The sequence below is a fragment of the Paracoccus sp. SSK6 genome (assembly GCF_039770665.1).
Taxonomy (GTDB): Bacteria; Pseudomonadota; Alphaproteobacteria; order Rhodobacterales; family Rhodobacteraceae; genus Paracoccus.
The window spans coordinates 1-54568 of record NZ_JBDPNJ010000012.1 but is presented as its reverse complement, the minus strand read 5'-3'; the positions used below and the strand labels follow the sequence as shown (position 1 = coordinate 54568).

56 protein-coding genes, 1 tRNA gene and 1 pseudogene (1 of these 58 cut by a window edge) are annotated in these 54568 nt (G+C 66.3%); 17 read left to right on the top strand and 41 right to left on the bottom strand.

Going from position 1 to position 54568, the window contains the following annotated elements:
* Positions 1 to 240 carry the 3' portion of an FGGY-family carbohydrate kinase gene (locus tag AAIL68_RS10225; protein ID WP_347139675.1) on the top strand. Its footprint begins 1119 nt before the window's first position, so 240 of the gene's 1359 nt are visible here — the last part of the coding sequence; the start codon falls outside the window, past its left edge; its stop codon occupies positions 238 to 240.
* Between the two features lie 43 nt (positions 241 to 283).
* Here AAIL68_RS10225 and AAIL68_RS10220 read toward each other — a convergent pair.
* The 8 genes from AAIL68_RS10220 to AAIL68_RS10185 all read right to left on the bottom strand — a co-directional run bounded on the left by AAIL68_RS10220 (position 284) and on the right by AAIL68_RS10185 (position 6323).
* Positions 284 to 360: transfer RNA gene (locus AAIL68_RS10220), tRNA-Arg, on the bottom strand.
* A 39-nt stretch (positions 361 to 399) separates the two neighbouring features.
* Positions 400 to 693: an MliC family protein gene (locus tag AAIL68_RS10215; protein WP_347139674.1), complete on the bottom strand. Its 294-nt coding sequence runs from the start codon at positions 691 to 693 to the stop codon at positions 400 to 402.
* Positions 694 to 741: 48 nt separating this feature from the next.
* Complete coding sequence (locus tag AAIL68_RS10210) at positions 742 to 1224, bottom strand: GNAT family N-acetyltransferase (RefSeq protein ID WP_347139714.1); 483 nt, start codon at positions 1222 to 1224, stop codon at positions 742 to 744.
* Positions 1225 to 1311: 87 nt separating this feature from the next.
* Entirely contained in the window at positions 1312 to 1821 is a 510-nt protein-coding gene (locus tag AAIL68_RS10205; protein ID WP_268942286.1) for a CarD family transcriptional regulator, read from the bottom strand.
* A gap of 355 nt (positions 1822 to 2176) precedes the next feature.
* On the bottom strand, positions 2177 to 2515 hold the full coding sequence (fdxA, locus tag AAIL68_RS10200) for a ferredoxin FdxA (RefSeq protein ID WP_347139673.1): 339 nt from the start codon (positions 2513 to 2515) through the stop codon (positions 2177 to 2179).
* Positions 2516 to 2669: 154 nt separating this feature from the next.
* The gene (locus AAIL68_RS10195; protein WP_347139672.1) at positions 2670 to 2948 is read right to left on the bottom strand and encodes an RNA-binding S4 domain-containing protein; all 279 of its coding nucleotides are present in this window, start codon (positions 2946 to 2948) and stop codon (positions 2670 to 2672) included.
* A complete protein-coding gene (locus AAIL68_RS10190) occupies positions 2945 to 5851 on the bottom strand; it encodes a helicase-related protein (RefSeq protein ID WP_347139671.1) in 2907 nt (968 codons plus the stop codon). Before AAIL68_RS10190 ends, AAIL68_RS10195 begins: the two co-directional genes overlap by 4 nt.
* Positions 5852 to 5855: 4 nt before the next feature.
* Complete coding sequence (locus tag AAIL68_RS10185; protein ID WP_347139670.1) at positions 5856 to 6323, bottom strand: tetratricopeptide repeat protein; 468 nt, start codon at positions 6321 to 6323, stop codon at positions 5856 to 5858.
* Between the two features lie 188 nt (positions 6324 to 6511).
* On the opposite strand from AAIL68_RS10185, the gene AAIL68_RS10180 reads away from it, so the two are divergent.
* Both AAIL68_RS10180 and AAIL68_RS10175 read left to right on the top strand, forming a co-directional pair.
* Positions 6512 to 6796 (top strand): SCP2 sterol-binding domain-containing protein, encoded by a 285-nt coding sequence (locus AAIL68_RS10180; RefSeq protein WP_347139669.1) that lies wholly within the window; start codon positions 6512 to 6514, stop codon positions 6794 to 6796.
* A gap of 75 nt (positions 6797 to 6871) precedes the next feature.
* The gene (locus AAIL68_RS10175; RefSeq protein ID WP_347139668.1) at positions 6872 to 7756 is read left to right on the top strand and encodes an alpha/beta hydrolase; all 885 of its coding nucleotides are present in this window, start codon (positions 6872 to 6874) and stop codon (positions 7754 to 7756) included.
* Here the strand turns inward: AAIL68_RS10175 and AAIL68_RS10170 are convergent.
* The 7 genes from AAIL68_RS10170 to AAIL68_RS10140 form a co-directional block, all read right to left on the bottom strand.
* Positions 7753 to 8691, bottom strand: coding sequence for a hemolysin family protein (locus AAIL68_RS10170; protein ID WP_347139667.1), 939 nt, complete (start codon positions 8689 to 8691; stop codon positions 7753 to 7755). The genes AAIL68_RS10175 and AAIL68_RS10170 overlap by 4 nt on opposite strands.
* Entirely contained in the window at positions 8691 to 9185 is a 495-nt protein-coding gene (gene ybeY, locus AAIL68_RS10165; RefSeq protein ID WP_347139666.1) for an rRNA maturation RNase YbeY, read from the bottom strand. The genes AAIL68_RS10170 and ybeY overlap by 1 nt, the downstream gene beginning before the upstream one ends.
* The gene (locus AAIL68_RS10160) at positions 9178 to 10254 is read right to left on the bottom strand and encodes a PhoH family protein (RefSeq protein WP_347139665.1); all 1077 of its coding nucleotides are present in this window, start codon (positions 10252 to 10254) and stop codon (positions 9178 to 9180) included. Before AAIL68_RS10160 ends, ybeY begins: the two co-directional genes overlap by 8 nt.
* Before the next feature lie 61 nt (positions 10255 to 10315).
* Positions 10316 to 11029: an ATP-binding cassette domain-containing protein gene (locus tag AAIL68_RS10155; protein WP_347139664.1), complete on the bottom strand. Its 714-nt coding sequence runs from the start codon at positions 11027 to 11029 to the stop codon at positions 10316 to 10318.
* The gene (locus AAIL68_RS10150; protein ID WP_347139663.1) at positions 11026 to 11790 is read right to left on the bottom strand and encodes an ABC transporter permease; all 765 of its coding nucleotides are present in this window, start codon (positions 11788 to 11790) and stop codon (positions 11026 to 11028) included. Before AAIL68_RS10150 ends, AAIL68_RS10155 begins: the two co-directional genes overlap by 4 nt.
* Entirely contained in the window at positions 11787 to 12803 is a 1017-nt protein-coding gene (gene alr, locus AAIL68_RS10145) for an alanine racemase (protein ID WP_347139662.1), read from the bottom strand. Before alr ends, AAIL68_RS10150 begins: the two co-directional genes overlap by 4 nt.
* 63 nt (positions 12804 to 12866) lie before the next feature.
* Entirely contained in the window at positions 12867 to 13628 is a 762-nt protein-coding gene (locus AAIL68_RS10140) for an NAD kinase (protein WP_347139713.1), read from the bottom strand.
* A 166-nt stretch (positions 13629 to 13794) separates the two neighbouring features.
* Here AAIL68_RS10140 and glyA point away from each other — a divergent pair, with 166 nt between their 5' ends.
* A complete protein-coding gene (gene glyA, locus AAIL68_RS10135; protein ID WP_347139661.1) occupies positions 13795 to 15090 on the top strand; it encodes a serine hydroxymethyltransferase in 1296 nt (431 codons plus the stop codon).
* A gap of 47 nt (positions 15091 to 15137) precedes the next feature.
* On the opposite strand, the gene AAIL68_RS10130 is transcribed toward glyA, so the two are convergent.
* Both AAIL68_RS10130 and AAIL68_RS10125 read right to left on the bottom strand, forming a co-directional pair.
* Positions 15138 to 16034, bottom strand: a complete 897-nt coding sequence (locus tag AAIL68_RS10130; protein ID WP_347139660.1) for a DMT family transporter — start codon at positions 16032 to 16034, stop codon at positions 15138 to 15140.
* Between the two features lie 39 nt (positions 16035 to 16073).
* Positions 16074 to 16667 carry a LysE/ArgO family amino acid transporter gene (locus AAIL68_RS10125; protein WP_347139659.1) on the bottom strand — a complete coding sequence of 198 codons (594 nt, stop codon included), beginning with the start codon at positions 16665 to 16667 and terminating at the stop codon, positions 16074 to 16076.
* Between the two features lie 83 nt (positions 16668 to 16750).
* Here AAIL68_RS10125 and AAIL68_RS10120 point away from each other — a divergent pair, with 83 nt between their 5' ends.
* Positions 16751 to 17611 carry a LysR family transcriptional regulator ArgP gene (locus tag AAIL68_RS10120; RefSeq protein WP_347139658.1) on the top strand — a complete coding sequence of 287 codons (861 nt, stop codon included), beginning with the start codon at positions 16751 to 16753 and terminating at the stop codon, positions 17609 to 17611.
* Between the two features lie 40 nt (positions 17612 to 17651).
* Here the strand turns inward: AAIL68_RS10120 and AAIL68_RS10115 are convergent, their stop codons facing one another.
* The 3 genes from AAIL68_RS10115 to AAIL68_RS10105 all read right to left on the bottom strand — a co-directional run bounded on the left by AAIL68_RS10115 (position 17652) and on the right by AAIL68_RS10105 (position 21163).
* Positions 17652 to 18395, bottom strand: a complete 744-nt coding sequence (locus AAIL68_RS10115; RefSeq protein ID WP_347139657.1) for a YebC/PmpR family DNA-binding transcriptional regulator — start codon at positions 18393 to 18395, stop codon at positions 17652 to 17654.
* A gap of 84 nt (positions 18396 to 18479) precedes the next feature.
* Positions 18480 to 20258 (bottom strand): SLC13 family permease, encoded by a 1779-nt coding sequence (locus tag AAIL68_RS10110; RefSeq protein WP_347139656.1) that lies wholly within the window; start codon positions 20256 to 20258, stop codon positions 18480 to 18482.
* An 89-nt stretch (positions 20259 to 20347) separates the two neighbouring features.
* Complete coding sequence (locus AAIL68_RS10105) at positions 20348 to 21163, bottom strand: TIGR00282 family metallophosphoesterase (RefSeq protein WP_347139655.1); 816 nt, start codon at positions 21161 to 21163, stop codon at positions 20348 to 20350.
* Between the two features lie 97 nt (positions 21164 to 21260).
* Between AAIL68_RS10105 and AAIL68_RS10100 the strand changes: the two genes are divergently transcribed.
* Genes AAIL68_RS10100 through AAIL68_RS10090 form a run of 3 tightly spaced genes read left to right on the top strand, consistent with a single transcriptional unit; the run spans position 21261 to position 24308 of the window.
* Entirely contained in the window at positions 21261 to 22079 is an 819-nt protein-coding gene (locus AAIL68_RS10100; protein WP_347139654.1) for a 2-dehydro-3-deoxygalactonokinase, read from the top strand.
* Between the two features lie 58 nt (positions 22080 to 22137).
* Complete coding sequence (locus tag AAIL68_RS10095; protein WP_347139653.1) at positions 22138 to 23538, top strand: dihydrolipoyl dehydrogenase; 1401 nt, start codon at positions 22138 to 22140, stop codon at positions 23536 to 23538.
* Positions 23535 to 24308 carry a hypothetical protein gene (locus tag AAIL68_RS10090; RefSeq protein WP_347139652.1) on the top strand — a complete coding sequence of 258 codons (774 nt, stop codon included), beginning with the start codon at positions 23535 to 23537 and terminating at the stop codon, positions 24306 to 24308. The genes AAIL68_RS10095 and AAIL68_RS10090 overlap by 4 nt, the downstream gene beginning before the upstream one ends.
* On the opposite strand, the pseudogene AAIL68_RS10085 reads toward AAIL68_RS10090, so the two are convergent.
* Positions 24305 to 25186, bottom strand: a pseudogene (locus AAIL68_RS10085) (NAD(P)-dependent oxidoreductase); the annotation flags it as partial. The gene AAIL68_RS10090 and the pseudogene AAIL68_RS10085 sit on opposite strands and share 4 nt — an antisense overlap.
* A gap of 137 nt (positions 25187 to 25323) precedes the next feature.
* On the opposite strand from AAIL68_RS10085, the gene AAIL68_RS10080 reads away from it, so the two are divergent.
* A complete protein-coding gene (locus tag AAIL68_RS10080; RefSeq protein ID WP_347139651.1) occupies positions 25324 to 27741 on the top strand; it encodes a penicillin acylase family protein in 2418 nt (805 codons plus the stop codon).
* 3 nt (positions 27742 to 27744) lie between these two features.
* On the opposite strand, the gene AAIL68_RS10075 is transcribed toward AAIL68_RS10080, so the two are convergent.
* The 8 genes from AAIL68_RS10075 to AAIL68_RS10040 all read right to left on the bottom strand — a co-directional run bounded on the left by AAIL68_RS10075 (position 27745) and on the right by AAIL68_RS10040 (position 37297).
* Positions 27745 to 28875 carry a zinc-dependent alcohol dehydrogenase family protein gene (locus AAIL68_RS10075; protein ID WP_347139650.1) on the bottom strand — a complete coding sequence of 377 codons (1131 nt, stop codon included), beginning with the start codon at positions 28873 to 28875 and terminating at the stop codon, positions 27745 to 27747.
* A gap of 25 nt (positions 28876 to 28900) precedes the next feature.
* Positions 28901 to 29908 (bottom strand): bifunctional diaminohydroxyphosphoribosylaminopyrimidine deaminase/5-amino-6-(5-phosphoribosylamino)uracil reductase RibD, encoded by a 1008-nt coding sequence (ribD, locus tag AAIL68_RS10070; RefSeq protein ID WP_347139649.1) that lies wholly within the window; start codon positions 29906 to 29908, stop codon positions 28901 to 28903.
* A gap of 3 nt (positions 29909 to 29911) precedes the next feature.
* Entirely contained in the window at positions 29912 to 30376 is a 465-nt protein-coding gene (gene nrdR / locus AAIL68_RS10065; RefSeq protein ID WP_347139648.1) for a transcriptional regulator NrdR, read from the bottom strand.
* 117 nt (positions 30377 to 30493) lie between these two features.
* Positions 30494 to 30916 (bottom strand): secondary thiamine-phosphate synthase enzyme YjbQ, encoded by a 423-nt coding sequence (locus AAIL68_RS10060; RefSeq protein ID WP_347139647.1) that lies wholly within the window; start codon positions 30914 to 30916, stop codon positions 30494 to 30496.
* Complete coding sequence (rmuC, locus tag AAIL68_RS10055; RefSeq protein ID WP_347139646.1) at positions 30913 to 32490, bottom strand: DNA recombination protein RmuC; 1578 nt, start codon at positions 32488 to 32490, stop codon at positions 30913 to 30915. The genes AAIL68_RS10060 and rmuC overlap by 4 nt, the downstream gene beginning before the upstream one ends.
* A gap of 137 nt (positions 32491 to 32627) precedes the next feature.
* Positions 32628 to 34601 carry an RNA polymerase sigma factor RpoD gene (rpoD, locus tag AAIL68_RS10050; protein WP_347139645.1) on the bottom strand — a complete coding sequence of 658 codons (1974 nt, stop codon included), beginning with the start codon at positions 34599 to 34601 and terminating at the stop codon, positions 32628 to 32630.
* A 140-nt stretch (positions 34602 to 34741) separates the two neighbouring features.
* On the bottom strand, positions 34742 to 36637 hold the full coding sequence (gene dnaG, locus AAIL68_RS10045; protein WP_347139644.1) for a DNA primase: 1896 nt from the start codon (positions 36635 to 36637) through the stop codon (positions 34742 to 34744).
* A 75-nt stretch (positions 36638 to 36712) separates the two neighbouring features.
* Entirely contained in the window at positions 36713 to 37297 is a 585-nt protein-coding gene (locus tag AAIL68_RS10040; protein ID WP_347139643.1) for a TetR/AcrR family transcriptional regulator, read from the bottom strand.
* A gap of 76 nt (positions 37298 to 37373) precedes the next feature.
* On the opposite strand from AAIL68_RS10040, the gene AAIL68_RS10035 reads away from it, so the two are divergent.
* The 5 genes from AAIL68_RS10035 to gluQRS all read left to right on the top strand — a co-directional run bounded on the left by AAIL68_RS10035 (position 37374) and on the right by gluQRS (position 41838).
* Entirely contained in the window at positions 37374 to 37640 is a 267-nt protein-coding gene (locus AAIL68_RS10035) for a hypothetical protein (RefSeq protein ID WP_347139642.1), read from the top strand.
* Between the two features lie 55 nt (positions 37641 to 37695).
* Positions 37696 to 38904, top strand: a complete 1209-nt coding sequence (locus AAIL68_RS10030; RefSeq protein WP_347139641.1) for an alpha-hydroxy acid oxidase — start codon at positions 37696 to 37698, stop codon at positions 38902 to 38904.
* A gap of 65 nt (positions 38905 to 38969) precedes the next feature.
* Positions 38970 to 39587, top strand: a complete 618-nt coding sequence (locus AAIL68_RS10025) for a 50S ribosomal protein L25/general stress protein Ctc (RefSeq protein ID WP_347139640.1) — start codon at positions 38970 to 38972, stop codon at positions 39585 to 39587.
* 80 nt (positions 39588 to 39667) lie between these two features.
* A complete protein-coding gene (trmFO, locus tag AAIL68_RS10020) occupies positions 39668 to 41005 on the top strand; it encodes a methylenetetrahydrofolate--tRNA-(uracil(54)-C(5))-methyltransferase (FADH(2)-oxidizing) TrmFO (RefSeq protein ID WP_347139639.1) in 1338 nt (445 codons plus the stop codon).
* Positions 40987 to 41838, top strand: a complete 852-nt coding sequence (gene gluQRS, locus AAIL68_RS10015) for a tRNA glutamyl-Q(34) synthetase GluQRS (protein ID WP_347139638.1) — start codon at positions 40987 to 40989, stop codon at positions 41836 to 41838. The genes trmFO and gluQRS overlap by 19 nt, the downstream gene beginning before the upstream one ends.
* Here gluQRS and hisI read toward each other — a convergent pair.
* Positions 41835 to 42191, bottom strand: a complete 357-nt coding sequence (gene hisI / locus AAIL68_RS10010) for a phosphoribosyl-AMP cyclohydrolase (protein ID WP_347139637.1) — start codon at positions 42189 to 42191, stop codon at positions 41835 to 41837. The two genes, gluQRS and hisI, sit on opposite strands and share 4 nt — an antisense overlap.
* Positions 42192 to 42252: 61 nt before the next feature.
* On the opposite strand from hisI, the gene AAIL68_RS10005 reads away from it, so the two are divergent.
* Positions 42253 to 42690, top strand: a complete 438-nt coding sequence (locus AAIL68_RS10005) for an iron-sulfur cluster assembly scaffold protein (RefSeq protein WP_347139636.1) — start codon at positions 42253 to 42255, stop codon at positions 42688 to 42690.
* Between the two features lie 258 nt (positions 42691 to 42948).
* Here the strand turns inward: AAIL68_RS10005 and recG are convergent, their stop codons facing one another.
* From recG to AAIL68_RS09985, 4 genes are all read right to left on the bottom strand, one after another.
* Positions 42949 to 45069 (bottom strand): ATP-dependent DNA helicase RecG, encoded by a 2121-nt coding sequence (gene recG, locus AAIL68_RS10000; RefSeq protein ID WP_347139635.1) that lies wholly within the window; start codon positions 45067 to 45069, stop codon positions 42949 to 42951.
* Positions 45042 to 47201 (bottom strand): NAD-dependent DNA ligase LigA, encoded by a 2160-nt coding sequence (gene ligA, locus AAIL68_RS09995; RefSeq protein WP_347139712.1) that lies wholly within the window; start codon positions 47199 to 47201, stop codon positions 45042 to 45044. The genes recG and ligA overlap by 28 nt, the downstream gene beginning before the upstream one ends.
* Before the next feature lie 119 nt (positions 47202 to 47320).
* Complete coding sequence (locus AAIL68_RS09990; protein ID WP_347139634.1) at positions 47321 to 48028, bottom strand: response regulator transcription factor; 708 nt, start codon at positions 48026 to 48028, stop codon at positions 47321 to 47323.
* A gap of 92 nt (positions 48029 to 48120) precedes the next feature.
* On the bottom strand, positions 48121 to 48396 hold the full coding sequence (locus tag AAIL68_RS09985) for a DUF1153 domain-containing protein (RefSeq protein WP_347139633.1): 276 nt from the start codon (positions 48394 to 48396) through the stop codon (positions 48121 to 48123).
* Positions 48397 to 48540: 144 nt separating this feature from the next.
* On the opposite strand from AAIL68_RS09985, the gene mnmA reads away from it, so the two are divergent.
* Positions 48541 to 49707, top strand: coding sequence for a tRNA 2-thiouridine(34) synthase MnmA (gene mnmA, locus AAIL68_RS09980; protein ID WP_347139632.1), 1167 nt, complete (start codon positions 48541 to 48543; stop codon positions 49705 to 49707).
* On the opposite strand, the gene AAIL68_RS09975 is transcribed toward mnmA, so the two are convergent.
* A complete protein-coding gene (locus tag AAIL68_RS09975) occupies positions 49679 to 50089 on the bottom strand; it encodes a SufE family protein (RefSeq protein ID WP_347139631.1) in 411 nt (136 codons plus the stop codon). The two genes, mnmA and AAIL68_RS09975, sit on opposite strands and share 29 nt — an antisense overlap.
* A 111-nt stretch (positions 50090 to 50200) precedes the next feature.
* Between AAIL68_RS09975 and AAIL68_RS09970 the strand changes: the two genes are divergently transcribed.
* Positions 50201 to 50692: a hypothetical protein gene (locus AAIL68_RS09970; protein WP_347139630.1), complete on the top strand. Its 492-nt coding sequence runs from the start codon at positions 50201 to 50203 to the stop codon at positions 50690 to 50692.
* Positions 50693 to 50806: 114 nt separating this feature from the next.
* On the opposite strand, the gene pheS is transcribed toward AAIL68_RS09970, so the two are convergent.
* The 6 genes from pheS to AAIL68_RS09940 all read right to left on the bottom strand — a co-directional run.
* Positions 50807 to 51889 (bottom strand): phenylalanine--tRNA ligase subunit alpha, encoded by a 1083-nt coding sequence (pheS, locus tag AAIL68_RS09965; protein ID WP_347139629.1) that lies wholly within the window; start codon positions 51887 to 51889, stop codon positions 50807 to 50809.
* 19 nt (positions 51890 to 51908) lie between these two features.
* Positions 51909 to 53315, bottom strand: a complete 1407-nt coding sequence (locus AAIL68_RS09960; RefSeq protein WP_347139628.1) for a cytochrome P450 — start codon at positions 53313 to 53315, stop codon at positions 51909 to 51911.
* A 101-nt stretch (positions 53316 to 53416) separates the two neighbouring features.
* On the bottom strand, positions 53417 to 53776 hold the full coding sequence (rplT, locus tag AAIL68_RS09955) for a 50S ribosomal protein L20 (protein WP_103171045.1): 360 nt from the start codon (positions 53774 to 53776) through the stop codon (positions 53417 to 53419).
* Between the two features lie 16 nt (positions 53777 to 53792).
* Complete coding sequence (gene rpmI, locus AAIL68_RS09950; protein WP_347139627.1) at positions 53793 to 53993, bottom strand: 50S ribosomal protein L35; 201 nt, start codon at positions 53991 to 53993, stop codon at positions 53793 to 53795.
* Between the two features lie 107 nt (positions 53994 to 54100).
* A complete protein-coding gene (locus AAIL68_RS09945; protein ID WP_347139626.1) occupies positions 54101 to 54325 on the bottom strand; it encodes a hypothetical protein in 225 nt (74 codons plus the stop codon).
* Between the two features lie 34 nt (positions 54326 to 54359).
* On the bottom strand, positions 54360 to 54568 hold a 209-nt coding region (locus AAIL68_RS09940; protein ID WP_347139625.1), incomplete at its 5' end, for a pyruvate kinase alpha/beta domain-containing protein.

Here is a 54568-nt window from a genome sequence, read left to right as displayed (position 1 = left end):
CGCGGCCCCGTCATTGTCGAGGGCCCCTTTGCCCGCAACCGCGATTACTGCGCCATGCTCGCCACCCTGCATCCGGACGGAGTCGAGGTCGCGACCTCGGCCACCGGCACATCGCTGGGCGCGGCGATGCTTTGCAGGGGCGCCGCTGCCGTAGCACCGCAAACCTGCCGCGTCGCATCCGATCCGATGCTTGCGGGCTACGCTGCGGATTGGATGGCCGCAGTCAACGCCTGGATGTGATGCAGGCGCAGCCTTTGAACCTGTCCGGGCAGCCTTGGCAGGCTGGCGATCCCGGAAGGGCTCGAACCCTCAACCTGCCGATTAGAAGTCGGCTGCTCTATCCAGTTGAGCTACGGGACCGCTGGCGATCTTTTGCGGGATCGCAGGCCAATGCGCAAGTCACTGCCGCGCCTTGCAGTCCTGAAAAAGCGTCACATCCTGTCCATCCGGCCCGATCGAAATCAAGGCCGTATCGCCCTTTGTCCACAGCTGATAAGCGTCGGCACCGTCTCCGCTGCGATAGCGCGCCCCGGAAGCCGAGATGACTTGCCGCATTCCCAGCAGCTTGTCGTCGATCCGGGAAACGGCATAGGACTCTCCGCCCTCGGGATTGACGAACACGACCGGCACCTCGACCCCGCGCTCACAGACAAAGGTGATGGTGATCAGGTCATCGGGCTCTGCGGCGGCCATCGTGGCGGCGCAGGCGGCAATCAGTGTCAAGATGCGGATCATCGTTCCTCACAGGGCCAGAGTCATGAAAACGCTGTTCGGATCGGGGCGATAGCTGCCAAAGGGCGGGCATTCGGCAAAGCCCGCACGCGCATAAAGACCGCGAGCCGCGACAAAGCTGGGCTGCACGCCGGTTTCCAGCGATAGGTGGGTCAAGCCCGACCGGCGCGCCTGGTCGATCAGGCGGTCCAGCATCAGCCGCGAAAGACCCGCGCCGCGCGCCTCGGCCAGGACATGCATGGACTTCACCTCGGCCCCGCCCTCTCCAAGGCGCTTCAGGGCCGCCATGCCGACCGGCCTGCCCGATCGGCGCAGCACGAAGAAGTCGATGTCGGGCGATACCAGTGCTTCGCGCGGCAGCATGTGGATCGATTCGGGCGGAGTATCGGCGTGCATATCCGCGCTGTGGCGCTGGAACAGCAGGTCCAGGTCTTCGGCCAGCGGCGATTCAACGGCAAAGGAAAGGGGTTCTGTCACGGCAGCCTCGCGAATGCTGCGACGTCGCTAGCAAGGATCGCGCGGCGGGGCAACCGGCGCAAAAAGGGCGGCCACCAGGGCCGCCCCGCAAAGGTCAGGCAATCAGGCTGCGCGTGACAGCAGCACTTCCTCGACGCGCTTCTGGGCCGCGCCTTCGTCCACCCCGCTGACGGCCGCAACCTCGCGGGTCAGGCGGTCCAAGGCGGCTTCGTAAAGCTGACGTTCGGAATAGGACTGCTCGCGCTGATCGTCGTTGCGGTGCAGGTCGCGCACCACCTCGGCAATCGACATCAGGTCGCCCGAATTGATCTTCTGGTCGTATTCCTGCGCGCGGCGCGACCACATGGCGCGCTTGACGCGGGCCTTGCCCTTCAGCGTTTCCAGCGCGCGGTCGATCAGGTCGGGGCTCGACAGGCTGCGCATTCCGATTTCCGTTGCGCGAGAGGTCGGGACGCGCAGGGTCATCTTGTCCTTCTCGAACGAGATGACGAACATTTCCAGTCGCAGCCCCGCGACTTCCTGCTCTTCGATCGACACGATCCGGCCGACACCGTGGGCCGGATAGACGACGAAGTCATCGGGGCGGAATTCGTTTTTCTTGGTCTTGGACATCTGGCTTCCTCTAGGTGGTGCCTTCGGGGGGGGAAGGACACAAAAGAACCGCAAGCAGCGCGAACTGCTTTCGGCTTGTTTCTTGTCATCGAGTTGTCCCTGCCCGGCAGATGGGTAGGGATCGGCAGCAAGGGCGCACATCTTCTGGGCCTCTGACTCCCATCAGATGCGAATGTGGACGCACCATAACACAAAAACGGCAAAAATAAAGCCGCATAAAAAGCTGCCGGAAGGATGCCTGCCGAAGAAGAATTACATTGATGACAAACAGTTGCAGGAAAGACGCAGATCATTCACCTTGGCGCGTCAAGCGAATCGCGCCAATCTTACGCAGCGTCGCAAGCCCTTTTTAATGTCAATCCCCCTCGCCCGGCGCTTCCGAAAAATACTTCTCCAGCTTGCCGGTCACGCCGTCCATTTCGGCGGCAGTGGGCAAGGGATCTTTCTTCTGGGTGATGACCGGCCAGATTTCCGAATACTTGCGGTTGAACTCGACCCATTCCTCCATGGCCGGTTCCGTATCGGGGCGGATCGCATCGGCCGGGCATTCCGGTTCGCAAACCCCGCAATCGATGCATTCGTCGGGATGGATGACCAGCGTGTTCTCGCCCTCGTAGAAGCAGTCCACGGGGCAAACCTCGACACAGTCGGTATATTTGCACATGATGCAATTATCGGTCACGACATAGGTCATCGCAGGCTCCATTCCTTCTGCCGGCTAGTTACGCCCCGCAACCCGATCATTCAAGGCTGCGCCGGCGGAAAAGACCGTTGTTCCAGCTGATCACGGGGAAGGGAAACAGCCGTTCGGGGCAGATACCGGCGGGCTGAACGGCAATCCGGCGGGCTCAGCCTTCGGACCCAAGTTCGTGATACAGGCCCTGCGCCTCCGTGGCCGGACCACGGCGCTGACCAAGCGCGGCGACCTCCAGGGCACGGACCTGACCATAGGCCGACACCACGATGCGATCGCCGGGCCGGACCAGCTTGCCCGGCTTGTTGCACGGGTGGTCGTTCACCCGGATGCCCCCGGCCTCGATCCGTTCAACGGCAATCGCTCGGGACTTGAAGAGCCGCGCGAAGAAAAGCCATTTGTCCAGACGAAGACCCTCCGGTCCGTCGGTCACTTCTTGTCCTTCAACGCCGCAAGGATCGCGAATGGGCTGTCGGGGTCGGCCTTCTTCTCGGGGCGCGAGGAGAAGGTCGCAGGCTTGTTGTGCTGCGGCTTGCCGCCCTTCTTGAAGTTGTCCTTGCCGCGCGGCTTGCCGCCGCCCTCGCCCTGTTCGCGCTTGTCACGACGCTCGCGGTTCGGACGGCCCCCTTCGGGGCGGTCCTGCCGCTCACGCGCTTCGCGGGGGCCATCTTGGGCGGCATCACGGCGCGGGCCACCGCGGCGGTTCTGCCCTTCGCCTTGCGGGCGGCGGTTGGGACGGGGCTTCGGTGCCCAGCGGAAGGTATAGAAGACCTCCGTCTCGGGCGCGGCTTCCTCGACCGGCTCGCCAGCGGCTTCGGCCTCGGCACGGCGCTTCTCGGCCTGCTCGGCTTCCCAGCGGGCGCGGGTTTCGGCGGCCAGGACGCTTTCTTCCTCGGTCATCGGGGCGTCCGACGCCTCGCCTTCAGGCGCGGGCGCCGCTACCGGAACCTCGGCGGCCTTGACCTTGGCCCGCTCGCCCTTCTCGGCGGCATAGCCCAGGCCTTCCATCAGGCGCGAGAACTGCTCCAGCGTCATGCCGGTGATCGACAGCATGTCGGGATTGGCCTCGAAGCCGCCGCGCGTGTCCTGGGTGCGCAGCAGGTCGGCCAGCCGTTCCAGCATGTCGATGCGGATCGCCCGTTCGCCCGCCGGTCGATAGCCCGACAGGGTGTAATGCTGTTCCGGCACATCGGCGATATGCGGGATCGTGACCAGGCCGGGGGGCGGGCTTTCGGGGAAGGTATCCAGCCCTTCGGCCAGCGACCACAGCACCAGCCGCAGCCGGGTCGGCGCGGGCTTCAGCAGCGCGGGCATGAAGATCGTGAACTGGCCGAAGCGGACCCCGTGCTTGCGCAGCGCGCCGCGCGCCTCTTGGTCCAGTTCCTTCACCTCGTTCGCAATGCCTTCGCGCGGCAGCACGCCAAGCGCCTCGACCAGGCGGAAGGCGAAGCCGCGGGCAAGGCCCGTCAGCGCCTCGTCCTTTTGCAGGGCCAGCAGGGGCTCGAACAGGGCAGCGATCTTGCGGTCGATGAAGTGCTGCAGGCGGCGCTTGACCTTCTCGGCGATCTCGGGGCCTGCTTCCTCGTCCACGAAGACCTCGACGCCGGGATGCAGGGCATCCGATCCGCGCACCAGCTTGCCCACGGCGGATCCGCCCCACATCAGCCCGCCCTGCTCGGTATAGTCCAGCTCGGTATCGGGCGCGTTGTAGAAGCGGTCGGCGCGCAGGTGGAACTCGGGGCGCAGCGCCTCGTAGCTCGCGCGGTTCAGCATCCGTGCCTCGTCCGCCGTCGCGGTCTGGTCGGGGCGGAAGCGGAAACCCTCCAGACGGCCGGCGAATTCGCCCTCGACCGTCACTTCGCCCTTGTCGTTCACTTCGGCCACAAGGCTCTCCTTCTGCTTGAGCCGGCGCAGCAGCACCGAGGTGCGCCGGTCCACAAATCGTTGGGTCAGCGCCGCGTGCAACGCGTCTGACAAGCGGTCTTCTACCGCGCGCGTCTCGCCGCGCCAATGGCTTTCGTCCTGAACCCAGCCAGATCTCTGCGCCACATAGGTCCAGGTGCGGATATAGGCCAGCCGCTTGGACAGCGCGTCGATGTCGCCATGCGTCCGGTCGATCCGCTTGATGGCATTGCCCAGCCAGTCGGACGGGATCATCCCATCCTGCAGGAAGCCGAAGATTCGCGCCAGAAGGCTGGTATGTTCGGCGGGCGAGATGCCCCGGAAATCCGGCACCCGGCACACGTCCCACAGCAGCCGCACATCCTGCCCGCCGCGCACCCGGTCGCGGATTTCGGGAATGTCGCGCAGCGTCTTCAGCGCCTGGATGTCATCGGCATCCCTGCCCCGGCCCAGAAGCGCATGGCCGGACGGGGCCTCAAGGCTCTCGATCAGCCGGTCCATCGTGCCGAATTGCAGATCCGAGTTGCGCCAGATCAGCCGCTGGATCGGGGCGAAGCGGTGATTCTCGATGGCGTCGATCAGGCCTTCGTCCAGGATCTCGGCCTCGCCCGTCACGCCGAAAGTGCCGGATTCGGTGTGCCGCCCGGCGCGGCCCGCGATCTGGCCCATCTCGTGCGGGAACAGCGGGCGGACGCGGCGGCCGTCGAACTTGTGGGTCGCCGAAAAGGCCACATGCCGGATGTCGAGGTTCAGGCCCATGCCGATGGCGTCGGTGGCGACCAGGTAATCGACCTCTCCGGCCTGATACATGGCGACCTGCGCGTTCCGCGTGCGGGGCGACAGCGCGCCCATGACGACGGCGCAACCGCCCTTCTGGCGGCGGATAAGCTCGGCCATGGCGTAAACGTCATCGACGCTGAAGCCGACGATGGCGGACCGGGCGGGCATCCGGGACAGCTTCTTCGACCCCGACCAGGACAGCGTGGACAGCCGATCGCGCCGCTGGAACTGGACGCCTGGGATCAGGGACGCGATGGCCGGGCGCATCGTGTCGCTGCCCAGGAACAGCGTTTCCTGCAACCCCCGCATCTTCAGCAGGCGGTCGGTGAAGACATGACCGCGTTCCGGGTCGGCGCACAGCTGGATTTCGTCGATAGCGACGAAATCGGCGGCGATGTCGGGCACGGCCTCGGTCGTGGCGACCCAGTATTGCACGCGGTCGGGAACGATCCGCTCCTCTCCGGTGACCAGGGCCACGACGGATGGGCCGCGCGCCTTGACGATGCGGTCATAGACTTCGCGCGCCAGCAGGCGCAGCGGCAGGCCGATGACGCCGGTGCGATGCGCCAGCATCCGCTCGATCGCGTAATGTGTTTTCCCGGTATTGGTCGGGCCGAGGATGGCCGTCACCCGGCCGCGTTCATAAACTGTCATGGGCCTAGATATCGGTGCCGCCTTGCTGCCGTTCCAGACGGGCGACACCATCAATCGCTTCCTGCTGGTGGGGATGGATGGTCAGGCTTTGTCGATAGGCCTGAAGGGCGCGTTCGGTATCGCCGGTTTCTTCCAGCATGGCGCCCAATTGGGTCAGGGCCGGAAAATAGCGGGGCTCCAGTTGCAAGGTGCGCGCCAGATCCTGGAAGGCGGGGCCGAAATGACCGGCGGCGGCATAGGCGGCGGCGCGGGCATAGAAGCCCGCAGGAAAATCCGGCGCATGATCGGTCAGCGCGGTCAGGTGGCCGACGGCGGCCTCGGTATCGCCCTGGTCCAGGGCTTCCTCGCCCCGTTGCAGCAGCAGGTCCATGGCCGCCGATCCCGATTTCGACCATTCGCGCAGGATGTCCGATTCGGCGATCCGCCAGGCTTCGCCCTCTGGGTTCGCAAGGCGGCCGAACAGGGCGTCCATGTCGGGGCTGCCTTGCGCGCCTGCGGTGGCAGCCGAAAAAAGCGCCGCAAGAATTAAGAAAAACGTAGCTATTCGATGGCAGATTGCCGCGACGACATTATGGATAATGTGGCGGTGCTGGCCCATATCACGAATCTTAGCCAGCCCGTTTGCCGGGCGCCAGTCCCATCGGAAAGGGAAGAACTGAAATGAGCAATGTTGTGAACGCCGCTGTCGAGAAACTGAACGAAAAGATCGGCAGCTTCGGATCGACCGCCAAGTTCGTGATCGAGGATGAAGGCGCGATCATGATCGACGAAAACGGCGTTCGCGCGGGCGATGAAGAGGCCGAGGTGACCCTGTTCGCCAGCCGCGACACCTTCGAGGGCATCCTGAACGGCACCGTCAACCCGGCCACCGCCTTCATGATGGGCAAGCTGAAGATCGACGGATCGATGGGCGTCGCCATGCAACTGGGCCAGGCGCTGTCCTGATCGCCCATGCAGGCGCAACCGGCCCCTTTCAGGCAGTTGCCGGGCGATGTTTCACGCCCGGCGCAGGCCTTCTGGATGCGGGCCGATGATGGCGTGGCGCTGCGGCTGGCCCACTGGGCCGTTGCCGCCGACAGCCGGGGTACCGTTCTGCTGTTCCCCGGCCGCACCGAATATATCGAGAAATATGCAGGCATCGCCCAGGCGCTGAACGCGTCGGGCCATGACGTCCTTGCCGTCGATTGGCGCGGCCAAGGCCTCTCGGAACGCCTGCTGCCCGACGCGCGGCTTGGTCATGTCGGGCAATTCGCGGATTATCAGCGCGACGTGGTCGAGGTCGTGGTGGCCGCGACCGACATGGGCCTGCCGCGGCCATGGCATCTGCTGGCCCATTCCATGGGCGGTTGCATCGGGCTTGCGGCGCTGCACCAGGGGCTGCCGGTCGCGTCCGCCGCGTTCTCGGCACCGATGTGGGGGATCAATCTGCGCCAGATGCCGCATGGCGTGGCAATCGGCATGGCCTATCTGGCGGGCCGCCTGGGCCGGGGCGCGCGGCCCGCGCCGGGCAGCGGCGCGGTCGGCACCTATGTGCTGGATGAAAGTTTCAGCGCCAACCTGCTGACGGATGATCCCGACGAATGGTGCCGCATGCTGCGCGAGGCTGCGGCCTGGCCCGACCTGACCTTGGGCGGGGCCAGTTTCGACTGGGTGGGCAAGGCGCTGAACGAATGCCTGCGCCTGTCGCGGCTTGAATCGCCGGATCTTCCCTCGCTTGTCAGCCTGGGCGGTCAGGAAAAGATCGTCTCGCCCGCCGCGATCCGCGACCGGGTGGCCCGCTGGCAGGGCGCCCGGCTGCTGGAAATCCCCGAGGTGCGGCACGAAATCATGATGTGCAGGCCGGACCACCGCGCCGCCTTCCTGTCGGCGGCACTGTCCCTGTTCGAAGGCGCCCCTGCCGGCTAGTGACGGTCCGAGGCCGGGGGGATATGCACGGACTCGATCTTCTCGGCCATTGCTGCGGCAGGCAGGCGCAGGCGCACGCGCTTGATGCGGCGCGGGTCGGAATCGACCACCTCGAACTCGGCGCCCGAGGCATGGGGGATCACCTCTCCCTGCGAAGGCAGGTGGCCCGCCAGCACGAAGATCAGCCCGCCTAGCGTATCGATATCCTCGTCCTGTTCGGGATCCGCCAGGGCCAGTCCTGTCTCGGCCTCGACATCGGCAAGCGGCGCGCGGGCCTGGATCAGCCATTGGCCAGGCTTTTCCAGCAGCCACAGGCTGCCCTCGGCCTCGTCATGCTCGTCCTCGATCTCGCCGATGACCTGCTCGATCAGATCCTCGATGGTGACAAGGCCGTCCACGCCGCCGTATTCGTCGATCACCAAGGCCATGTGGATGCGTTTCTGCTGCATCTGCTGCAGCAGCACGCCGATGGGCATCGACGGCGGCACATAAAGCAGCGGGCGCAGCATGGGCCGCAGGTGGAAGTCGCCGCCATGGCCGAAGCCATGCTTCAGCGCCAGATCCTTGAGGTGGATCATCCCCAGCGGGCTGTCCAGCGTCTCGTCATAAACCGGCAGGCGGGAAAAGCCGTGTTCGCGGAACAGCGCGACCAGGTCGTCAAGGCTGCTGGTCTCGGGCGCGGCGATCACCTCGGCCTTGGGGACGGCCACGTCGTCCACGCGCATCCGCCGCAGGTTGACCATGCCGGGCACCACGGGGGCAGGTTTGTCGTCGGCCTCGTCCGCGTCATCGTCCGCGCCGGTCAGGGCATCGAAGAAACGCCCAAGGAAACCGCGCGAACTGGGAAGATCCCGTCCCTCCCCTCCGACGCCGTCCGCCTCGGAGGCGGCATCGGCACCCAGGGGGTGGGCGGGTAATCGAGACTCGGAGTTCATCAGACCTTCTCTTGATAAGGATCGGGGATATTCAGCCGGGCCAGGATCGAACGCTCGGCGGCTTCCATTGTTTCCGCGTCGGCGTCGTTCATGTGGTCGTAGCCCAGCAGATGCAGGGTCGCGTGGACCAGCAGATGGGTGACGTGATCGGCCACCGGCTTGCCCTGCGCCTGCGCCTCGGCCAAGCAGGTGTCATAGGCGATGGCGATGTCGCCCAGTTCGTCCTCGTCCGGCAATTCGGGCGGGACGCCGGGTTCATGCGGCACATGCTCGACCGAGGGCCAGGACAGCACGTTGGTCGCGCGGGGCTTGCCCCGGAAATCGGCGTTCAGCGCGGCGATGCGGGCGTCGTCGCAGCCCATCACCACGACCTCACCGCCGATGCCATGCCAGGTCAGCGCGACCTCGACCGCGCGTTCGGCAAGGGCCTCAAGCCCCAGCCTCTCCCATCGGTCATCCTCGATGACGCAATCGGTGGATATGTCGTCAGGCATCGCCTCGCATTGCCCGGCGGGGTGCGTATTGTCCGCGCGGTCCCTCTGATTCGCCACGCGCCAGGGCGGCGGCATCCTCGGCGTCATAAGCCTGAATGATGCGCGCGACAAGCGGGTGGCGCACGACATCCTTGGCGGTGAAATAGCTGAAGCTGATCCCCTTGACCCCGTCCAGGATGCGTTCGGCATCGACAAGGCCCGACTGCATCCCGCGCGGCAGGTCGATCTGGGTGCGGTCGCCGGTGACGACCATGCGCGATCCTTCGCCCAAGCGGGTCAGGAACATCTTCATCTGCATGGTGGTGGCGTTCTGCGCCTCGTCCAGAACGACAAAGGCGTTCGACAGCGTGCGTCCGCGCATGAAGGCCAGGGGCGCGATCTCGATCCGCTTTTCCTCCATCAGCTTCTGCATCTGCTTGGCGGGCAGGAAATCGTTCAACGCGTCGTAAAGCGGCTGCATGTAGGGATCGACCTTTTCCTTCATGTCGCCGGGAAGGAAGCCCAACCGCTCACCCGCCTCGACCGCTGGCCGGGACAGGATGATCTTGTCCACATGCCCACCGATCAGCATGGTCACGCCGACCGCGACGGCGAGATAGGTCTTGCCGGTCCCTGCCGGGCCGATGCCGAAGGCCAGTTCGTTCTGGAACAGCGACCGGACATAGGCCTTCTGCGCGTCCGTGCGCGGCTCGACCGATTTCTTGCGGGTGCGCAGCTCGTAATCGCCCGCCGCGAACATCTCCATCTGTTCGGCTGGCGTCGTGGGCGCGGCATCGTCCACGCCCATGCGCAATGCCGCCTCGACCTCGGCCAGGGAAACCGTGCGGCCCTGTTCCAGGCGCGCGTAAAGGCTGCGCAGCAGCAAGGCCGCCTCGGCCTGCGCCTCGGCGCCGCCGACCACGGCCAACTGGTTGCCGCGTCGCAGGATATGGACGCCCAAAGCTTCCTCGATCCGGGCAAGGTGGCGGTCATTGGCGCCGCACAGGTCGATTAGCAGCCGGTTATCGGGAAATTCCAGCAGGGTTTCGGTCGAAGGGGTCGCGACGGGGGGCGTAGGCGTGAGGCCCAAATCTTTCTCCTGCACAGGCGTCTTGTTTCAAAGGTGGCGTCCCAAGGGGATTCGCACAAGGTCATAGTGGCAAGGTGTTGCCAAGAAACCCCGCCAAAGGCGCGGCGTGATCCATCCCGGAAACCGGCCCGTCCCAAGCGATGCGCCCGTCCTGCAGCAGCGCAACCCGGTCGCCGATGGCGCGGACCGACTCCATGTCATGCGTGATGGTGATGGCAGTCGCCCCTGTTTCCGTCACGATCCCCCGGATCAGGTCATTGATCCGCCGCGCCCGGATCGGGTCGAGGCCGGTGGTCGGTTCGTCGAAAAAGATCACGGCCGGGTCGTCGGCAATGGCGCGGGCCAGGCCTGCGCGCTTGGCCATGCCGCCCGACAGTTCGGCGGGCATCAGGTCGGCGGTCTCGAACCCCAGGCCGACACGGGCCAGTTTTTCCACGGCGATGGCGCGGGCTTCGCGGTCGGGCATCCGCTGGCGCAGGCGGAAGGCCACGTTCTGCCAGACGGTCAGGCTGTCGAACAGCGCCGCGCCCTGGAACAGCATCCCGAAGCGCGCCAGGAAAGCGGGGCGCGTGGTGCGGTCCAGCGGGCGGCCTTGCCACAGGATCTGCCCGGCATCCGGCGCGGTCAGGCCCAGGATGCATTTCAGCAGCACCGACTTGCCTGTGCCCGACTGGCCAATGACGCAGAGGCTCTCGCCCTGCCCCACGGTCAGATCGACGCCTGCCAGCACCGGCTTGCCGCCGAAGGATTTGTGCAGCCCGGCGACCTGGATCATTCGAAGAACAGCCCCGTCAGCATGAAGTTCGCAGCCAGGATCCCCACGGCCGAGGCGACCACGGCGGATTTCGTAGCCCTGCCTACGCCAGCCGCGCCGCGTCCCGAATGGATGCCGAACCAGCAGCCGCAGGCGGCGACGATCAGGCCGAAGACCGCGCCCTTCAGCAGGCCCGATACTACGTCCCAGCTTTCCAAATAGGCCTGCGAATTCGCCAGATAGGCCGCCGAGTTGAAGCCCAGAGACCCGGTGCCGACCAGCCAGCCGCCCAAAATGCCGATGATGTCGCCCACCGCCACCAATGCGGGAACGGTCAGCATCGCCGCCCAGAGGCGTGGCGTGACCAGCCAGCGCATGGGATTGGTGGACAGCGTGACAAGCGCGTCGATCTGTTCCGTCACCTTCATGGTGCCGATTTCCGCCGCGATGCTACTTGCCACGCGGGCCGCGACCATCAGCCCGCCCAGAACGGGGCCAAGTTCGCGCACCATGCCGATGGCGACGATGGCGGGAACCACGTCGCTGGCCTGGAACCGCGCGCCGCCCGAATGGATCTGCAAGGCCAGCGCGGCGCCGGTGAACAGTGCGGTGAGGCCCACCACCGGCAAGGACAGCCAGCCGATCTGGACCAGTTGCGCCCCAAAGGCACGCCCGTAGAAAGGTCGCAATCGGAACAGCCCGCGCGCGACGAACAGCGTCACGGCACCGATGCCGCGCGTCAGCGACAGTGCGGCCCGGCCGGTCAGGCGGACTGGGTTCACCGCCAGGTCCGGTCGTAGCGATGGCCCAGCGAGGTCAGGATCTCGTATCCGATGGTGCCTGCGTATTCCGCCACCCGGTCCACCGACTGTTCCGGGCAGATCAGGTCCAGTTCTCCCGGCACATCCGCCAGCCCCGTCACATCGGCGGTGATCAGGTCCATGGACACGCGGCCCACGATGGGACAGGCCACGCCCGCCGCATAAAGGCTGATGCCCTTCGATGAAACCGACCGCAGGATCCCGTCGGCATAGCCCGCCGCGACCGTGGCGATGCGGCGCGGCGCGTCCGCCGTCCAGGTCGCGCTGTAGCCCACGAACTCGCCCGGCTGGACGGTGCGCGTCTGGATCACCGGCAGGGACAGGCGGACTACCGGCTGAGCCTTGGCAAAGGGCAGCGCGCCGTAAAGGCCGATGCCGGGACGGACCAGATCGAAGTGATACTCCGGCCCCAGCAGGATGCCCCCCGTCGCCGACAACGAACGCGGCACGCCGCAATCGTCGGTCATGGCGCGGAAGGCAGCCAGTTGCGCGGCATTGGCGGGATGGTCCGGTTCGTCCGCGCAGGCCAGATGCGACATGATGAATTCGGGCTTCGCGGCCAGGACTTCGGCCCGGATCGCCGCCCATTCGCCGGCTTCCAGCCCAAGGCGGTTCATGCCGGTGTCAAGCTGGATCGCGAAGGGCTTGCCGGGACGCATGGCGCGGTCGCGGAAGAACTGCTGAGGGCTGTTCAGGACGGGCACCAGGCCGGTCAGATCCGCGCCTTCCATATGGCCGGACAGGACATTGATGCGGGCGTCCTCGGGGAGATGCGGGCGCAGCGCGCGGCCTTCGCTGGCCAGCGCGACGAAGAAATCCCGCGCCCCGGCCTCATACAGCGCGGGCGCCACCTTGACGGCACCCAGGCCGTAAGCGTCGGCCTTGACCACGGCGGCGGCACGGGCGCCGGGCGCCTTGGCGGCAAGCGCCTTCCAGTTGGCGACAATGGCTTGCAGGTCGATATGCAGGGTCATGGCGGGCCGTCCTGTGATGGTCGGCCACCTTCAAGCAGAAATCGGAACCGGCTTCCAGCCGGATCAGACGAACTGTTCGCGCAGCAGGCGTTCCTCCAGCCCGTGCCCCCGGTCGAACAGCAGGCGGTGGCGCACGTCCTGCGCGCTGCGGATCTGGACGCGGACGACATGGCGGACAAAGCGCGAATCCGCGTCGGCCATGACCGGGCGGCGCTCGGGGGTCAGCACCTCGACCTCGACATTCGCGCCCTTGGGCAGCAGCGCGCCCCGCCAGCGCCGGGGACGGAATGGGGCGATGGCGGTCAGGGCCAGAACCTCGGAATTGATCGGCAGGATGGGGCCATGCGCGGAATAGTTATAGGCCGTCGAACCGGCGGGGGTTGCGATCAGGACGCCGTCGCAGACCAGTTCCTCCATCCGCATCTTGCCATCGACATGGACGCGCAGCTTGGCCGCCTGTGGGCCTTCGCGCAACATGCTGACCTCATTGATGGCAAGCGCCTCGTGAACCGATCCATCGGCGCGGATCGCGCGCATCCGCAGGGGGTTGATGACCGTCTCCTCGGCAGCAGACAGCCGTTCCAGAAGGCCGCCTTCGGAATAGGCGTTCATCAGAAAGCCGACCGTGCCCCGGTTCATGCCATAGACCGGCAGGTCGCGGTCCTGGATCGCGTGCAGCGTCTGCAGCATGAAGCCGTCGCCGCCAAGCGCCACCACGACCTGCGCCCGGTCCAGATCCACCGTGCCATAGCGGTTCGACAGCATCGCCAAGGCTTCCTGCGCGATCTCGGATTCGCTGGCGGTAAAGTGGATCCGTGTCGTCATCATGCCCCTGCCCCTTGCGCGGGCAGCATCCGCCGGGCCATCCGGCATTGCAAGCCCTGTCGCCCGCGTCCCGGCCGCGTCGCTTTTGTGGCTTTCCGCACCGTCACCCTTGGAGTATGAGGGCGCGGAACCGCCGCCCCTTGGCCTGATGAAAGGACGCGAGACCATGAACGCCCCCACCCGCGAAGCCGGCTTCTTCACCGAAACGCTGGAAAACAGCGATCCCGAGATCGCGAAGGCCATCGGCCAGGAACTCGGCCGTCAGCGCGACGAGATCGAACTGATCGCGTCCGAGAACATCGTGTCCAGGGCGGTGCTGGAGGCGCAGGGCTCGGTCCTGACCAACAAATATGCCGAGGGCTATCCGGGCAAGCGCTATTACGGCGGCTGCCAGTATGTCGATGTCGTGGAAACCTTGGCGATCGAACGCGCGAAAAAGCTGTTCGACTGCGACTTCGCCAACGTCCAGCCGAACAGCGGCAGCCAGATGAACCAGGCGGTGTTCCTGGCGCTGCTGCAGCCGGGCGACACCTTCATGGGCCTGGACCTGAATTCGGGCGGGCACCTGACGCATGGCTCGCCGGTGAACATGTCGGGCAAGTGGTTCAATGTCGTCAGCTATGGCGTGCGCCAGCAGGACCAGCTTCTGGACATGGAGGAAATCCGGCAGAAGGCCCTGGAAAACAAGCCCAAGCTGATCGTCGCGGGCGGCACCGCATACAGCCGCATCTGGGATTGGGCCGCCTTCCGCAAGATCGCGGACGAGGTCGGCGCCTACCTGATGGTGGACATGGCCCATATCGCGGGCCTGGTCGCGGGCGGCGTCCACCCCTCGCCCCTGCCCCATGCCCATGTCGTGACCACGACGACGCACAAGTCCCTGCGCGGCCCGCGCGGCGGCATGGTGCTGACCAATGACGCGGACATCGCGAAAAAGATCAACAGCGCGGTCTTCCCCGGTCTTCAGGGCGGTCCCCTGATGCATGTGATCGCCGCCAAGGCGGTAGCCTTCGGCGAGGCGCTGCAACCCTCGTTCCGCGCCTATGCTGCGCAGGTCGTGAAGAACGCGCAAGCCATGGCGGATGAGTTGATGAAGGGCGGCATCGACATCGTGTCGGGCGGCACGGACAACCACCTGTGCCTGGCTGACCTGCGTCCGAAAGGCGTGACTGGCAAGGCGACCGAGGCCGCTCTTGGTCGCGCCCATATCACCTGCAACAAGAACGGCGTGCCCTTCGACCCGGAAAAGCCCTTCGTCACCTCGGGCATCCGCCTGGGCGCCCCCGCCGGTACCACCCGCGGCTTCGGCGAGGAGGAGTTCCGCCAGATCGCCCGCTGGATCGTCGAAGTCGTGGACGGCCTTGCCGCCAATGGCGAGGAAGGCAATGCCGAGGTCGAGGCCAAGGTGAAGGCCGAAGTCTCCCAGCTTTGCGCGCGCTTCCCGCTCTACGCCGGGATGTGATCGGCTGACATGACCCTGCCCCGCCGCGTCCGTCGCGGCGGGGTTTTCTATTGCGCCGCCACAGGCGCGACAGCGGCGCGCGCCCTCGCCTCGCGCCAGGTGATATAGGTGATGGCGCCGATCATCATGGCGCCGCCCAGGATCACCCATTCGTCCAGCGGTTCGTGGAAGACCAGGACGCCCAGCAGGCTGGCCCAGATCAGTTGCAGAAAGACGACCGGCTGCGTCACCGTCAGGGGTGCGGCGGCAAAGGCCCGCGTCATGGTGTAATGGCCCGCCGTCGCAAAGACCGCGACCAGTCCCAGCCAGCCGATCTGTCCCCAGGTCGGCGGCACCCAGACCGCCCAGGCCAGTGGCGCAAGGCCGATGGACACCGTCAGCGACATCATCGCCACTACGATGGCTGCCGGGACATGCGCCGTGATGCGCTTGGCGATCAGATAGGACGCCCCGAAGGCCAGCGCGGCCACGATCTGCGACAGATGCCCCGGATCAAGCTCTCGCAACCCCGGCCGCAGCACGACAAGCGCGCCCGCCAGTGCCACGCCGACCGCCGCGATCCGACGCATGGCCAGCCTTTCGCCCATGAACAGCGCGGCCCCGACCGTCACGACGATGGGGTTCAGGAAGCCGATGGCCGTCGCCTCGGCCACGGGGATGCGCGACATGGCATGGAACCAGGCGATCACCGCCAGCACATGCAGCGCCCCGCGCAAGCTCAGCAGCCGCCAGATGCGCGGCGAAAAACCCTGACCCAGCGCCCGGACCAGCACCGGCCCCAGGAACACCAGCCCGAAGACGAAGCGGATGAAGGCCGACTGCGGTGCGGGCAAGGCGCCGCCCAGCCAACGCACGATGCCGTTCACGGCGACGAAGCACAGGCCCGTCGCCAGCATCCAGCCAATTCCCGCAAGGTCGCGGCGCGTCTGCCTGTCAAGTTGCATGGCGTGCAGTTGGACTGGTTTGCGGGGACGAGGCAAGCCTCATTCGGCAATCAGGGCTGCGGCGATGGTCCACATAACGATACCGATGGCGACCTCCAGCACCTGCCAGGCGCGGGGACGGGCAAAGACCGGCGCCAGCAGCCGCGCGCCATAGCCAAGCGCGAAGAAGAACAGGAACGATCCGGTCATTGCGCCCAGGCCGAACATTCCCGGCCGGGGCCACTGGGCCGAGATCGCGCCGACCAGAACCACGGTATCCAGCCAGACATGCGGGTTCAGCCAGGTCAGCGCCGCGATCAGCGCCAATGTCCGGGGCAGGCTTGTCGCGCCACCTTCCGGGCGCAACGTCCCGCCACCCTGCCATGCCGCGCGAAAGGACCGGGCGCCGTACCAGATCAGGAACGCCGCGCCCGCCCATCTCAGCCCCGCAAGCAGCCAGGGCGCCGCCGACCCGATCCGGGCGATGCCGTTCACGCCCAGCCAGATCAGCAGGGCATCGGACAGGGCGCAGAACAGGCAGACCCAGAAGATGTGGTGGCGGATCAGCCCCTGCTTCAGCACGAAGGCGTTCTGCGCGCCGATGGCGACGATCAGGGACAATCCGGTTCCCAGACCGGCGGCATAGGACATCATGGCAAGCACCTCTCGGGAAGGGCTTTTGCACAATGCGCTGTTCAGATAAAGTGAATCGCGCTTATCCCGATGAAGCCACGCTAATGCTGGACTATCCCGCCATTGCTGCCCTGGCCGAGATCATCCGGCGCGGATCCTTCGAGGCTGCGGCGGCGGCGCTGCATGTCACGCCATCGGCCATCTCGCAGCGGGTCCGGTCGCTGGAAGACCGCATGGGCACCGTTCTGATCGACCGCGGTCCGCCCGTTGCGGCGACCGCGCAGGGTCTGCGCCTTGCCGCGCATCTGGATCAGGTCCGGCTGCTTGAGGCTGGCCTTGCCCTGTCCCCTGAAAATCACCCCGTGCTGCGCCTCGCGGTCAACGCGGACAGCCTGGCAAGCTGGGCCATGCCTGCGCTGTCCGCCGCGCCGGGCCTGCTGGACCTGACCATCGACGACCAGGACCACGCCTTGGACTGGCTGCGCAGTGGCATGGTCGTCGCCGCCCTGACCAGCGACAGCCGTCCGGTGACGGGCTGCGACAGCCTGCGGCTTGGCACGCTGCGTTATCGGGCAACGGCAAGCCCCGGTTTCGTGGATCGTCATTTTCCCAAGGGCGTCACGCCGGAAGCCTTGGCCCTTGCCCCCTCGCTGTCCTTCAATACCAAGGATGCGCTGCAGACCCGCTGGGCCAAGGCGCTGACCGGCGCGCGTCTGTCACTGCCGATGCACCGCATCCCGACGGCCCACGGCTTTGCCGAGGCCGCGCTGCTGGGCATCGGCTGGGGCATGAATCCCGAACTGATCGTCGGCGAGGACATTGCCGCAGGCCGCCTGATCGACCTTTCGCCCGACCTGCCGCTGGACGTGCCGCTTTACTGGCAGTTCAGCCGCATGACCGCCGCCGCCCTGGCGCCACTGACCGAGGCCATAAGAAAGGCCGCCAAAGCAGCGCTTCTGCCCTGACGGCCTTCCCTCTTCGCCTCAGGCTGGCCCCGCCTTTGCCTTACAACTGCGCGGCCACCGCTTCGGACAGGTCGAAATTGCCGGTGACGTTCTGCACGTCGTCGTCATCCTCCAGCGTGTCGATCAGCTTCATCAGCTTCTGGGCGGTTTCCATGTCGGTGATCTCGGTGGGCGCCTGCGGCTTCCAGATCAGCTTCGCGGTCTCGGATTCGCCCAGGGTGCCCTCAAGGGCCTGCGACACCTCGTTCAGGGCGGTGTCGGCGCAATAGATCCAGTGGCCTTCCTCGTCGGTCTCGACATCGTCGGCGCCGGCTTCGATTGCGGCCAGCATCACGGTATCGGCGTCTCCCGCCGACAGCGGATACATGATCTCGCCCACGCGGTCGAACATGAAGCTGACGGAACCCGTCTGGCCCAGGTCACCGCCCGCCTTGGTGAAATAGCTGCGCACGTTCGAGGCGGTGCGGTTGCGGTTGTCGGTCATCGCCTCGACCACCAGGGCGATGCCATTGGGGCCGTAACCCTCGTAGCGGATCTCCTCGTAGTTCTCGGCATCGCCGCCGATGGCCTTCTTGATGGCGCGGTCGATCACGTCCTTGGGGCAGGAATTCGACTTGGCTTCCTTCACCGCCAGGCGCAGGCGCGGGTTCTTGTCGGGATCGGGATCGCCCATCTTGGCGGCAACGGTGATTTCCTTTGCCAGCTTGGAAAACAGCTTCGACCGGGCCGCGTCCTGGCGGCCCTTGCGATGCTGGATATTGGCCCATTTGGAATGGCCTGCCATGGTCGGTCGTCCTTCGCAGTTCAAAAGCGGATGGAGGCGCTTTTAGTCCAGGCCTGCGGCCCATCGCAAGCCGCAGGCTGCAGCTTACAAGGGCCAGAACACGGGAATGACCAGGCAGGCCACGATCCCGCACAGGATGTCCAGCGGCACGCCCACGCGGACGAAATCGCTGAACTTGTAGCCGCCGGGGCCATAGACCATCATGTGCGTCTGATACCCGATGGGGGTCGCAAAGGCCACGGTGGCCGAGAACATGACGGCCACCACATAGGCGCGCGGGTCATGGCCCAGCGACTGCGCCAAGGCGATGGCGATGGGCGTCAGCAGCACGGCGACCGCGTTGTTCGACAGGATCTCGGTCATCACCAGACCCAGAAAATAGATTGCGATCAGGGTGGCAAAGGGTGGCAGGTCGCGCAGCCAAGGGGTGACGAAATCCACGATCAGCGTGACGGTGCCGGTATGTTCCAGGGCCTCGCCCACGGCCAGCATGGCAAAGATCATCGCCATCAAGCGGCCATCGACAAAGGAAAACGCCTCCTCGGCGTCGATGCAGCGGGTCAGCAGGATCACGGCGGCCGCAAGGAAGGACAGCACCATGATCGGCGCGATCTCAAGCGCGGCCAGCATCACCACGGCCAGCAGGCAGGCGATGGCGATCGGGGCGCGTTCCCGGCGATAGGCCCGGACCGAGGGACGAGAGACATCGACCAGCCCCATGTCGGTGGCAAGGCGGGCGATATCCTCGGGCGCGCCTTCCAGCAGCAGCGTGTCGCCCACGCGGACCACCAGGTCGTCCAGTTGCCGGCCCAGGTTCTGGTCGCGCCGATGCGCCGCCAGCACATAGATGCCGTAACGGCGGCGCAGGCGCATGTCGCCCAGCCGCCGCCCGATCAGCTGCGCGCCGGGCGAGATCAGCACCTCGACCGTCTCGGTGGCGACGGAACTCAGCTTGTCCACCACCTCCAGGTTCTTGTTGCCCAGAAATTCCAGCAGGTCGGCCATTTCCGACCGCAGGACCACGCGGTCACCGGGTTCCAGCACGACACTCGGCAGGTCGCGGCGCAGGGATGCGTCGCCGCGCAGCACGTCGATCAGGCGCACAGCCTCGCGCTTGAACAGCGCGACCTCGACCGCCTTCTGGCCGACAAGGCTGGAATTCTGCGAGATGGCCAGTTCGGTGAAATACTTCATCCCGCGCCGCGATCCCAGGAAACCGGCAAGCGAGGTGCGGTCGGGCAGCAGGTGCTTGCCGAACAGTACGAAATACGCGACCCCGGCCAGGGTGATCGCAATGCCCACGGGCGCGATCTCGAAGATGGTGAAGGACTCCATGCCCTGCTTGCGGGCCACGCCATCCACCAGCAGGTTCGTGGATGTCCCGATCAGGGTCATCATCCCGCCCAGGATGGTGAAATAGCTTAGCGGAATCAGCAGTTTCGACGGCGCGAGCTTCAGCCGGTTGGCAAGCTGGATGCAGATGGGAATCATCACCGCCACGACCGGCGTGTTGTTCATCACGGCCGAGGCCACGATCACGAAGGCGAACAAGGCGCAGATCGTGAAAGCGGGATTGGTGACGGCGCGGGCGGTGACGATGCGCGACATCATCTCCAGTGCGCCGGTGCGCAGCAGGCCGCCCATGATGAGGAACATGAAGGCGATGGTCCAAGGGGCGCTGTTCGACAGGACGCCCGCCGCATCCTCGGCCGGCAGCAGGCCCAGGGCCAGCATGGTGGCGGCGGAGCCGATGGCCACGACCTCGGGCGGCTGCTTTTCCCGGATGAACTGGACGAAGGTGATGGCGACAATGACCAGCATCGCGATGGCCGCGTTGGTTCCGGTCAGTTCAAATCCAAGCATGAAGCCCCTGCAAAGCGGCGCCGGTCACCGGCACGTCCCGGCGGTGATAGAATTGTTTTCCCCGCAACCGCAAGCAAAAGCGGGCTATTCTATGCCGGATGGGTTTGCGCCAGCCTGCCGCCGTCGCGCACGGGCTCGATCCCCGTGGCAAGGCCGCTGCGGTCGTCGGTGACGACCAGGACGCCGGACAGCGTGGCCTCGCCCTCGGCCGGAGTGAAGCGGTCGCGGGTCATGCCGGTGATGAAGCGTCGCAGGGGTTCGGTCTTGTCCATGCCGATGACGCTGTCATAGTCGCCGCACATCCCGGCATCGGACTGAAAGGCTGTCCCGCGCGGCAGGATCTGCGCGTCAGCGGTCGGCACATGGGTATGGGTGCCCACCACGGCGCTGGCGCGGCCGTCACAGAAATGCCCGGCGGCCATCTTCTCGCTGGTGGCCTCGGCGTGGAAATCGACCAGGGCGGCCTGGATCATGCCGCCGGGCGGATGCGCGCGCAGCACCGCGTCCAGGGCCGAGAACGGATCGTCATAGGGCCGTGACATGAACACCTGCCCAAGCGCCTGCGTCACCAGCAGCTTGCGTCCCCGCGCGTCGGCGATGATGGTGCTGCCCCGGCCCGGAGCCTCCTTGGCATAGTTCAGCGGGCGCACGATGCGCGGTTCGCGTTCGATGAAGGCCAGCATGTCCTTCTGGTCGAAGGCATGGTCGCCCAGCGTCAGGCAGTCGGCCCCCGATTCCAGCAGCAGTTGCGCGTGCCCCGCCGTACAGCCCCGCCCGCCGCTGGCGTTTTCGGCATTCACCACCACCAGGTCGGCCTTCAGCCGCGCACGCAGGGGGCCCAGCCGCTCGACTATCGCCCGCCGTCCGGAACGGCCCATCACATCGCCAAGAAACAAAATACGCATGAAGGGTGGTTACGCGCGAAGCCGCCGCGCTTCAAGCACCGTCTCTGGACAGGGCGGCGCGGGACGGCCATCTTCCGCCCGCAAGAAGGGGTCGGCGATGGATCAAGGGAACTGGGCGGCGGTTGAACTGGCGGATAGCGAATTGCGCCTGTGGCCGATGCGTGACGATAAAGAAGGCGCGGCGATCACCGCGCCCGCTGGCGGCGATCCGGTCGCGGCCCTGCGGTCGATGCTGCATCCGCTGCTGGCGCCGGGCGATACCATCAGTGTGGTTGCGGCTGGCTGGCCGGGGGTCGCGCTTCTGCCGGTGCCCTGCCAGCCCCCGCTGCCCATGCCCGCCGTGACCATCGACCCGCAGATCGCGCTGCACCCGCTGCCGGGTCTGGTGCAGGACCGTCCCGCCGACCTGATCGGCGCGGCGGCGGTTCGCATCGCCGGGCATCTGGCGCGGCATCCCGATTTCGACGGCGTCCTGTGCCTGCCGGGGCATCCGACGGTCTGGGCGCATCTCAGCGCAGGCGAAATCGTCAGCTTCCGCAGCTTCCTGACCGCCGAGCTTCTGTCCGCGCTGACCGCCTCGATGCCGGATGGAAGCACGGGCTTTGCCGAGGCGGTGCAGGACACACTGTCGCGCCCCGCCGGACTGGCGGGTGAACTGTCTTCGGTCCGGGCACGGCTGGCCATGGACCGGATCGCAGCGCCGGAAGCCCAAGCACGGATGGCGGGCCTGCTGATCGGGGCCGAGCTTGCCGCCGCCCGGCCCTGGTGGCTGGGCCAGCCCGTCACCATCATCGGCGAAGGCTGGCTGGCCGATCGCTATGCCGGGGCCCTGACGGCGCAAGGGATCACGCCCGCCATGGCGGACCCCACCCGCGCGGCCCTGGACGGCTTTCGCGCGGCCCGGCGCGCCTGCTGACAGGGGAACCGTTGCCGCGCCTTGCCGTTGGGTCGCCAAACCTAGCAGGAGCAATGCGATGACCGACACCATGCCGGACCTGTCCTGCGATGTGGCGATCATCGGCGCGGGCACCGCCGGGCTTGCGGCGGAACGTGCGGCGCGCAAGGCAGGTGCGCGCACCCTGCTGATCGACGATGGCTTCCGGGGGACGCTCTGCGCCAATACTGGCTGCATGCCGTCCAAGCTGCTGATCGCGGCGGCGCGCGCCCATGGCGATCTGGACAGGGCCCGCATGCTGGGGATCGACATCCCGGATGCCCGCGTCGATGGCCGACGTGTGATGGAGCGGCTGCGGGCCGAACGCGACCGTTTCGTGCAGTCGGTCAAGGACAGCTACGGCGAATTGCCCGACGGCACCTGCATCGACGCCCGCGCGCGTTTCGCAGGGCCTGACCGGCTGGAACTGGATGACGGGCGCCGGATTGCCGCGAAGGCGGTGGTCATTGCCACCGGCTCGGCGCCCGTGATCCCGAAATCCTATCGCGACCTGGGACCACGCGTGCTGACCAGTGCCACGCTGTTCGAGCTTGAGGATCTGCCCGAAAGCCTGGGCGTGATCGGCGCGGGACCGCTGGGCGCGGAACTGGCGCAGGCCATGGGACGGCTGGGCGTGCGGGTGGCGCTGTTCGACAAGGGCGACCGGCTGGCCGGGATCCGCTGCGGCAAGGTGCATGACGCGTTTCGCGACATCTATGCCAGGGATGTCGCGCTGCATCTTGGCTGTTCGCCCGAACCATCGCTGCAGGGGGATGCGATCCGGCTTGAGTGGGATGGCGGGGCCGGGGATTTCAGCCATGTCCTGGTGGCAACCGGCCGTGCCCCGGCGCTTGAAGGCCTGAACCTGGCGGCGACCGGCCTGACGCTGGATGACAAGGGCGTGCCGGATTTCGACCGCAAGACGATGCGATGCGGCGACACGGCGATCTTCATGGCAGGCGATGCGGATGGCAACGCCCCGGTGCTGCACGAAGCCCGGCTGGACGGCATCATCGCGGGAACGAATGCCGCCCATTGTCCCGAAGTCGAAGCCTTTGATCGCCCGCCCCTGTTCACCATCACCTTCACCGACCCGCCGGTCGCGGCTGTCGGGGCACCACCCGACGAATGTGCCCTGAACGCCCATGCCGATTATTCGAACCAGGGCCGCGCCAGGGTCGAGGCCCGGGCTGCCGGCCTGCTACGCCTCGGGGCCGATGAAAAGGGCCGGCTGATCGGGGCCGACCTTGGGGTGCCGGGCGGCGATCACATGGCGCATCTGCTGGTCTGGGCTGTCACGAAGTGCGTCAGCGCGGCGGATCTGCTGGACATGCCCTTCTACCATCCGGTGCTGGAGGAGGGGCTGAAGCCCGCCTTGCGCGCGTTGTGCCGCCAGGCGAACCTGACGCTGCGCGACGACGGCAGCCCACCGGGGGCATGATGACGGACAGGCTGATCGACCTGGACAACGGCTTCTGGAACATCCGCGGGACGTTGCGGATCGGCGGACTGGTGAATGTCGGGACGCATTGCTCTCTGGTGCGCCTGTCCTCTGGCCGATTCGTGTTCCTGGATTCCTACGGCTTCGGCGCGGACATCGCCGGGCAGGTGATGGCGCTGACCGACCAGGGCCGCACGGTTCAGGCGATCTTGAACCTGCATCCGTTCCACACGCTGCACTGCAAGACGATACACGACATGTTCCCGCAGGCGCTGCTGTTCGGATCGGACCGCCACCGCCGCAAATGGCCGGACCTGCCCTGGCAGGCCGATGCGGTCGAATCGCCCCAGGTTGCCACGCGGTTCCCGGATCTGCGCTTTTCCCTGCCGGACGGCATCGACTACATCTGCCAGAACGAACGCGTCCATGCCGGATCGCTGCTGGCCTGGCACCCGGCCAGCGGCAGCCTGCATGTGGACGACACGCTGAACGTCCTGCCGATCCCCGGCCTGCTGCGGCGTCTGCTGCGCCTGCCCCGCGTCAGCTTCCACCCGACCATCGGTCAGGCGCTGCAGGACCGCCCCGGCGCGGCGCAGGATTTCCGCGACTGGGCCCTGCGGATCGCCGAGGAATGGCGCGATACCCGCATCATCTGCGCGGCGCATTCGGCCACGCTGGCGATCGCGCCGGGCAGCTTTCCCGACCACATCCGCAAGGCTCTTGCCCGCGCCGAGCCTGCCCTGCGGCGGGCCGAGAAAAAACGCGGCTAGTCCAGCCGCGCGATCAGGGACGAGGTGTCCCAGCGGCCCCCGCCCATCCGCTGCACGTCCTTGTAGAACTGATCGACCAGGGCGGTGACGGGCAGCGAGGCCCCCACCTCATCCGCCGCAGCCAGGCAGATCGCCAGATCCTTGCGCATCCAGTCCACCGCAAAGCCGTGTTCGAACTGGCCCTGATCCATGGTCTTGTGGCGGTTGACCATCTGCCAGCTTCCGGCGGCGCCCTGGCTGATGACCTCGACCACCTTCTCGACCTCCAGCCCTGACTTCCTGGCGAAGGCAAGCGATTCAGACAGAGCCTGCACCAGCCCGGCAATGGCAATCTGGTTGCACATCTTGGTGATCTGGCCCGCGCCCACGTCGCCCATGCGGCGGCAGATCCTGGCATAGGCGTCGATCATCGGGGCGGCGCGGTCGAAATCCGCCTGCGTCCCGCCGCACATCACCGACAACTGCCCGTTCTCGGCCCCCGCCTGCCCGCCCGAGATCGGGGCGTCCACATAGCCAAGCCCCGCCGCCTGCGCCACTTGGGCCAGTTCCCGCGTCACCGCCGCCGAAACCGTGGTGTGATCCACGAAGATCGCGCCCGGCTTCATGCCCGCAAAGGCGCCGTCCGGGCCCAGGCAGACGGACCGCAGGTCGTCGTCATTGCCCACGCAGGCCATGATCATATCGGCACCCGCCGTAGCCTCTCGCGGGGTGGCCGCCCAAGCCCCGCCATGCCGTTCCGCCCAGGCCTGCGCCTTGACGGCGGTGCGGTTGAAGACCGTCACATCGTGGCCTGCGGCCTGCAGGTGCCCCGCCATCGGCGCGCCCATGACGCCCATTCCCAGAAATGCCAGCTTTGCCATTCTTCCCTCGATCATCCTGAAGCGCCGCCTGCCGTGCGTTGAACTGGCACCGCGCGTCGATTATGCAGCAACCCAACATTCCGGCGCGCCGTGGTCAAGCGCGCAGGCACCCCACAAGGACAGGCAGCGGACCGGCCCATGGATCATCTTCCGACATGCTGACCCTTTTCCGCTGGCTTCTGCGGCTGACCATCGGGCTGATCCTGCTGCTGGTGGTGGCGGTGATCCTGGCCTGGTATTTCGCCGTCCGGTCCCTGCCCGACTATGACGCCACGCTTCAGGTCCACGGCATCTCGGCCCCGGTCGAGATCGTCCGGTCCACCGAAAACGTCCCCCATATCTTCGGCCAGACGGACGAGGACGTGTTCTTCGCCCTGGGCCTTGCCCATGCGCAGGACCGGCTGTTCCAGATGACCCTGCTGCGCCGTGCCGCCCAGGGCCGCCTGTCCGAAGTCTATGGCGCGGGGGCCTTTCCCGCTGACGACCTGGCCCGGCGGCTGGAACTTTATCGCAACGCCACCGCTTCGCTGGAGTCGCAGGACCAGGCGACGCAGGCCGCCTTGCGGGCCTATGCGGACGGCGTGAACCAGTGGATCGCGCAGGTCAACAAGGGCGCGCTTGGCCGCGGCGCACCCGAGTTCTTCGTCTTGCCGCAGGAAATCGCCTATTGGCAGCCCGCCGATTCGCTGGCGATCCTGAAGCTGCTGGCAGCCACGACCAGCAATTCCGCGGCCGAGGAGATCCTGCGCGCCCGCCTGTCGCTGACTTGGCCGGAACGCGGGACGGAGCTGCTGCTGGGCGAAGGCGATGCGCCCGCCCTGCCGCGCTATGCCGACCTGTTCCCCGGCGCGCGCCTTGCCCCGCCCGAAGCGCGCAAGGGTCCGGCGCCGGTTCGGGACGCCGCCGATTTCCTGCGCCTGGGCGGCGGCTTGGGCGCGAACAGCTTTGCCGCCGCAGCAGACCGCACGGCGGCGGGCGGCGCGCTGCTGGCGAACGACCCGCAGGCGCCGCTGATCGCGCCTTCGCTTTACTATTTGGCGCGCCTGCAACTGACCTCGGGCGGGGTGATCGGGGCGACTGTTCCGGGAATGCCGGTGGTGTTCTCGGGGCGCAATCCGCAACTGGCCTGGGGCATCGCCCCCGCCGCCGTGGACGACGCCGACATCGCCATCGAGGAAATCCAGCCCGGCCGCGCCGACCGTTATCGCGGGACGGGAGGCTGGACCGAGTTCACGACCCGGCGCGAAGTGATCCGCGTCCTGGACGAACCCACCCGCGCCATTACCCTGCGCAGCAGCCGCAACGGCCCGCTTGTGCCGCTGCTGGATCCGGGACTGGCCGATGTCACGCCCATGGGCCATGTCGCGGCGCTTCGCTGGACCGGGCTGTCTGGCACCGACACGACCATGTCGGCTCTGATCGGCATGATGCGGGCAGCCGATGCCGACAGCGCGGCGACCGCGCTTGGCCGCGTCGTGGCCCCTGCCATGGCGGTGACGCTGGCCGACAGCGACGGCATCCGCCAGGTGACGGTCGGTGCGCTGCCGCAGCGCGCGGCAAACCATCCCACCCTGGGCGCCCTGCCCGTCCCCGGCTGGCTGGCCGAGGGAGAGTGGCAGGGCCTGGTGCCCGTATCCCAGGACAGCCCGACCCCCGACGGCCTTGCCTTCGCGACCGAGGAGCGCGGCCCCGTGGCCCTGCGCCGCACCCGATTGGCGCATCTGCTGAACGACCGCGAGGTCCATTCCCGCGACAGCTTCATCGCGGCCCAGCTGGACATCGTCAGCCCGGCGGCGCGGGCCCTGCTGCCGCTGGTGGGGGCGGAACTGTGGTTCACGGGCGAACCCGCCGCCCCCGGCACGCCGGAACGCCAGCGCCAGGACGCGCTGAACCTGCTGGCCGAATGGGACGGCGCCATGAGCGAGCATCTGCCCGAGCCGCTGATCTATTCCGCCTGGATGGGCGCGCTGCAGGACCGCCTGATCCGGGACGAGCTTGGCCCCGTGGCCGACGACATCCGCAGCCTGCATCCGGGCTTTGTCGATTCCGTCTTTCGCAACCGGGGCGGCGCGGGCGCCTGGTGCGACATCGTGCAAAGCGCCCCGGTCGAGGATTGCACCACCATCGCCCGCCAGGCACTGGACCGCGCGATCCTGGACCTGACGCAGCGATACGGCCCGGATGTCACCAGCTGGCGCTGGGGCGACGCGCATCAGGCCCGCCATGTGCATCCGGGGCTGGGCCGGATCGGGGTGCTGGGCTGGATCGTGAACCTGCCGCAGTCGATTTCGGGCGGAACCTTCTCGGTCTCGCACACCGGCATCCTGGGCACGGGCGCCGACCCGTTCGAGGCCCAGACCGGACCCGGCTATCGCGGCGTCTATGACCTGGCCGATCCCGACAGTTCGGTCTTCATCATCTCGACCGGGCAATCGGGCCATCCGCTGTCGCGCCATTACGACGATCTGGCGGGACTGTGGCGGCGTGGCGAGTACATCGGCATGTCGCTGGACCCGCAGCTTGCGCGGGCTGCCGCAACCGGCATCACGACATTGCAGCCTGCTGCCGACTAGGCGTCAGTCGAACAGGACCACCTGTCGGATCGCCTCGCCCCGGTCCAGCATGTCGAAGCCTTCGTTGATCTGGTCCAGCGTCAGCGTGCGTGTCAGCAGCCGGTCCACCGGCAGAAGACCGGCGCGATACATGCGGATGAATCGCGGAATGTCGCGCTGCGGAACGCAGGAACCCATGTAGCTGCCCTTCACGACTCGTTCGTCCGCAACGATGTTGACGGCGGGGATGCGAAACTCGGCCGTGGGCGAGGCCAGCCCGGCCGTCACCGTCTGCCCGCCGCGCCGCGTGAGGCCATAGGCAAGATGGAACGCAGGCGCCGCGCCTGCCAGTTCCACCGCGTGATCGACCCCGCCGCCGGTTTCGGCGCGGATGCGTTCGACAATGCCTTCTTCTGCCGCATTGAAGACACGCGTCGCCCCCAGGTCACGGGCCAGCGCCAGCTTGTCGTCTGACAGGTCGATGGCAACGATCTCTGTCGCGCCAGCCGCCACGGCGCCCAGCAGGGCCGCAAGGCCCACGCCGCCAAGGCCGACGATGGCGACGCTTTGCCCCGGCTGGACGCGGCAGGTGTTCAGCACGGCGCCCACCCCGGTCTGGACCGCGCAGCCGAACAGCGCGAGCTCCGCGAAGGGAATGTCATCGGCATCGACCTTGACCACCGAATGCCGCGACACGACCGCATGGTCGGCATAGGCCGAGACGCCGCAATGGTGGTGAACGTCATGGCCGCCGCCGTGCAGCCGCATCGCGCCCGACATCAGGATGCCCTTGCCGTTCGCCTCGGCCCCCGGAATGCACAAGGCGGGCCGTCCCTCGGCACAGGGCAGGCAGGCGCCGCATGTCGGCTGAAAGGTCATCACCACCCGGTCGCCCGCCGTAAGATCGCGGATCGCCGATCCGACCTGAACCACCGTGCCCGCAGCCTCGTGCCCCAGCACCATCGGCACAGGCCGGGGGCGGTTGCCGTTGATGACCGACAGATCCGAATGGCACAGCCCCGCGGCGCCGATCTTGACCAGCACCTCCTCGGGGCCGGGGGGATCAAGCTCCAGGTCCTCGATCACCAGAGGCCTGCTTTCGGCAAAGGGCGCAACGGCGGGCGAGGATTTCAGGACAGCGGCGCGGATCTTCATCAAGGCTCCTTCCTTATCGTGTGACTCAACCGACCCGCAGCCAGCGATGGAACAGGTCGGAACCGATCGGGCGGGTTTCGACCAGCCGGAACCGTGGCGCATCGGCAAGGTGCATGACCTGAATCGGTCCGATCGCGGGCAATCCGTCGCTGCCCAGCGTGACCCCTGCGGTATAGCCGACGATCTGATCGACAAGCCGCGCCCGCAGCAGCGAGGCCGCAAGCAGCCCCCCGCCTTCGCAGAAGACGCGGGTGATCCCGCGTCCGGCAAGCTGCGCCAGCGCGTCTTCCACGGGGGCGTCGATCTGCCACAAGGGCCCATGCATCGGCCCCTCGGGCGGCAGGTCCGGCAGAGGGCGAGAGGACAGGACGACCCGCGCCGGCTGTCGCGGCGTGGCCAGCCCCCGGACGTTCAGGGACGGACGGTCCGCATGGGCCGTGTTCCCGCCGACCATCACCGCGTCATGGGCCATGCGCATCGCATGGACATGCAGCCGCGCCGCAGGCCCGGTGATCCACTGGCTTTCACCGCTGGCCGTGGCGATCCGCCCGTCAAAGCTGGTCCCCAGCTTCAGCGTGACAAAGGGCCGCCCTTTCTGGATGCGCGACAGAAACCCCGCCTGCAATTCGCGCGCCTCGGCCTCGCGCACGCCTTCGGTCACGGTGATGCCTGAATCGCGCAGGATCTGGTACCCGCGCCCGGCAACGCGCGGATCGGGGTCGGTCATAGCCGACACGACACGCGCAACACCGGCGGCAACTAGGCCTTCGGCGCAGGGCGGGGTTCGCCCGTGATGGGCGCAGGGCTCCAGCGTGACATAGGCGGTCGCGCCCCGTGCCGACGTTCCGGCCTGATCCAGCGCCATCCGTTCGGCATGGGGGCGCCCGCCCGGCTGTGTCCAGCCCCGGCCAACCACCCGGCCACTCTGCAGGATGACGCAGCCGACGGCCGGGTTCGGCCAGACATTGCCCAATCCCCGGCGCGCCAGCCTCAGCGCATGAGCCATGTGGCGCAGATCGTCTTGCCGCGTCACGATTCAGTCGCTGGCCGCGCCGGGCCGCAGTTCGGACACGAACTTGTCGAAATCGTCCGCGTCCTGGAAATTCTTGTAAACGCTGGCAAAACGGACATAGGCCACGTTGTCGATGCGCGACAGCGCCTCCATCACGATCTCGCCGATCATCTTGGACGGAATGTCCGTCTCGCCCGTGCTTTCCAGGCGGCGGACGATGCCGCTGATCATCTGCTCGATCCGTTCAGGCTCGACCGGGCGCTTCTGCATGGCGATGCGGATCGACCGGGCCAGCTTGTCGCGGTCGAAATCCTCGCGCCGTCCGCTGGACTTGACCACCACCAGGTCGCGCAGCTGCACGCGCTCATAGGTGGTGAAGCGCCCCCCGCAGGCCGGGCAGAAGCGGCGGCGGCGGATGGCGACATTGTCTTCGGCGGGACGCGAATCCTTGACCTGCGTATCGACGTTTCCGCAAAACGGGCAGCGCATCGGTTGTTCCCTTCCGTGCTCGGTCGCCCATCACTATAGGCAGGCACGCAGGGCTTGGGTAGCATTATCAAGGCAACACAAGATGTTCCCCATGCCACCTGTGTCCTGAATACCGCGTCATGTGCCCTGGAACGCCGCCGCAATCTGGCGGCGATGGGGCGCGCGCCGGTGTTCGACCAGATAGATGCCCTGCCATGTTCCCAGCATCATCCGCCCGGCCGTTACCGGAACTTGCAGGCTAACCGGCAGCACGGCGGCCTTCAGATGCGCGGGCATGTCGTCCGGCCCTTCATCCCGGTGGCGCAGCCAGGCCATGGCAGGGTCGTTGGCAGACGGCGCGATGCGGTCCAGCCAGCCCAGAAGATCCGTCTGCACATCGGGATCGGCGTTTTCCTGGATCAGCAGGGAACAAGAGGTGTGGCGCACCATCAGCGTCAAAACGCCTTCCCTCGCGCCCTCCTCGCGCAGCCAGCCTGCGACCTTGCCGGTGATGTCGTGACAGGCAGGCCCGCGCGTCTCGACCGTGAAGGTGGCGATCATTCCGCCGCCTCGGGGCTGCCCAGCAGGGGCAGTTCGTCGTCGCCGTCATGCGCGATTTCCAGGCGCTTCTGGTTGCGCGCGCCAAGCTGGCGCAGCAGTTCGGCCTGTCGGATGACATTGCCGGAACCGCGAGACAGCCGGTCCATGGCCGTCGCATGGCTTTTCTGAGCCTTGTCCAAGGCTGCGCCCACATCTTCCATGGCAGACACAAAGCCGTGCAGCTTGTCGTAAAGGGCGCCCGCCCGGTTGGCGATGGCCGCCGCGTTGGATTCCCGCCGCTCGACCGTCCAGATATGATCGACCGTGCGCAGCGTCAGCATCAGCGTCGAGGGCGTGGCCAGCCCGACGCGGTTTTCCATCGCGTGGCGCGTCAGGTCGGGATCGACGCGCAGCGCCTCGGAAAAGGCGCCTTCGATGGGGATGAACATCAGCACGTAATCGACCGAGCCCTCATCCAGGGCATGGTAGCCCTTGCCCGAAAGCGAGGCGATATGCGTCCGCATCGCCGCGACATGGCGGCGCAGCGCGCTGTCGCAGAGGGCTGGATCCTCGGCGCTGACCGCTTCCTCATACGCCACCAGCGAGACCTTGCTATCGACCACCAGCACCTTCTTCTGCGGCATCCTGATGATTACGTCAGGGCGCCATGTCCTGCCCTCCTCATCGCGGCGGCTGGTCTGGGTGGTGTAATGCGTGCCCTCCAGCAGGCCCGAATCTTCCAGGATGCGCTCCAGAATCATCTCGCCCCAGGCGCCGCGCTTCTGGCTGTCGCCCTTCAGCGCCCGGGTCAGGTTGACGGCCTCGCGAGAGATCGCCTCGGACCGCCGGTAAAGCCCTTCGATCTGCTCGCGCAGGCGGGCGCGTTCCTCGTCGGTCGCCTTGTTCCGCGCCTGAAGTTCGTTCTGGAACCGATGGACCTGGTCGCGGAAAGGGGCCAGTAGCGCGTTCAACTGATCGCCATGAGCGCGCTGCATCTCGGCGCCCTGGTTCTTCAAGGTTTCATTGGCCAGCAGCTTGAACTGGCCGGTCATTTCCTCGCGCAGTTCCTTCAAGGTGGCAATCTCGCGCTGCGCCGCCTGCAGATCCTTCTGCGCGATAAGCCGCGCCTCGGACAGGTCACGTTCAAGGCGGGCGATGATCTGGCGTTCCGCGCCCAAGGCTTCGTTCAGGCCATCGCGTTCCGCCGTCAGCCTCACCACAACGTCGTTCACCTGGTCGCGCAATTCGTGCAGGCGCGCGATCTCGCGCCGTTCGGCTATCAGATCTTTTTCAGCCGCAAGCCGCGCTGCGGCAAGTTCTCCTTCCAGCCGCGCGATGGCGCGCCGTTCGGCTTGCAGTGCATCCGTCAGATTGTCACGCTCGTCCGCCACCTCGGACAGGCGGCTTTCCAGATGCTCTGTCTGCGCCTCCAACCGGCCGGCGCGAAGGCGCTGTTCGTCCAGTTCGGCAAGCCTGCGTTCAAGTTCGGGAATTCTGGGATCCTGACCTGCCGCTCCACGCCGCTGGATCAGCAGCAACAGCACGACCGCCGCCAGGACAAGGCAGATGACGATCAGGATCGTGTCGGCGGGCATGAACGAACCTTTTGCAACTTGGGTTTAGCGTTCACGATTTACCCCTGGATTGCAAGCGCCGAGGACATCCCTGCGTGGTCCAAATACCGACAGTTGTATCAATGCCATGAAAAAGCCGCCCGAAGGCGGCTTCTCGTTTACTGATCCAGGAAGGACCGCAGCTTGCGGCTGCGGCTTGGGTGCTTCAGCTTGCGCAGCGCCTTCGCCTCGATCTGGCGGATGCGTTCGCGGGTCACGCTGAACTGCTGACCGACTTCCTCCAGCGTGTGGTCGGTGTTCATGCCGATGCCAAAGCGCATCCGCAGCACCCGCTCCTCACGCGGCGTCAGCGAGGCCAGAACCCGCGTCGTCGTTTCCTTCAGGTTTTCCTGAATGGCGGAATCCAGCGGCAGGACGGCGTTCTTGTCCTCGATGAAATCGCCAAGCTGGCTGTCCTCCTCGTCCCCGATGGGGGTTTCAAGGGAGATCGGCTCCTTGGCGATCTTCATCACCTTGCGGACCTTCTCCAGCGGCATCTGCAGCTTTTCGGCCAGTTCCTCCGGCGTTGGCTCCCGGCCGATCTCGTGCAGCATCTGGCGGCCGGTGCGGACCAGCTTGTTGATCGTCTCGATCATGTGGACCGGGATGCGGATGGTGCGCGCCTGGTCCGCGATGGACCGGGTAATCGCTTGGCGAATCCACCAGGTCGCATAGGTCGAGAACTTGTAGCCGCGCCGATACTCGAACTTGTCCACGGCCTTCATCAGGCCGATGTTGCCTTCTTGAATAAGATCAAGAAATTGCAGGCCCCTGTTCGTGTACTTCTTGGCGATCGAGATCACCAGCCGCAGGTTCGCCTCGACCATTTCCTTCTTGGCTTGGCGCGCCTCTTTCTCGCCGCGCTGGACCTGGGCCACGATGCGGCGGAATTCCTCGATATCGACGCCGACATACTGGCCGACCTGCGCCATCTCGTTGCGCAATTCCTCGACCTTGTCGCGCGAACGTTCGAACAGCGCCTGCCAGCCCCGGCCCGACTGCTGGGACATGCGGTCCACCCAAGCGGGGTCCAGCTCGGTCCCGCGATAGGCGTCGATGAATTCGCGGCGGTTGATGCGCGCGGCGTCCGCCAGCTTGACCATGCCGCTGTCGATGGTGACGATCCGGCGGTTGATGCCGTAAAGCTGGTCAACCAGGGCCTCGATCCGGCTGCTGTTCAGGTGCAACTCGTTCACCAGCCCGACGATGCGCGAGCGCAGAACCTGATAGTCGCTTTCCGCACTGGCCGAGAAGCTATTGTCCTCGTTCAGCGTGGCCGACATCCGCTGGTCCTGCATCGCGGCCAGGGCTTCATAGTCGCGCGCGATCAGTTCCAGCGTTTCCAGAACCTTGGGTTTGAGGCTGGCTTCCATCGCGGCCAGCGACAGGTTGGCGCCTTCGTCCTCGTCCTCGTCATCCTCGCTGCGCATGGGATTGCCGTCGGCATCCAGCTCCTCGCGCTTTTGCGTGGCCTCGGTCTGGACGCTGCCTTCGGACAGTTCTTCCTCGTCACCTTCCTCGTCGTCCATGGACTGGCCGAAGGTGGTTTCCAGGTCGATCACGTCGCGCAGCAGGATCTCCTCGTCCAGAAGCTCCTCGCGCCACATGGTGATGGCCTTGAAGGTCAGCGGGCTTTCGCAAAGGCCCGCGATCATCGTGTTGCGGCCGGCCTCGATCCGCTTGGCGATGGCGATCTCGCCCTCGCGCGACAGCAGCTCGACGCTGCCCATCTCGCGCAGGTACATCCGTACAGGGTCGTCGGTGCGGTCCAGCTTCTCGGTCTCGGTGGATGCAACCGCGATCTCGCGAGAGGTCGAGCCGACAACGGCGACCGCGCCGCCTTCCGGCTCCTCGGCCTCGTCCTCGTCCTCGATCACGTTGATGCCCATCTCGGACAGCATCGACATGACATCCTCGATCTGCTCGCTGCTGACCTGTTCGGGCGGCAGGACGGCGTTCAGCTGATCATAGGTGATATAACCCCGTTCCCGCGCATCGGCAATCATGCGCTTGACGGCCGCCTGGCTCATGTCCAGGGAATGGGCGTTGTCGTCCTTGTCGGTCTTGTCGTGATCGTCGTCCTTGGCGGCCATCAAGGGCTCCCTTCGTCATGCGGTGATTCGCTGCAAGGCGAATCACTCGAACTCGTTTTGTATTTAGCGCGCGGCACCCTCGAATCAAAGGGCCGGCAGCGCGATTGATTCGCCACGCGGCGAATCAGTTTAGGCTCTGCTCAGCGGCGCGTCGGCTTGCGCCAGATCTGCTCGTCCATGAACTGGGACAATTGCGCCGACAATGCGTCGCGGTCTTCGTTCAGGTCCGCGCCGCCTTCCAGTTCCGGCCTTTCGGCACGATGGCGGGCGCGGGCGATCTGCTGCATCCGCCAGGTCAATCCTTCATCCGCTTCTCCCTGAATCTCGGCCTCGGCACGGGCAAGTTCGGACCCTGCCGCGCGCTGTGCCTCAAGCCGGTCGAGGAGATTGTTCAATATTGCCAGCGCCGTCTCGTCGTCCTGGGATCCGATGACCGCCGGGGTCAGGCCCAGATGGGCGTCACGCCGCAGCGTTTCAAGCCCGCGCCGTCCCCCTGCGCTTTCGCCGTGGGACAGCAGGTCGAACAGCAGCGCCGCCCGGTCGGGATCCAGCGGAGACAACCGTTCCAGCCGGGTTTCGGCCTGTGCGATCAGGTTGGGCCGCAGCGCGCAGATCAGCAGGCTGGCCCCCTCCAGCAGCGCGGTTGCGGAAGGCGGATCGACTGCCGCAAGGGGAACGGGGCGCGCGGCTTGCGGCCGGTCGCGGCGGCCCTGCCGGCGGTCCGCAGTCCGGCGTTCGCCTTCGCGGGACGATCCGCCGAACAACTCCCACCGCTTGCGGCGCAACTCCTCGGTGTAATGGTTGCGTGTCAGTTCATCCGGGATCTTCGCAACCGCGTCCTGCAGGCGCTTGTCCAGGGCGGCCTTGCGTTCGGGACTGTCGAACACCTGCCCTTCGGTTTCGCGCGACCACAGCAGGTCCACCAGCGGGCGCGCAGCATCCAGAAGCGCGCCCATGGCGCCCGGACCGGCGGCCTTGATCAGGTCGTCGGGATCCTGCCCCGCAGGCAGGATGACGAAACGCAGCGCCTGCCCCGGCCCCGTCAGCGGCAAGGCAAGGTCGATCAGCCGCTGCGCCGCGCGCTGCCCCGCCGCGTCGCCGTCCAACGAAATCACGGGTTCAGGCGAGATGCGCCACATCAGGCGCAACTGATCCTCGGTGATGGCGGTGCCCAGGGGGGCGACCGCGCCCTCGAACCCCGCGCGGGCAAGCGCGATCACGTCCATATAGCCCTCGGCCACGACCAGCCGCTGGCCCTTGGCGACGGCGGCGCGGGCGGGGCCAAGGTTGTAGAGATTGCGCCCCTTGTCGAACAGCGGGGTTTCCGGGCTGTTGAGATACTTGGCGCGCGCATTCGGATCCATCGCCCGGCCGCCGAAGCCGATGCAGCGGCCTTGCCCGTCGCGGATCGGGAAGATGATGCGCCCCCGGAAGCGATCATAGGCCGCGCCGCCGTTGTCGGGCTTGGCCGCCATGCCCGATTCGACGATCAACGCTTCGTCAAAGCCCTTCTCGCGCAAGGCGCCGGTCAGCGCGGTGCGGCTGTCGGGGGCAAAGCCGATCTCGAACCGCTCCTCGGCCGCGCGGTCTAGGCCGCGGCGGAGGAGGTAATCGCGCGCTTCGGCAGCGGCTACGGTCTGCAATTGCAGGCGGAACCAGCGGCAGGCGGCCTCGGTCACCTCGAACAGGCGGGTGCGGCGGTCGGTGCGTTCGCGGGCACGGGGGTCGGGCTCGGGCATCTGCAAGCCCGCCTCGGCGGCCAACAGCTTGACCGCCTCGATGAACTCCATCCCGTCGGCTTCGCGCAGGAACTTGATGGCGTCGCCCTTGGCGTGGCAGCCGAAGCAGTAATAATAGCCCTTCTGGTCATCGCAATGAAAGCTGGCGGATTTTTCCTGGTGGAACGGGCATGGCGCCCACCAGTCGCCGCGCGCCTGGTTCGACTTGCGCAAGTCCCACACGACCTTCTTCCCGATCACGCGGCTGATCGGAACGCGGTTGCGAATCTCGTCAAGGAAGCCGGGGGGCAGACTCATGGGGTGATTATCGGGGTGGTGGCGCTGTGCGGCAAGCGTCAGGAAGGGGGTATTTGGACAAAGAAGACGCGGCGGTCAATCCGCGCCGACCGCGCCCCGCGTCAGACCCCAGTAAATGTCGCCGATCCGCTGGCGGTCCAGCCGCCCACCTTCGCGATACCAGTTGGTCACCCCCGTCAGCATCGCGATCAGCGCCATCGTCGCCAGCTTCAGGTCGTCGATGCGCATCAGGCCCGCCGCCACCCCGTCGCGCAGGATCGTTTCCAACGCGGCCTCATAGCGGCTGCGCAGGGCGGCGATGCGGGCGAAATTTTCGGGCGAAAGGTTGCGCAGTTCCATATAGGACAGGAACACCGCGTCGGGATGATCCAGGCTGGTGTCGATGTGAAAGCGCACAAAGCGTTCCAGTCGCGCCAGCGGATCGCCCGGCACATCCGACCAGGCGGCCAGCAGATCCTGCATGTGGCTTTCCAGCAGATCCAGCAGCAGCGCCTGCTTGTCGGGGGTATAGGCATAGAGTGCCCCGGCCTGCACGCCCACGGCGGATGCGATCTGGCGCATCGACACGGCGGCATAGCCCTGCCGCGCGAACAAGCGGCGGGCATGGTCGCGGATCAGGGGGCCGGTGATCTCGGCGCGGGAACCTTGGGTGCGGGCCATGAGGGTCTTCTAGCGCGCGGGTCGCCGCCGGGAAAGCCCGTTGCCCCGCATGGGCGCGCGCTTTAGGCTGCGGGCCATGAAACACGCCCTGACCCTGATCGCCTGCGCCGCCCTGCTGTCGGGCTGCGATGGCAAGGACGATCCCTATCCGCGCCTGCTGCCCACCGACCAGATCCTGGCAGAACCCATCCTGCCCGATCACGCTCCCGAGGCCGCGACCTCGCCCGCCACCGTCGATGCCGAGGCCGAGGCGCGCGCCGCCGAACTGCGCAGACGTGCCGACGCCCTGCGCGGCCCCGTGATCGAACCCGAAGCGCTGTCACGGATGCGGACACGGGACTGATTGCCCCGCGCCCTCCCCTCTGGTAAAAACTTTTGACCAAGCTGCGGAGAGTTTCATGCCCGTCATCACCTCGATCGAAGATCTGAAGCGGATGCACCGCGCGCGCACGCCCAGGATGTTCTACGATTACGCGGAATCGGGCAGCTATACCGAACAGACCTTTCGCGAGAACACGACCGACTTCGCGCGGCTGAAGCTGCGCCAGAAGGTCGCCGTGGACATGTCGAACCGCAGCACGGCCTCCGACATCGTGGGCCTGCCCGCGACCATGCCGGTGGCCCTCTCGCCGGTCGGCCTGACCGGGATGCAGCACGCCGATGGCGAAATCCACGCCGCCCGCGCGGCCGAGAAGTTCGGGGTGCCCTTCTGCCTGTCCACGATGTCGATCTGCTCCATCGAGGATGTCGCGGAACACACCACGAAACCCTTCATGTTCCAGCTTTATGTCATGAAGGATCAGGATTTCCTGGCCGCCCTGATCGAGCGGGCGAAGAAGGCCCAGTGCAGCGCCCTGGTGCTGACGCTGGATCTGCAGATCCTGGGCCAGCGGCACAAGGATCTGAAGAACGGCCTGTCCGCGCCCCCCAAGCTGACGCTGCCCACCCTGCTGGATCTGGCCATGCGGTGGCGTTGGGGCATGGGAATGCTGCAGACGAAGCGGCGCTTCTTCGGCAATATCGTGGGCCATGCCAAGGGCGTCGCCGATCCGACCAGCCTGTCAAGCTGGACGGCCGAGCAGTTCGACGAAAGGCTGGACTGGGACAAGATCGCGCGCATCCGCGACATGTGGGGCGGCAAGCTGATCCTGAAGGGCGTGCTGGACCCAGACGACGCGCGCATCGCGGCCGACTTCGGCGCGGACGCGATCATCGTCAGCAACCACGGCGGACGGCAGCTGGACGGGGCGCTGTCCTCGATCCGCATGTTGCCGCATATCGTCAAGGCCGTGGGCGACCGGGTCGAGGTTCACATGGACAGCGGCATCCGATCGGGCCAGGACGTGCTGAAGGCGCTGGCGCTTGGCGCGCATTCCACCTGGATCGGGCGGGCCTGGCTGCACGGGCTTGGCGCCATGGGCGAGGCCGGCGTGACCAAGGCGCTGGAGATCATCCGCAAGGAACTGGACATCAGCATGGCGCTGTGCGGCGAACGCGATGTGAAGGACATCGGCCCGCAGAACGTGATGATCCCGCGCGGCTTCCTGGACGAATACGACATTCCCGCGCCCGTGGGGGCTTCACAAATCGCCCCCGTTGCCGTATAGGCCGCAACCTGTCGCCATGCACCCTTGGAGGATGGCGGCACCCACAACCGATAGGAAGATATATCATGGCCAAAGAGATCCCTGATCTGGTGGCCGAGCCGCGCGCGGGGTCAGGCAAGGGGGCCGCCCGCCAAGCTCGCCGCGACGGCAAGGTGCCCGGAGTCGTTTATGGTGACCATAAGGATCCGGTCAACATCCAGTTCGACTTCAACAAACTGCTGACCCAGCTGCGCGCCGGTCGCTTCATGTCCACGCTGTTCAACCTGAAGGTCGAAGGCCAGGAAGACGTGCGCGTCATCTGCCGCGGCGTCCAGAAGGACGTGGTGAAGGATCTGCCGATCCACATCGACTTCATGCGCCTGCGCCGCACCTCGAAGGTGAACCTGTTCATCCACGTGGACTTCATCAACCACGACAAATGCCCCGGCCTGAAGCGCGGCGGCACGCTGGTGACGGTGCGCCCCGAGGTCGAGCTGGTCGTGACCGCGGGTGATATCCCCGATCACATCACCGTCGATCTGGAAGGTCTGAACGTCGGCGACACGATCCACATCAACGACGTGAAGCTGCCGGAAGGCGTGAAGCCCACCATCGACCGCAACTTCGTGATCGCCAACATCGCCGCGCCCTCTGCACTGCGTTCCGGCGACGACGAGGAAGCCGAGGCCGCTGCGGAAGAGTGATCTTCCGCCTTGCGCAACCATCGGGGCGGTGCCGCTGGCGCCGCCCTTTCCATTTTGCTAGTCCCCTTGCAGGAGGTCGCATGGAACCCATCCACATCATCGGCGCGGGCCTTGCCGGATCCGAAGCTGCCTGGCAGATCGCCCGCGCAGGCGTCCCGGTTGTCCTGCACGAAATGCGCCCCGCCAAGGGCACCTTCGCCCACAAGACCGGCGACTGCGCCGAGATGGTCTGTTCCAACAGCTTCCGCTCCGACGATGACGTGATGAACGCCGTGGGCCAACTGCATTGGGAAATGCGCGCGGCAGGCGGGCTGATCATGGCCATGGCCGAACGCCACCGTCTGCCCGCAGGCGGCGCCCTAGCCGTGGACCGAGAGGCCTTTTCGGCGTCCGTCACCCAAGCCCTTCAGGCCGAGCCGCTGATCCAGATCCTTCCGGGAGAGATCACCGACCTGCCCACCGACGGAAACTGGATCGTTGCGACCGGGCCGCTGACATCGGACGCCTTGGCTCAGGCCATCCGGTCGGTGACAGGGACGGATGCGCTGGCCTTCTTCGACGCCATCGCCCCCATCGTCCATGCCGACACCATCGACATGTCCGTGGCCTGGGAACAAAGCCGCTATGACAAGGGCGAAACCGAGGCCGAGCAGAAGGCCTATATCAACTGCCCGATGACCCGCGACCAATACGAGGGCTTCATCGACGCCCTTCTGGCCGCCGACAAAACCGAGTTCCACGAAGGCGAAACCGCAGGCTATTTCGACGGCTGCCTGCCGATCGAGGTCATGGCCGAACGCGGGCGCGAAACGCTACGCCACGGGCCGATGAAGCCGGTCGGGCTGACCAATGCGCACAAGCCGGACGAAAAACCTTATGCAGTAGTTCAACTTCGTCGGGATAATGCTTTGGGAACGCTTTATAATATCGTCGGCTTCCAGACCAAGATGAAATACGGCGCGCAGACCCAGGTGTTCCGCATGATCCCCGGGCTTGAGAACGCGAGCTTCGCGCGGCTTGGCGGCATCCACCGCAATTCCTTCCTGAACTCGCCCACGCTGCTGGACGACCGGATGCGCCTGCGCCAGCGTCCGAACCTGCGCTTTGCAGGTCAGGTCACGGGGGTCGAGGGCTATGTCGAAAGCGCCGCAATGGGCTTGCTGGCGGGCCGGATGGCCGCCGCGCAGGCGAAGGGGCACGACCTGCCGCCTCCAGCGCCGACCACCGCCATGGGCGCCCTGGTCAACCACATCACAGGCGGGGCCGAGGCCAGGACCTTCCAGCCGATGAACGTGAACTTCGGCCTGTTCCCCCCGCTGGAGGACATCCGCGGCGGCCGAAAGGGCCGCAAGGATCGCTATCCCGCCTATACGCAGCGCGCCAAGGACGACTTCGCCGCATGGCTGGCTGCACAGTAAGACGCACGCGCTTTGCGCCCTCGCCTACGGGGCTGCTGCACCTGGGCCATGCCTATGCGGCGCTTGTGGCGGAGCGCGAAGCCAGCCCCAGCCAGTTCCTGCTGCGGATCGAGGATATCGACCGTGACCGCTGCCGCCCAGAATACGAAACCGCGATCCATGAGGATCTGGCGTGGCTGGGATTGGACTGGCAACGTCCGGTCATGCGGCAGTCGGACCGAATGGCGGCCTATCGCGATGCCTTGGCGCGGCTTGCACCCTACAGCTACCCTTGCCGCTGCCGTCGCGGCGACATTCGCGCGGCGCTGTCGGCTCCGCAGGAAGGCGCCTTGCCTGCGGGACCGGACGGGCTGGTTTATCCGGGCACCTGCCGAGGCCGCAGCCTGTCCGAGGCGGGGCCGGATGACGTGATCCGCCTTGATGTCGCCCGCACCTTCGATGCCTTGAGCATCAACCGCATCGTCTTTCAGGACGAGGCGATCATGCCCGGCCATGACCATGCGCTGACCCGCGATCAGTTCCTGGACGGGATCGGCGACGTGATCCTGTCGCGGCGCGGCATGGGCACGTCCTATCATCTTGCCGTCGTGGTGGACGATGCCGCGCAAGGCATCACGGTGGTCACACGCGGAAAAGACCTTTTCGATTCAACCTACATCCACGTTCTTCTTCAGAAGCTGTTGCAGCTTCCCACGCCTTTGTATCACCACCACCGCCTGATCCGCGACGATGCGGGCAAACGGCTGGCGAAACGCGACGACGCCCGCGCGATCCGCCATTACCGCGAAGACGGCGCCACCCCGCAGGACATCCGCCGACTGGTCGGATTTTAAGCCGTCGGTTCCATGATCTCGACTTCGGCACCCTCCCGGACCGCGGTATAGAAGCAACTGCGCCGGTTGGTATGGCAAGCGGGCCCGGTCTGGCGCACCAAGACCAGCAGGCAGTCCCGGTCGCAATCGACACGCAGCTCCACCAGTTCCTGCACATGCCCCGAGCTTTCGCCCTTGACCCAGAAGGCCTGCCGCGACCGTGACCAATAGGTGACGCTGCGCGTGTCCAGCGTCCGCGCCACGCTTTCGGCATTCATCCAGGCCATCATCAGAACCTCGCCGCTGTCCGCGTGCTGCGCGATGGCGGGAATCAGGCCGTTCGCGTCGTATTTAAGGCTGGCAGGGTCGAACATCGGGTTTCCTTTCGCGGATCGGGTTCCTATCTAGACCGCAGGCAGACCCTGGGAAAGACCGATGGCCGACAGCGACCTGATGCAGCTTTATTCGCGCAGGATCCTTGCGCTGACGACGACCATCCCGCATCTGGGCGCCCTATCGGATTTCGACGGCAAGGCCATGCGCCGGTCGCCGCAATGCGGATCCTCGGTCACGGCCTATGTCGCGATGGAGGGCGACCGGATCGCCGACTTCGCGCAAGAGGTGCGGGCCTGTGCGCTTGGCCAGGCTTCGGCTTCGGTCTTGGGCCAGGCGATCATCGGCCGCAGCCGGGACGAAATCGCCGCGACCCGTGAGGCCTTGCGGGCCATGCTGACCTCGGCCGGCGATCCGCCCCCGGCCCCCTTTGCCGACCTTGAGGCGCTGCTGCCCGCACGGGATTACCCGAACCGCCACGCCTCGATCCTGCTTGCATGGGATGCGACGCTGGAGGCCATCGAACAGGCCGGCGCATAAAAAAACCGGCCCGCAAGGGCCGGTAGTTGCGCGTGCAGGGGGATTGACGGACGCACAGGCGGGCGCCGTCATCGCAACGCGGGGCAGAGTTCAGGCCTGCAGGATGGCAGGCAGCCACAGGACGATCAGGGTCGTGGTGGCAAGGGCAATGACACCCAACAGATCAGAAGCGAATTCACGGGACATGGACAACTCCTGTTTGTTGCCCATTTGTTCTCATATCTTCGGCGCTCTGTAAAGAACATTTTAAGAACATCGTTAGCCGACCGAGATCAGGCGGACCGCTTCGTCCTGGCTCATCAGCCACATCAACAGGCGAATGGCCTGTCCACGCTGGCTTTCCAGCCCCGGATCCCGGTCCAGCAACGCGCGCGCATCCTGCCGCGCAACGGCCATCAACCCGGCCTGATGTTCCAAATCGGCGATTCGGAACCGGGGCAGCCCTGACTGCGCGGTGCCGATCACATCGCCCGCGCCCCGCATTTCCAGATCGACCTCGGCAATCCGAAAACCGTCCTCGGTATCGCGCAGGGTCGTCAGGCGGCGCGCGCCTGATTCGTTCAGCGGCGGGTGATACATCAGCAGGCAGGTGGACGCCCCCGACCCTCGCCCGACCCGCCCGCGAAGCTGGTGCAACTGCGCCAAGCCAAAGCTTTCGGCGCGCTCGATCACCATGATCGTCGCCTGGGGCACGTCCACGCCGACCTCGATCACCGTGGTCGCGACCAGCAGTTGCGCGCGGCCGCTGGCAAAGTCGGCCATGGCCGCATCGCGCTGATCGGCGGGCATCTGGCCGTGGACCAGGCGCACGACCTCGCCGAACTGCGCGCGCAGTGACTGGAACCGGGCCTCGGCGGCTGTCAGGTCGCTGACCTCGCTTTCATCGACCAGCGGGCAGACCCAATAGGCGCGGGCACCCTGGTCCAGAACGCGACGCAGCCGCGCCGTCACCTCGTCCAGCCGCTGGTCGCTGATCATCACGGTTGTTATGGGCTGCCGTCCCGGCGGTTTTTCGTCCAGGATCGAGATGTCCAGGTCGCCATATTGCGTCAGCGCCAGCGACCGGGGGATCGGCGTCGCCGTCATGATCAGCATGTCGGGCGGCACCTGCCCCTTGGCCGACAACTCCAACCGCTGCGCCACGCCAAAGCGGTGCTGTTCGTCGATGATCGCCAGCCGCAGGTCGTGGAAATGCACGTCCTTCTGGAAGACGGCATGGGTGCCGACTAGGATGTCGATGCGGCCTTCCGCCAGATCGTCCAGCAATTGCGCGCGCAACTCACCCTTGTCGCGGCCCGTCAGGGCAGCGAGCCGGATGCCTGCCGCCCGCGCCAGCGGTTCAAGCGCGCGGGCGTGCTGGCGGGCCAGGATCTCGGTCGGCGCCATCAGCACCGCCTGCCCGCCCGCCTCGACCGCGACAAGGGCGGCCAGCATTGCCACCAGCGTCTTGCCCGACCCGACATCGCCTTGCAGCAGCCGATTCATCCGCCGGTCGCTGCCCATGTCGGCGGCGATCTCCTCGACCGCGCGGCGCTGCGCGCCGGTCGGCGGCCAAGGCAGGCTGTCCAGAACCGCGCGCCGCAACCGGCCGTCGCCCCGGCTGGGCCGCCCCTTCAGCCGCCGCTTTTCCCGACGGACCAGGGCCAGCGTCATCTGGTGCGCCAGGAATTCATCGTAAGCCAACCTCGCCCGCGCCGGCGCATCGGGCGACAGGTCGCGCATGGATTGCGGATCATGCGCCTGCCGCAGCGCGCTCGCCAGATCCGGCCAGCCGCGCTGAGCCACAAGCTGCGGGTCGATCCATTCCTGAACGGGCGGCAGGCGGGTCAACGCGGCCTCGACCGCCTTGCCCATCATTTTCTGCGTCAGCCCGGCCGAGAGCGGATAGACCGCCTCGAACTCGGGCAATGGGGGCTCGTCCTCTCGCTGGATGTGGTCGGGATGGACCATCTGCGCCAGGCCGTCGAACAGCTCGACCTTGCCACTGACGATGCGGCGGGCGCCTGTCGGAAACTGGCTTTCGATCCATTCCTTGCGGGGATGGAAAAACACCAGGGTCAGGTCGCCCACGCCGTCGCTGCAATGAACGCGCCAGGGACGGCCCTTGGACGCGGGCGGATAGTGGCGGCCGACGGTGACGGCAAGGGTCACGATCTCGGGCGCGCGCGCATCGCTGATGCGGGCAATCCGGCGGCGGGTGATGCCGCTGGCAGGCAGGGTCAGGATCAGGTCGCGCGGTCGTTCAATCCCCATCTGCGCCAGGGCGGCACGGCTTTTCGGGCCGATGCCCGGCAGGGTATCGACATCGGAAAACAGCGGGAAAAGCGCCGGAGGGCGGCCCTTGGGCTGGGTCATGCGCCGCCCGCGATGCGCAGCCATTCATCCTCGTCGATGACGGTGACGCCCAGATCGGCGGCCTTCGTGGCCTTGGACCCCGCGCCCGGACCCGCGATCAGCAGGTCGGTCTTGGCGCTGACCGATCCGGCGACCTTGGCGCCCATGGCTTCGGCCCGCGCCTTGGCCTCGGCCCGCGTCATCCGCTCCAGCGTGCCGGTGAAGACCAGGGTCTTGCCGCTGATGGCGGTTTCCTGGGCTTGGCGGGTGGCGGCGGGGATCACCTCGATCTGCGCGATCAGGCGGTCGATGCTGGCGCGCTCGGCATCCTGCGTCAGGGTGGTGACAAGGGATTGCACCAGGACCGAGCCGATACCGTTGATGGTCGTCAGTTCGGACCAGTTCGGGCTGTCGGCCAAGACCGCGCGACGGGCCTTGTCCTCCGCGGCAAAGGCGGGCTCGGTTGCGGCGGCGTCCACGGCGGCGATCAGCGCATCCCAGGTGCCGAAATGGCGCGCGAGGATGCCCGCCGCGACCTCGCCCACATGGCGGATACCAAGGGCGAAGATCAGCCGCTCCAGCGGAACGCGGCGCTTGTCCTCGATGGCGGCGAACAGCTTGTCAGCGGACCTTGCGCCGAAACCCTCTCGGTTCTTCAGCTTGGCGAGGTTGTGCGCGTCACGCCGGGCCAAGGTGAAGATGTCAGCGGGTTCGCGGATCGGCAGGGTGGCGTCAGCGAAGAACATCTCGATCTGCTTGGCGCCAAGGCCCTCGATGTCGAAGGCGGCGCGGCTGACGAAATGCTTCAGCTTCTCGACTGCCTGAGCGGGGCAGGCCATGCCGCCGGTGCAGCGCCGCACCGAATCGCCCGGCTCGCGGATCGCGTCGGATCCGCATTGTGGGCAGGTTTCGGGGAAGGCATAGGGCTGGCTGGTCTCGGGGCGGCGCGACAGATCCACATCGGCGATCTTCGGGATGACATCGCCCGCGCGATAGATCTTGACCCAATCGCCCTCGCGGATGTCGCGCCCCTCTCGGATGGGCGCACCGCTGCTGTCGCGCCCGGCGATATAATCCTCGTTGTGCAGCGTCGCATTCGACACCACGACCCCGCCAACCGTCACCGGCTCCAGGCGCGCAATGGGGGACAGGGCGCCGGTGCGGCCGACCTGGATGTCGATCCGGTCCAGACGGGTCCAGGCGGTTTCCGCCGGAAACTTGTGGGCAAGTGCCCAGCGGGGCGTAGTCGAGCGGTATCCAAGCCGGGTCTGATAGGACAGGTCGTTGACCTTGTAGACCACGCCGTCGATGTCATAGCCCAGCGTGGCGCGCTGCTGCTCGATCTCGGCCCAGACGGAGATCATCTGGTCGGCGTCATGGCAAAGCCGCGTCAGGGGGTTGGTCCGAAAGCCAAGCGCCGCCAACCGCTCGACGGCACCGATCTGCGTATCGGCCAAGGGTTCGCTCAACTGCCCCCAGCCATAGGCGAAGAACCGCAGCGGGCGCGAGGCGGTGACCGCCGGGTCGATCTGGCGCAGCGATCCGGCGGCGGCGTTGCGGGGGTTGGCAAAGACGCGGCCGCCCTCGGCTGCGTTCAACTGTTCGAAATCGGCGTGGCTCATGTAAACCTCGCCACGCACCTCAAGGATGGCGGGCACGTCGCCTGTCAGCCTGTGGGGAATATCGCCGATGGTGCGGGCGTTGGCAGTGACATTTTCGCCCACGCTACCATCGCCGCGCGTGGCGGCCTGGACCAGCACGCCATCCTCGTAGCGCAGGGAGAGCGACAACCCGTCGATCTTGGGTTCCGCCGTAAAGGCCGGGGTATCACGCAACCCCAGGAAGCTGCGGACGCGCGCCACGAAATCGGTCACATTCTCGGCGCTGAAGCCGTTTTCCAGCGACATCATGCGTTGCGCATGGACGACCTTGCCGAAGCCTTCAGCCGGAGCGGCGCCGACCTTCTGCGTGGGGCTGTCGGGCCGGGCAAGCTGCGGAAAGGCGCGCTCGAGGGCCAGAAGCCGCAGCTTCAGGGCGTCGTATTCCGCATCCGACAGGACCGGCGCGTCGAGGGTATGATAGTCCTCGTTCGCCTGGGCTATCCGGGCCGACAGGTCGGCGATTTCATCGCCTGCGCGCTGTTCATCCAGCCCGTCCAGGTCTGGCCGGGCCTGCATGTTACTGTCCCGCGTTTCGTCCGCCATCACCATCTCCGCCTTTCGTCATCCATTCTATACGACGTCCGGCAGAGGATTTCCCAGAGGCTGCGGTCCTTTGATCCGCGATGTTGAAAGCGTCAGGCACCGATCGCCAGACGCTCGGCATTCGGCGTGGGTTCGCGCAGGACATAGCCCCTGCCCCAGACCGTCTCGATATGGCTGTCGCCGCCGATCGCCTCGGAAAGCTTCTTTCGCAGTTTGCAGATGAACACGTCGATGATCTTCAACTCGGGCTCGTCCATGCCGCCATAAAGGTGGTTCAGGAACATCTCCTTGGTGAGCGTCGTGCCCTTGCGCAGGCTCAGCAGTTCAAGGATCTGGTACTCCTTCCCGGTCAGGTTGACGGCCTTGCCCTTCACCTCGACCGAGCGGGCGTCCAGGTTAACCAAGATCTCACCCGTCTTGATGATTGCCTGGCTGTGTCCCTTCGACCGGCGGATGATTGCCTGGATCCGGGCCTGCAATTCCTCGCGGTTGAAGGGCTTGGTCATGTAGTCGTCCGCACCGAAGCCGAAGCCGCGCAGCTTGCTTTCGGTGTCGTCCGATCCGGTCAGGATCAGGATCGGCGTATCGACACGGGCCAGGCGCAGGTGGCGCAGAACCTCCATCCCGTGCATGTCGGGCAGATCCAGATCCAGCAGGATCAGGTCGTAGTCATAGAGCTTGGCAAGATCGATCCCCTCCTCGCCCATATCCGTCCGAAAGACATTGTAGCTGGCCGCGGTCAGCATCAGTTCGATGGCCCGCGCCGTGCTGGGATCATCCTCAACCAACAGAATTCGCATGAAAGTTCGCCCCGATTCGTACTACCTGAACCCACCATCGGCCCATAAGGTTAATATGTGGTTACCTTAAGGCTGAAACCTTCCAACGCAATCTAAGGTTGCCGAAACCGCTGGATCAATGTCACTTTCAGCGCCGCGCGGCCATGCTGGCCAAAGGCCTTCGTCCAGCTGTCGAACTCTTCCTCGGAAAGACCGTATCGGCGCAGCGCGTCTTCCCTTCGGATCAGGCCATGGGCCACGGCGTTGACGACCGTTTCCTTTCGACTGGCCACCCATCTTGTCTTTTCGGGCGGCAGGTCGGCCAGGGTCAGAACCCTGCCATCTGGCAGGATGACGGTTCGAGGCGCATCGGTTTTCTTCAAGAACATCCCACCTGTCCTATGTCGCGTGTGACGACACTGACCCAAACCCTTTAAGGTCGAATTGAGCATGACAGGTTTTCGCTTCGTTCGCGGGTTGAGAATAGAGAGCATTTGCCTATATTTTGACGCATTCACTGCCCGAGATATGCCATGACGCTTCACCACCGCGCCCCGGCGCGCGCTTCCGACTTGAACAGCCTTGGCTTTGCGAAGCCGCCCGCGCAGACGCGGGTGGTGGTCGCCATGTCGGGCGGCGTGGACAGTTCGGTCGTGGCGGCCAAGCTGAAGGCCGAGGGTTATGACGTGATCGGCGTCACGCTGCAGCTTTACGACCACGGCGCGGCCCTGGCCAAGAAGGGCGCCTGCTGCGCCGGGCAGGACATCCACGACGCGCGGCGTGTGGCGGAACGGATGGGTTTTCCGCATTACGTTCTTGATTACGAAAACAAGTTCCGCGAATCGGTGATCGACGAATTTGCCGATGCCTATCTGGCGGGCGCGACGCCTGTGCCCTGCATCCGCTGCAATGAACGCGTGAAGTTCCGCGACCTGCTGGAAACCGCGCGCGATCTGGATGCGGACTGCATGGCGACCGGCCACTATATCCAGCGCAAGGACGGGGCGGCGGGGGCCGAACTGCACATGGCCGCCGATCCGAACCGGGACCAGAGCTATTTCCTGTTCTCGACCACTCAGGAACAACTGGATTTTCTGCGCTTTCCCTTGGGCCATCTGGCCAGCAAGGCGGAAACGCGTGCCTTGGCCGCTGAATACGGGCTGGCGGTGGCGGACAAGCCCGACAGCCAGGACATCTGCTTCGTGCCCAACGGCAACTATGCCGCGGTGATCGAGAAGCTGCGCCCCGGCGCCGCCGATCCGGGAGAGATCGTGGACATGGACGGCAATGTCCTGGGCCAGCATCGCGGCGTGATCCACTATACCATCGGCCAGCGGCGCGGCCTTGGCATCGGTGGCTTGGGCGATCCGCTGTATGTGGTGCGGCTGGACCCGGATCTGCGCCGCGTCGTCGTTGGCCCGAAATCGTCCCTGGCGACGACCATCGTGCCGATCAGCGAAGTGAACTGGCTGGGCGACCAGCCTTTCGCGGGCGAAATCCCGGTCATGGTCCGCATCCGGTCCACCCGGCCGCCCCGGCCCGCGATCCTGCGCCCCATCGACGCCACCCGCGCCGAGGTCGAATTGCTGGATGCCGAGGAAGGGGTCAGCCCCGGCCAGGCCTGCGTGTTCTACGAACCGGACAGCACCCGCGTTTTGGGCGGCGGCTGGATCACGCTGCGTCGGCGGAAAGCTGCCTGATCCGCTGCACCATCGCGCGTAGCCCATTCGACCGCTGCGATGACAGGTGTTCGTCCAGGCCCAGCCGCGCCAGTTCGGCCTGGGCGTCGATCCGGCCCACCTCGGCCACCGGGACGCCCGAGTAAAGCGCGTGCAGCACGGCGATCAGGCCGCGCACGATCATCGCGTCGCTGTCGCCCTGGAAATCGAAGCGGCCGCCTTCGATCATCGGCATGATCCAGACCTGGCTGGCGCAACCCTCGACCTTGGTGGCGGGCACCTGAAGGGCCGGGTCCATGGGGGGCATGGCCTTCCCAAGCTCGATCACATGGCGATAGCGTTCTTCCCAGTCGTCCAGGAAGTCGAAGGTCTCGGCGATGTCTTCAAAGGCTTGGGTTGCCATGGCGCGGTCCTTTTGTGCCGTGGTAGCGCGGCGGGGCCGCAAGGTCAAAGTGCCTTTATCAGGGCGGCGTTTTCGCCTAACACGGGCCGAAATGCCAAAGGGATGGTGGATATGAGCAAACTGACCGCGCCGCTGCTGATCGCCACGATGGCGCTTGTCGGATGCGGGCGATTTGGCGACAGCGGCTGGAACCCCTTGCGCTGGGGCAGCGCCCCCGCCCGGACGCTGGAGCCCGAGGGCGGCTATGCCCAGGTCTCGGACACGCGCCCCGACATCCCCCAGATCACCGCCGCCCGATGGGAGCCGCTGAACGAAGGCCGCCTGCTGGTGGTCGAGGGCTTTGCCCCGCTGCGCGGCTATTCCTCGGTCGCGCTTGTGACGGCCCGCCCGCAGCCGGGCGACCGGCTTGCCCCCGATGCAGATGGGGTGCTGCGCCTGCGCCTGGTGGGCGTGCCGCCCGCGCCGGGCAGCGCAGCCGCCCTGCCCGCCCGCCCCGGCGTGGACGAGATCAGGACGGCGATGGCGATTTCGTCGGTGCAGTTGTCGCGGATCGCGGCGGTGGAGATTACGAGTGCCAGCAACGTGGTGACGCTGCGGCGGTAATGGCGATGTGTGGTGCGTGCAAGCACGCACCCTACGGTCATTGAAAATGCTGTAGGGTGGGGTTTCACCCCACCATATTGCACGAAGTCGAAGGCGGTGGGGCGGAACCCCACCCTACCGGCTCAATCCTCCACTCACACTCGGCACATCCCCCGCGGCAAACCCGTAATGCCGCAGCCAGCGCAGGTCGCTTTCGAAGAACGCGCGCAAATCGGGAATTCCGTATTTCAGCATCGCAATCCGATCAATGCCCATGCCGAAGGCAAAGCCCTGCCACTGGACGGGGTCGATCCCGCCCGCGCGCAGGACATTCGGATGCACCATGCCCGACCCGAGGATCTCCAGCCAAGAATCCCCCTCGCCGATCTTCAGCTGCCCCCCGGACCAGTCGCAGCGGATGTCCACTTCGGCCGACGGTTCGGTGAAGGGGAAATGGCTGGCGCGGAAGCGCAGTTCGACCTGGCCTACCTCGAAGAAGGCACGGCAGAATTCCTCCAGCGTCCATTTCAGTTGCGCCATGCTGATGTCGCGGTCGATAGCAAGGCCCTCGACCTGGTGGAACATCGGCGTGTGGGTCTGATCCATGTCCATGCGATAGACGCGGCCGGGGCAGATCACCCGGATCGGTGCGCCTTGGTCCTGCATCGCGCGGATCTGGACCGGAGAGGTATGGGTGCGCAGCACATGCGGCGGACGGTTGTCGTCCGGTGCGCGGCGCATGAAGAAGGTGTCGTGTTCCTGGCGCGCGGGATGTTCGGGAGCGATGTTCAGCGCGTCGAAATTATACCAGTCGGATTCGACCTGCGGGCCTTCGGCCACCGAAAAGCCCATGTCGGCGAAGATCGCCGTCACTTCCTCGGTCACCTGGCTGATCGGGTGGATCGTTCCCTGCGGACGCGGCCGGCCCGGCAGGGTCACGTCCAGCCATTCGCCCGCTAGCCGCGCCTCCAGTGCCGCATCCTCCAGCGACAGCTTGCGGGCGCGCAGGGCGGCGTCCAACTCGTCGCGCAATTCGTTCAACGCGCGGCCGGTGGTCTGGCGCTCCTCGGGCGTCATGCGGCCCAGTTCGCGCATCTTCAGGCTGATCTCGCCCTTCTTGCCCAAGGCGGCAAGGCGCACCTCCTCGATGGCGGCCGGGTCGGCGGCGCCGTTGATGCGGTCAAGCCATTGCTGGCGGAGGGGGGTCAGATCGTCCATCGTCATGCCTCGCGTATCGTCACGCGGCGATACCATTGATGGCGGCGGGGGAAAAGCCTCGGCGCGGCTTCACGTCCAGCCAGACCCCGCCATGCGGGCGCAGGGTCAGGATCATGCGCGGCTGCGGATCGCGGCCGGGAATGGCGGCAAAGCGGAACCGCGCCAGCAGCGTCGCCAGGATGATGACGGCTTCGTGCATGGCGAAGCTGGCGCCGATGCAGATGCGCGGCCCTGCGCCGAAGGGCAGGAAGGCATAACGGTCGGGCGTGGTCAGGAAACGGTCGGGATCGAAGGCATCGGGCCGGTCCCACAGCAGATGATGGCGATGCAGCGCATAGATCGGCAGCATCACGGTGTCGCCGGGCAGAACCTCGCGCCCGCACAGCCGGTCGGCGACCTGCGCGGTGCGCGACAGGAAGGCGGCTGGCGGATAGAGGCGCAGCGTTTCGTTCACGATCCGCTGGATCAGGGGCAGCGCGGGCAGATCTGCGGCCACGGCGGCGCGATCGCCCAGGACCGACTGCGCCTCGGCTGCGGCGCGGTCCTGCACCTCGGGGTCGAAGGCGCAGAGATACAGCGCCCAGGCCAGCGTCAGCGCCGTCGTCTCATGCCCCGCGACGATGAAGGTCAGCAGGTTGTCGCGCAGTTCGTCGCGCGTCATGGCGCGGCCGGTTTCGGGATCGGCGGCGTTCAGCAGCAGGTCCAGCAGGTCCGGCACGCCTTCGGCCTTGGGCGCGGCGGCACGGGCGTCGATGGCACGGTCGGCGATATGCTTCATCCGGTTCAGGCCAGGACGGGAGAAGATGCGCCCCGGTCGGGGCAGCCAGCTTGGCAGGCCCATCACGTCCAGCAGCGACACCTTGGCGGTCTGCGCGATATAGCCGTCGATGGCGTGATGCACCGCGTCGCGGTCAAAGGCCTTGTCGCCCGACAGCGTCACGTCCGAGATCACCTCGAATGTCGCGGCCACGGTTTCGTCGAACAGATCGACAGGGCCGCGCGCGGCGGACAGGCGGCGGGTCGATGCCTCGGCAGCGGCGGTCATGATGGGGCCAAGCGCCTCGACATGGCGCAGGGCAAAGGCGGGCGCCACGGCGCGGCGCTGCCATCGCCACTGCGCCCCTTCCGCCACGAACAGGCTGTCGCCAATCGCCGGTTCCAGGATCAGCTTGGTGACGTTGGACTTGGGATAATCCTCCAGCCGGTCCTTGAGGATATGGCGCAGCGTCTGGGGGTCCATCACCATATGGAACCGCACCCCCGTCTTGCCGGACACGATAGGCTGGCGGGTGGCAATGGCGGGGATCAGTTCCAGCAGGTTGCGCCGGGCGGTCAGGGCGGTGCCGACGATGCCCAGCGGCTGGCGGGCAAGCGCGACCTTGACGGGTTCGCGGAGGGTACGGGTGGATAGATTGCGAGCGTGCATTCCCAAAGGATAGGAAGCGCGGAGGCTTCAAGCAACGGTGCCCATGAAAAAGGCCGGCGCGCCTTGATGACGCACCGGCCCGTTGTTGCAGTCGCCTGAAATCAGGCGGCGGCTTTCGCCTGCGCCACGATCGCGCCGAACGCCTCGGGTTCGTTCACGGCCAGATCGGCCAGGACCTTGCGGTCAACCTCGATCCCGGCTTTCGCCAGCAGGTTGATGAAGCGCGAATAGGTCATTTCCGCGTCCACCAGGCGGACGGCGGCGTTGATCCGCTGGATCCACAGCGCGCGGAAGTTGCGCTTGCGGGTCTTGCGGTCGCGGGTGGCGTACTGGTTCGCCTTGTCCACGGCCTGGGTGGCGGTGCGGAAGTTGCGCGAACGGTTGCCGTAATAGCCTTTCGCCGCGTCAAGAACCTTCTTGTGGCGGGCGTGGGTGACCTTGCCGGATTTAACTCGTGCCATTGTTCAGTCCTCGCGATCAGCGGTTATAGGGCATGTATTTCTTGACGATCTTGGCATCAGCGTCCGACAGGACGGTGGTGCCGCGCGCGTCGCGGATGAACTTCGTGGTCCGCTTGATCATGCCATGGCGCTTGCCGGCCTGGGCGGATTTCACCTTGCCCGAGGCCGTGAACGAGAACCGCTTCTTGGCGGCCGCTTTGGTCTTCATCTTCGGCATTTTCATCTCCTTGATCGAAGTGAACGCGCGCCTCGGCAATGCCAGAGTGGCCGGACGCACGGGTAGAAGCGCGCCGTATAAGCGCGCCTGGCGGTCTTGGCAAGGGCTCAGGGCGTCGTGACGCCGCCGACCAGACGGCCCCATGCCTGCGGGATCTGTTCCAGGCTGAAGGGCTGCGGCCCCAGATAGGCGGCGGTGAAGATCGCCGCGATGCCCAGGACCAGCAGGATCGCCGCCGCGCGCGGGGGCCGCGTCTGCAGCAACTGCACCAAGGCCACGACAATCGAAATCAGGCACAAGGCGATGCCGCCAAGCAGCAGAAGATCAGACATGGAAATCCCCGTAATGGCTTGTCTGTTTCCGCGCTTATTCTGGATCGGAGGCGAAGATCAAGCGTTCGTCGCAGGGCGCGATCCGCACGATGTTGGTGCTGCCCGGCACGTTGAAGGGCACCCCCGCGATCACCACGACCTGCCGGGATTCGTCGGCAAAGTTGAACTCTCGCGCGGCGCGGGTGGCATTGACCACCGCTTCCTTGAAGCGGGTCAGTTGCGGGGTGATGACGCAATGCGTCC

Excerpts from the sequence above, each read along its gene's own strand:
- dnaG (WP_347139644.1), bottom strand. The coding sequence starts at position 36,637 with ATGAGTCTGCCCCCCGGCTTCCTTGACGAGATTCGCAACCGCGTTCCG.
- ligA (WP_347139712.1), bottom strand. The coding sequence starts at position 47,201 with ATGCAGGCCCGGCCAGACCTGGACGGGCTGGATGAACAGCGCGCAGGC.
- AAIL68_RS10080 (WP_347139651.1), top strand. The coding sequence starts at position 25,324 with ATGCTGACCCTTTTCCGCTGGCTTCTGCGGCTGACCATCGGGCTGATC.
- AAIL68_RS10060 (WP_347139647.1), bottom strand. The coding sequence starts at position 30,916 with ATGATCGCCACCTTCACGGTCGAGACGCGCGGGCCTGCCTGTCACGAC.
- AAIL68_RS09970 (WP_347139630.1), top strand. The coding sequence starts at position 50,201 with ATGAGCAAACTGACCGCGCCGCTGCTGATCGCCACGATGGCGCTTGTC.
- AAIL68_RS09945 (WP_347139626.1), bottom strand. The coding sequence starts at position 54,325 with ATGTCTGATCTTCTGCTGCTTGGCGGCATCGCCTTGTGCCTGATTTCG.
- AAIL68_RS09960 (WP_347139628.1), bottom strand. The coding sequence starts at position 53,315 with ATGCACGCTCGCAATCTATCCACCCGTACCCTCCGCGAACCCGTCAAG.
- glyA (WP_347139661.1), top strand. The coding sequence starts at position 13,795 with ATGAACGCCCCCACCCGCGAAGCCGGCTTCTTCACCGAAACGCTGGAA.
- hisI (WP_347139637.1), bottom strand. The coding sequence starts at position 42,191 with ATGTTCGACCCTGCCAGCCTTAAATACGACGCGAACGGCCTGATTCCC.
- rpoD (WP_347139645.1), bottom strand. The coding sequence starts at position 34,601 with ATGGCCGCCAAGGACGACGATCACGACAAGACCGACAAGGACGACAAC.
- AAIL68_RS10095 (WP_347139653.1), top strand. The coding sequence starts at position 22,138 with ATGACCGACACCATGCCGGACCTGTCCTGCGATGTGGCGATCATCGGC.
- pheS (WP_347139629.1), bottom strand. The coding sequence starts at position 51,889 with ATGGACGATCTGACCCCCCTCCGCCAGCAATGGCTTGACCGCATCAAC.
- AAIL68_RS10120 (WP_347139658.1), top strand. The coding sequence starts at position 16,751 with ATGCTGGACTATCCCGCCATTGCTGCCCTGGCCGAGATCATCCGGCGC.
- rplT (WP_103171045.1), bottom strand. The coding sequence starts at position 53,776 with ATGGCACGAGTTAAATCCGGCAAGGTCACCCACGCCCGCCACAAGAAG.
- AAIL68_RS10190 (WP_347139671.1), bottom strand. The coding sequence starts at position 5,851 with ATGACAGTTTATGAACGCGGCCGGGTGACGGCCATCCTCGGCCCGACC.
- AAIL68_RS10175 (WP_347139668.1), top strand. The coding sequence starts at position 6,872 with ATGCGGGCCGATGATGGCGTGGCGCTGCGGCTGGCCCACTGGGCCGTT.
- AAIL68_RS10140 (WP_347139713.1), bottom strand. The coding sequence starts at position 13,628 with ATGACGACACGGATCCACTTTACCGCCAGCGAATCCGAGATCGCGCAG.
- gluQRS (WP_347139638.1), top strand. The coding sequence starts at position 40,987 with ATGGCTGGCTGCACAGTAAGACGCACGCGCTTTGCGCCCTCGCCTACG.
- AAIL68_RS10215 (WP_347139674.1), bottom strand. The coding sequence starts at position 693 with ATGGCCGCCGCAGAGCCCGATGACCTGATCACCATCACCTTTGTCTGT.
- AAIL68_RS10040 (WP_347139643.1), bottom strand. The coding sequence starts at position 37,297 with ATGGCCCGCACCCAAGGTTCCCGCGCCGAGATCACCGGCCCCCTGATC.
- AAIL68_RS10155 (WP_347139664.1), bottom strand. The coding sequence starts at position 11,029 with ATGATCCAGGTCGCCGGGCTGCACAAATCCTTCGGCGGCAAGCCGGTG.
- AAIL68_RS10105 (WP_347139655.1), bottom strand. The coding sequence starts at position 21,163 with ATGCGTATTTTGTTTCTTGGCGATGTGATGGGCCGTTCCGGACGGCGG.
- AAIL68_RS10170 (WP_347139667.1), bottom strand. The coding sequence starts at position 8,691 with ATGAACTCCGAGTCTCGATTACCCGCCCACCCCCTGGGTGCCGATGCC.
- AAIL68_RS10100 (WP_347139654.1), top strand. The coding sequence starts at position 21,261 with ATGGATCAAGGGAACTGGGCGGCGGTTGAACTGGCGGATAGCGAATTG.
- AAIL68_RS09990 (WP_347139634.1), bottom strand. The coding sequence starts at position 48,028 with ATGCGAATTCTGTTGGTTGAGGATGATCCCAGCACGGCGCGGGCCATC.
- AAIL68_RS10185 (WP_347139670.1), bottom strand. The coding sequence starts at position 6,323 with ATGGACGCCCTGTTCGGCCGCCTTGCGAACCCAGAGGGCGAAGCCTGG.
- fdxA (WP_347139673.1), bottom strand. The coding sequence starts at position 2,515 with ATGACCTATGTCGTGACCGATAATTGCATCATGTGCAAATATACCGAC.
- AAIL68_RS10180 (WP_347139669.1), top strand. The coding sequence starts at position 6,512 with ATGAGCAATGTTGTGAACGCCGCTGTCGAGAAACTGAACGAAAAGATC.
- AAIL68_RS10005 (WP_347139636.1), top strand. The coding sequence starts at position 42,253 with ATGGCCGACAGCGACCTGATGCAGCTTTATTCGCGCAGGATCCTTGCG.
- alr (WP_347139662.1), bottom strand. The coding sequence starts at position 12,803 with ATGACCCTGCATATCGACCTGCAAGCCATTGTCGCCAACTGGAAGGCG.
- AAIL68_RS10035 (WP_347139642.1), top strand. The coding sequence starts at position 37,374 with ATGAAACACGCCCTGACCCTGATCGCCTGCGCCGCCCTGCTGTCGGGC.
- AAIL68_RS09985 (WP_347139633.1), bottom strand. The coding sequence starts at position 48,396 with ATGTTCTTGAAGAAAACCGATGCGCCTCGAACCGTCATCCTGCCAGAT.
- AAIL68_RS10130 (WP_347139660.1), bottom strand. The coding sequence starts at position 16,034 with ATGCAACTTGACAGGCAGACGCGCCGCGACCTTGCGGGAATTGGCTGG.
- AAIL68_RS09975 (WP_347139631.1), bottom strand. The coding sequence starts at position 50,089 with ATGGCAACCCAAGCCTTTGAAGACATCGCCGAGACCTTCGACTTCCTG.
- AAIL68_RS10090 (WP_347139652.1), top strand. The coding sequence starts at position 23,535 with ATGATGACGGACAGGCTGATCGACCTGGACAACGGCTTCTGGAACATC.
- AAIL68_RS10030 (WP_347139641.1), top strand. The coding sequence starts at position 37,696 with ATGCCCGTCATCACCTCGATCGAAGATCTGAAGCGGATGCACCGCGCG.
- AAIL68_RS10075 (WP_347139650.1), bottom strand. The coding sequence starts at position 28,875 with ATGAAGATCCGCGCCGCTGTCCTGAAATCCTCGCCCGCCGTTGCGCCC.
- AAIL68_RS10205 (WP_268942286.1), bottom strand. The coding sequence starts at position 1,821 with ATGTCCAAGACCAAGAAAAACGAATTCCGCCCCGATGACTTCGTCGTC.
- AAIL68_RS10025 (WP_347139640.1), top strand. The coding sequence starts at position 38,970 with ATGGCCAAAGAGATCCCTGATCTGGTGGCCGAGCCGCGCGCGGGGTCA.
- AAIL68_RS10115 (WP_347139657.1), bottom strand. The coding sequence starts at position 18,395 with ATGGCAGGCCATTCCAAATGGGCCAATATCCAGCATCGCAAGGGCCGC.
- AAIL68_RS10125 (WP_347139659.1), bottom strand. The coding sequence starts at position 16,667 with ATGATGTCCTATGCCGCCGGTCTGGGAACCGGATTGTCCCTGATCGTC.
- nrdR (WP_347139648.1), bottom strand. The coding sequence starts at position 30,376 with ATGCGCTGCCCGTTTTGCGGAAACGTCGATACGCAGGTCAAGGATTCG.
- ybeY (WP_347139666.1), bottom strand. The coding sequence starts at position 9,185 with ATGCCTGACGACATATCCACCGATTGCGTCATCGAGGATGACCGATGG.
- mnmA (WP_347139632.1), top strand. The coding sequence starts at position 48,541 with ATGACGCTTCACCACCGCGCCCCGGCGCGCGCTTCCGACTTGAACAGC.
- AAIL68_RS10110 (WP_347139656.1), bottom strand. The coding sequence starts at position 20,258 with ATGCTTGGATTTGAACTGACCGGAACCAACGCGGCCATCGCGATGCTG.
- rpmI (WP_347139627.1), bottom strand. The coding sequence starts at position 53,993 with ATGCCGAAGATGAAGACCAAAGCGGCCGCCAAGAAGCGGTTCTCGTTC.
- recG (WP_347139635.1), bottom strand. The coding sequence starts at position 45,069 with ATGGCTGCGCATCGCGGGCGGCGCATGACCCAGCCCAAGGGCCGCCCT.
- rmuC (WP_347139646.1), bottom strand. The coding sequence starts at position 32,490 with ATGCCCGCCGACACGATCCTGATCGTCATCTGCCTTGTCCTGGCGGCG.
- trmFO (WP_347139639.1), top strand. The coding sequence starts at position 39,668 with ATGGAACCCATCCACATCATCGGCGCGGGCCTTGCCGGATCCGAAGCT.